This window comes from Streptomyces sp. NPDC006385, from assembly GCF_040612485.1.
In the GTDB taxonomy this organism is placed as follows: Bacteria; Actinomycetota; Actinomycetes; order Streptomycetales; family Streptomycetaceae; genus Streptomyces.
Window position 1 is genome coordinate 110,875 of record NZ_JBEXQG010000006.1, and the last position, 55,673, is coordinate 166,547.

Genomic DNA, 55,673 nt, shown 5'->3' on the forward strand with positions numbered 1-55,673 from the left:
GCGTCACCGACCAGGCCGGCCTCCCCGTGGGTGCCGAGCACCGGCCCGAAGGCGAAGGTGCCGAACCACAGGAACATCAGCATGATCGCGATCGACAGGCCCATGTCGCCGACGCGGTTGACCAGGAAGGCCTTCTTCGCGGCCGTCGCGGCGCTGGGCTTGTGCTGCCAGAAGCCGATGAGCAGGTAGGAGGCGAGACCGACGCCCTCCCAGCCGACGTACAGCAGCAGGTAGTTGTCGGCGAGGACGAGCAGCAGCATCGCCGCGAGGAACAGGTTCAGATAGCCGAAGAAGCGGCGGCGCCGCTCGTCGTGCTCCATGTACCCGACCGAGTACAGGTGGATCAGCGAGCCGACACCGGTGATCAGCAGCACGAACGTCATCGACAGCTGGTCGAGGCGGAAGGCGATGTCCGCCTGGAACCCCTCGACCGGGACCCAGCTGAACAGGTGACTCGTCAGGGTCCGGTGTTCGGTGTCCTTGCCGAGCAGGTCGGCGAAGAGGATCACACCGAAGGCGAAGGAGACGAACGACAGGAGCGTGCCGATCCAGTGGCCGACGGCGTCGAGACGCCGGCCACCGCACAGCAGGACGGCCGCTCCGAGCAAGGGCGCCGCGACCAGCAGCGCAATCAGGTTCTCCACGATTCTTCCGACCCCTCAGAGCTTCATCAGGCTGGCGTCGTCGACCGAGGCCGAATGGCGGGAACGGAACAGCGACACGATGATCGCGAGCCCGACGACGACCTCCGCGGCGGCGACGACCATCGTGAAGAAGGCGATGATCTGGCCGTCGAGATTGCCGTGCATCCGGGAGAAGGCGACGAGCGTGAGGTTGCAGGCGTTGAGCATGAGCTCGATGCACATGAAGACGACGATCGCATTGCGCCTGATCAGCACCCCGGTGGCGCCGATCGTGAACAACAGGGCGGCGAGATAGAGGTAGTTGACCGGATTCACTTGGACGCCTCCTCCGGCCGCTTGAAGGTCGACGGCTCGATCGCGGTCCGCCCCAGGCGTTCCTCAGCGCGCTGTTCGAGCGCCCGCAGGTCGTTGAGCGCCTCGGTGGACACGTCCCGGATCTGGCCGCGCTCGCGCAGCGTCTTGCTGACCGTGAGGTCGGACGGGGTGCCGTCGGGCAGCAGGCCCGCGATGTCCACGGCGTTGTGCCGGGCGTACACACCGGGCGCCGGCAGCGGCGGGACGTGCTTTCCTTCCCGGACGCGCTGCTCGGACAGCTCGCGCTGGGTCTTGGCACGCTCGGTGCGCTCGCGGTGGGTGAGCACCATGGCGCCGACGGCGGCCGTGATCAGCAGGGCGCCGGTGATCTCGAACGCGAAGACGTACTTGGTGAACAGGAGGGTCGCGATGCCCTCCACATTGCCGTTCGCGTTCGCCTGGGCGAGGCCGTTGAACTCCTTCAGGGAGGCGTTCCCGATGCCCGCGGTCAGCAGGACACCGAAGCCGAGCCCGCACAGAAGGGCCAGCCAGCGCTGGCCCTTGATGGTCTCCTTCAGGGAGTCAGCGGCCGTGACACCGACGAGCATCACCACGAACAGGAACAGCATCATGATCGCGCCGGTGTAGACGACGATCTGCACGATGCCCAGGAAGTAGGCGCCGTTGGCGAGATAGAACACCGCCAGAACGATCATGGTCCCGGCGAGGCAGAGCGCGCTGTGCACGGCCTTCTTCATGAAGACGGTGCACAGGGCGCCGATGACGGCGACGGTGCCGAGGATCCAGAACTGGACGGCCTCTCCGGTCGAGGTGGAGTAGGCGGCGAGCTGCTCGGTCATCGGCCGATCACCTTCCCCGACGCCGGTTCTTCCTCACCGAAGGTCGACTCGGCTTCCTGAGGGACCTCGCCCTTGGACAGCGCGACCTGCCGGGTCGTGCCCGGCGCGGCCTCCGTCACCAGCCCGCGGTAGTAGTCCTGCTCATCGGTCCCCGGATAGATGGCGTGGGGGGTGTCCACCATGCCGTCCTCGAGGCCGGCGAGCAGCTGCTCCTTGGTGTAGATGAGGTTGGCGCGGCTGGAGTCCGCGAGTTCGAACTCGTTGGTCATCGTGAGCGCACGCGTGGGGCACGCCTCGATGCACAGGCCGCACAGGATGCAGCGCGCGTAGTTGATCTGGTACACGCGGCCGTACCGCTCGCCCGGCGAGTAACGCTCCTCGTCGGTGTTGTCGGCGCCTTCCACATAGATGGCGTCGGCGGGGCAGGCCCAGGCGCACAGTTCACAGCCGACGCACTTCTCCAGGCCGTCCGGATGGCGGTTGAGCTGGTGCCGTCCGTGGAAGCGGGGAGCGGTGGTCTTCTGCTGCTCCGGGTACTGCTCCGTCAGCCGCTTCTTGAACATGGCCTTGAAGGTCACGCCGAAGCCGGCCACGGGGTTCAGGAAACCGGGCTTGGTCTCCTTGGGCTCCTCAGCCATCGGACGCCTCCTTTCCATCCAGAGATCCATCACTCTGAGTATCGGACCCACCACTGACAATCAGCTCCCGCTCGCGGCGCGGGCGGCGCCGGGGCACCGGAGGAAGGTCCTGTCCGGGCAGGGGCGGTACGGGGAATCCGCCCGCCATCGCGTCGAAGGCGGCGGGTTCCTCACCGGGCTGCGCGGCCGCTTTCGCCCGCTCGCGGAACATGTCCACGACGAAGGAGAGGAGCAGCAGCCCGAGGACGCCCCCGGCGACGTAGAGGGCGATGTCGGCGAACTCGTAGCCCTCGTTCCGCAGGCTCCGCACGGTCGCGACAAGCATCAGCCAGACGACGGAGACCGGGATGAGGACCTTCCAGCCGAGCTTCATCAGCTGGTCGTAGCGGACCCGCGGGAGCGTGCCGCGCAGCCAGATGAAGAAGAACAGCAGCAACTGGACCTTGACCACGAACCAGAGCAGCGGCCACCAGCCGTGGTTCGCGCCCTCCCAGAAGGCACTGACCGGATACGGGGCCCGCCAGCCGCCCAGGAAGAGCGTCACCGACACGGCCGAGACCGTCACCATGTTCACGTACTCGGCGAGCATGAACATCGCGAACTTGATCGACGAGTACTCGGTGTTGAAGCCGCCGACGAGGTCGCCCTCGGACTCCGGCATGTCGAAGGGGGCGCGGTTGGTCTCGCCGACCATCGTCACGATGTAGATCAGGAAGGAGACCGGCAGCAAGATGATGTACCAGCGGTCCTGCTGTGCCTCGACGATCGCCGAGGTCGACATCGAACCGGAGTAGAGGAACACCGACGCGAAGGCGGCGCCCATGGCGATCTCGTACGAGATCATCTGCGCGCAGGAACGCAGGCCGCCGAGCAGCGGGTAGGTTGATCCAGAACTCCACCCCGCGAGCACGATGCCGTAGATGCCGACCGAGGCGACCGCGAGGATGTAGAGCATCGCGATCGGCAGGTCGGTGAGCTGCATGGTGGTGCGCTGGCCGAAGATCGAGATCTCGTTGCCGGCCGGGCCGAAGGGGATCACCGCGATCGCCATGAAGGCCGGGATGGCCGCGACGATCGGCGCGAGGACGTAGACCACCTTGTCCGCGCGCTTGACGATGACGTCTTCCTTGAGCATCAGCTTGATGCCGTCGGCGAGTGACTGGAGCATGCCCCAGGGGCCGTGCCGGTTGGGGCCGATGCGCAGCTGCATCCAGGCGACGACCTTGCGCTCCCAGACGATGGAGAACAGCACGGTCACCATCAGGAAGGCGAAGCAGAACACCGCCTTGATGACGACCAGCCACCAGGGGTCGCGACCGAACATCGAGAGGTCTTCAGCGGCGAGGAACGGGCTCATGCCTCCACCTCCTCGGGGGCCTCGGTCGCGAGGGTCGCCGGACCGATGCGGACGAGTGAGCCGGGCAGCGCCCCGGTGTCGGAGGCGACGCCATGGCCCACGGAGTTCAGCGGGAGCCAGACCACGCGGTCGGGCATCGCCGTGATCTTGAGCGGCAGTTCGGCGACCCCGGCGGGGCCGGTCACGGCCAGTACGTCGCCGTCCTTGACGCCGACCTCGGCGGCCGTGGCGGCCGACAGCCGCGCGTAGGCGGCGTGCCGGGTACCGGCGAGCGCCTCGTCGCCCTCCTGGAGGAGGCCCTGGTCGAGCAGCAGCCGGTGCCCGGCCAGGACGGCCTCACCGGCGGCCGGCCGCGGCAACTGGGCGGCGCTTTCCAGGGGTGCGGTCGCCCGTGGTCCGTCCCAGGATCCGAGCCGGTCGATCTCCGCGCGCGTGGTGCGCAGATCCGGCAGGCCCAGGTGTACGTCCATGGCGTCGGCCAGCATCTGCAGCACGCGCGCGTCGGTCGGTGCCAGGCGGCGGGTCATCTGGTCGGGCTTGAGCGCGGCCTCGAAGAAGCGCACCCTGCCTTCCCAGTTGAGGAAGGTGCCGGCCTTCTCCGCGACCGCGGCGACGGGCAGGACGACGTCGGCGAGCTCGGTCACCTCGCCGGGCCGCAGCTCCAGCGACACCACGAAGCCGACCTCGGCGAGCGCCTCACGCGCGCGTGCCGGATCCGGCAGGTCGGCGACCTCGACGCCCGCGACGAGCAGCGCCTGGAGTTCGCCGGACGCGGCGGCCTCGACGATCTGGCCGGTGTCGCGGCCGTAGCGGTGCGGCAGTTCGGCCAGGCCCCAGACGGCGGCGACCTCGTCACGCGCGCGTGGATCGGTCGCCGGACGTCCGCCCGGCAGCAGCGACGGCAGCGCACCCGCCTCGACGGCACCGCGTTCGCCCGCCCGGCGCGGGATCCACACCAGCTCGGCGCCGGTCGCGGACGCGGCCCGTACGGCGGCGGTGAGTCCGCCCGCCACTGCGGCCAGCCGCTCGCCGACGACGATCACCGCGCCCTCGGTGCGCAGTGCTTCGGACGCCCTCGACCCGGCCTCGTCCAGGCCGACTCCGCCGGCGAGCGCGTCCAGCCACTCGGTCTCGGTGCCGGGGGCGGCCGGCAGCAGTGTGCCGCCTGCCTTCTCCAGGCCGCGCGTGGCGTGCGTGGCGAGCGAGAAGACCTTCTGGCCGTGCTTGCGCCAGGCCTTGCGCAGCCGCAGGAAGACGCCGGGCGCCTCCTCCTCGGCCTCGAACCCTGCCAGCAGGACGGCCGGTGCCTTCTCCAGGGCCGTGTACGTGACGCCCGTACCGTCGAGGTCCCGGCCGTGACCCGCGACCCGGGCCGCCAGGAAGTCGGCTTCCTCGCCACTGTGCACGCGCGCGCGGAAGTCGATGTCGTTGGTGTCGAGCGCCACGCGCGCGAACTTGCTGTACGCGTAGGCGTCCTCGATGGTGAGACGGCCGCCGGTCAGGACACCGGTCCGGCCGCGTGAGGCGAGCAGGCCCTGGGCCGCGATCTGCAGCGCCTCCGGCCAGGAGGCCGGTTCGAGATCGCCCTCGGCGTTGCGCACGAGCGGCGTCTGAAGCCGGTCACGCTGCTGGGCGTACCGGAACGCGAACCGCCCCTTGTCGCAGATCCACTCCTCGTTGACCTCGGGGTCGTCGGCCGCGAGCCGCCGCATGACCTTGCCGCGCCGGTGGTCCGTACGCGTCGCGCAGCCGCCGGAGCAGTGCTCGCACACCGACGGCGAGGAGACGAGGTCGAAGGGGCGGGAGCGGAACCGGTAGGCCGCCGAGGTGAGCGCGCCGACCGGGCAGATCTGGATGGTGTTGCCGGAGAAGTACGACTCGAACGGGTCGCCCTCACCGGTGCCGACCTGCTGCAGCGCGCCCCGCTCGACCAGCTCGATCATCGGGTCGCCCGCGACCTGGTTGGAGAACCGGGTGCAGCGGGCGCACAGCACGCACCGCTCACGGTCGAGCAGCACCTGCGTGGAGATCGGGACCGGCTTCTCGTACGTCCGCTTCCTTCCCTCGAAGCGGGACTCGGCGTGCCCGTGCGACATGGCCTGGTTCTGCAGCGGACACTCACCGCCCTTGTCGCAGACCGGGCAGTCCAGCGGGTGGTTGATGAGCAGGAGCTCCATCACACCCTTCTGGGCCTTCTCCGCGACCGGCGAGGTCAGGTGCGTCTTGACCACCATGCCGTCGGTGCAGGTGATCGTGCAGGACGCCATCGGCTTGCGCTGGCCCTCGACCTCGACGATGCACTGGCGGCAGGCGCCGGCCGGGTCGAGGAGCGGATGGTCGCAGAAGCGGGGGATCTCGATGCCGAGTTGCTCGGCGGCCCGGATGACCAGGGTGCCCTTCGGCACGCTGATGTCGACGCCGTCGATGGTCAGCGAGACGAGGTCTTCCGGCGGGACCGCCGCCTCTCCCCCTCCGGAGGGAGCGCTGGTGGTCACAGTCATGCGTTCACCTCCGTGCGGTGGTCGGCCCAGGCCGTCGACTTGGCCGGGTCGAAGGGGCAGCCGCGGCCCGTGATGTGCTGCTCGTACTCCTCGCGGAAGTACTTCAGCGAGGAGAAGATCGGCGAGGCGGCACCGTCGCCGAGGGCACAGAAGGACTTGCCGTTGATGTTGTCGGCGATGTCGTTCAGCTTGTCGAGGTCACTCATGACGCCCTTGCCGGCCTCGATGTCGCGCAGCAACTGCACCAGCCAGTACGTGCCTTCGCGGCAGGGTGTGCACTTGCCGCAGGACTCATGGGCGTAGAACTCGGTCCAGCGGGTGACGGCGCGGACGACGCAGGTCGTCTCGTCGAAGCACTGGAGCGCCTTCGTGCCGAGCATGGAACCAGCGGCGCCCACTCCTTCGTAGTCAAGAGGGACGTCGAGGTGCTCGTCGGTGAACATCGGCGTCGAGGAGCCGCCCGGTGTCCAGAACTTCAGGCGGTGTCCGGGGCGCATCCCGCCGCTCATCTCCAAAAGCTGGCGGAGCGTGATGCCGAGGGGGGCCTCGTACTGGCCGGGGCTCGCGACATGGCCGCTGAGCGAGTAGAGCGTGAAGCCCGGGGACTTCTCACTGCCCATCGACCTGAACCAGTCTTTGCCCCGATGCAGAATCGCGGGAACCGAGGCGATCGACTCGACGTTGTTCACAACAGTCGGGCAGGCGTAGAGACCTGCCACAGCAGGGAAGGGGGGACGCAGCCGCGGTTGACCACGACGGCCTTCGAGCGAGTCGAGCAGTGCGGTCTCCTCACCGCAGATGTACGCGCCCGCGCCCGCGTGCACGGTGAGTTCGAGGTCGAGGCCACTGCCGAGGATGTTCTCGCCGAGGTAGCCGGCCGCATAGGCCTCGCTCACGGCCGAGTGCAACCGCCGCAGCACGGGGACGACTTCACCACGCAGATAGATGAAGGCATGCGACGACCTGATGGCATAACAGGCGATGACGATGCCCTCGATGAGGCTATGCGGGTTCGCGAAGAGGAGCGGAATGTCCTTGCAGGTTCCGGGCTCCGATTCGTCGGCGTTGACAACTAGATAGTGCGGTTTTCCATCACCCTGCGGAATGAACTGCCATTTCATTCCCGTCGGGAATCCCGCGCCACCGCGCCCGCGCAGACCGGAGTCCTTGACGTACGCGATCAGGTCGTCCGGCGACATGGCGAGCGCCTTGCGGAGCCCCTCGTATCCTTCGTGCCTTCGGTAGACGTCCAGCGTCCAGGACCTGTCCTCGTCCCAGAAGGCCGACAGCACGGGTGCGAGCAGCTTCTCGGGGCTGTTTTCCTTCAGCTCGGGTGCCAACGTCATCACTCCCCCTCCTCGGCGACAGGCCCTGCCGGGTGGGCTGGGTCGGACGCGGACGATTTCTGCGGCGCGTCGTGCGAGCTGAGGTGTTCAGCCGGCGACGGTTGGTGCACTGTCCTGTCCTGCGGCTCGTCGTGCGGGCCGCCGTCCCGCGGATGGACCACGCGCGCGGGTGCGGCCTCTCCCCTGGCCAGGCGGAGGCCCACCAGCGACGCCGGTCCCGCACTGCCGCTCTCCTCGACGGCCCCGGGCCGCTCGTCGGGGAAGCCGGCCAGGATCCGCGCGGTCTCCTTGAAGGTGCACAGCCGAGCACCGCGCGTCGGCTCGACGTCCCGACCCGCGCGCAGATCGTCGACGAGGCGCTTGGCGCTCGCCGGGGTCTGGTTGTCGAAGAACTCCCAGTTGACCATCACGACCGGTGCGAAGTCGCAGGCCGCGTTGCACTCGATGTGCTCCAGGGTGACCTTGCCGTCGTCGGTGGTCTCGCCGTTGCCGACGCCCAGGTGCTCCTGGAGCTCCTCGAAGATCGCGTCACCGCCCATCACCGCGCACAGAGTGTTGGTGCACACGCCCACCTGGTAGTCACCGCTCGGCTTGCGCCGGTACATGGTGTAGAAGGTGGCGACCGCGGTGACCTCGGCCGTGGTCAGGCCGAGTACGTCGGCACAGAACCGCATGCCGGTGCGCGTGACATGGCCCTCCTCCGACTGCACGAGGTGCAGCAACGGCAGGAGCGCGGACCGGGAGTCCGGGTAGCGGGCGATGACTTCGCGCGCGTCCCTCTCGAGCCGCTCTCGAACGTCGTCCGGGTAGCCGGGCGCGGGCAGTTCGGGCATGCCCAGGCTGACGCCCCGCTCAGAAGAAGAGGTGGTCACCGGTCGACGCCTCCCATCACGGGGTCGATGGACGCCACGGCGACGATGACGTCGGCGACCTGGCCGCCCTCGCACATCGCCGCCATGGCCTGCAGGTTGGTGAAGGAGGGGTCCCGGAAGTGGACCCGGAAGGGGCGGGTGCCGCCGTCGGACACGGCGTGCACACCGAGCTCGCCCTTGGGCGACTCGACGGCCGCGTACGCCTGTCCCGGCGGGACGCGGAAGCCCTCGGTGACCAGCTTGAAGTGGTGGATCAGGGCCTCCATGGAGGTGCCCATGATCTTCTTGATGTGGTCGAGGGAGTTGCCGAGCCCGTCAGGTCCCAGGGCGAGCTGGGCGGGCCAGGCGATCTTCTTGTCGGCGACCATGACCGGGCCGGGCTGGAGCCGGTCCAGGCACTGCTCGACGATCCCCAGCGACTGGCGCATCTCCTCCAGGCGGATCAGGAAGCGCCCGTAGGAGTCGCAGGTGTCGGCGGTCGGGATCTCGAAGTCGTACGTCTCGTAGTCGCAGTACGGCTGTGCCTTGCGCAGGTCGTGCGGCAGGCCGGTGGAGCGCAGGATCGGGCCGGTGGCGCCGAGTGCCATGCAGCCGGCCAGGTCGAGATAGCCGATGTCCTGCATGCGCGCCTTGAAGATGGGGTTCCCGGTGGCGAGCTTGTCGTACTCCGGGAGGTTCTTCTTCATCTTCTTCACGAACTCGCGGATCTGGTCCACCGCGCCGGGCGGCAGGTCCTGGGCGAGTCCGCCGGGGCGGATGTACGCGTGGTTCATCCGCAGGCCCGTGATGAGCTCGTAGATGTCGAGAATCATTTCACGATCACGGAATCCGTAGATCATGATCGTGGTGGCACCGAGTTCCATGCCGCCGGTGGCGATGCACACCAGGTGCGAGGAGAGCCGGTTCAGCTCCATCAGGAGCACCCGGATGATCTTGGCGCGCTCGGTGATCTGGTCCTCGATGCCGAGGAGTTTCTCGACGGCGAGACAGTAGGCGGTCTCGTTGAAGAAGGACGTCAGGTAGTCCATGCGCGTCACGAACGTGGTGCCCTGCGTCCAGGTCCGGTACTCGAGGTTCTTCTCGATGCCGGTGTGGAGATAGCCGATGCCGCAGCGGGCCTCGGTGACGGTCTCACCGTCGATCTCCAGGATCAGGCGGAGCACACCGTGGGTGGAGGGGTGCTGCGGCCCCATGTTGAGGACGATGCGCTCGTCGTCGGCGCGGGCCGCGGCCTGGACGACCTCGTCCCAGTCGCCACCGGTCACCGTGTAAACGGTGCCTTCCGTGGTCTCACGGGCGGATGCTGACTGTGTGCTCACGAGTACGACCTCCGCTGGTCCGGAGCCGGGATCTGGGCGCCCTTGTACTCGACGGGGATGCCGCCGAGGGGGTAGTCCTTGCGCTGCGGGTGGCCCTGCCAGTCGTCCGGCATCATGATCCGCGTCAGGGCGGGATGACCGTCGAAGACGATGCCGAAGAAGTCGTACGTCTCGCGCTCGTGCCAGTCGTTCGTCGGGTACACGGAGACGAGCGACGGGATGTGCGGGTCGCTGTCGGGGGCGCTGACTTCGAGGCGGATCAGCCGGTTGTGGGTGATCGAGCGCAGGTGGTAGACGGCGTGCAGCTCGCGGCCCTTGTCGCTGAGGTAGTGGACACCGCTGACGCCGGTGCACAGTTCGAAGCGCAGGGCCGGGTCGTCGCGCAGGGTGCGGGCGACGCGGACCAGGTGCTCGCGTTCGATGTGGAAGGTGAGTTCGCCGCGGTCGACGACCGTCTTCTCGATGGCGTTCTCGGGGAGGAGGCCCTGTTCCTCCAGGGCGCCCTCCAGCTCGTCGGCGACCTCGTCGAACCAGCCCCCGTAGGGGCGGCTCGCCGGCCCCGGGAGCCGGACCGAGCGGACGAGGCCGCCGTAGCCGGAGGTGTCGCCGCCGTTGTCGGCGCCGAACATGCCGCGCTGGACGCGGATCTCCTCGCCGCCCTGGCCACGCTGGCCGGGGAGGTTGGAGGCGGAGAGGTCCTTCTCGGGGTTGACCCCGTTCGACCCGTTCGCCCCGTTGGTGCCGTTCGCGTCGCTCACTGCAGCAGCCCCTTCATCTCGATCGTGGGCAGGGCCTTGAGCGCCGCTTCCTCCGCCTCGCGGGCCGCCTCCTCGGCGTTCACGCCGAGCTTGGAGGTCTGGATCTTCTGGTGCAGCTTGAGGATGGCGTCCATCAGCATCTCCGGCCGCGGCGGGCAGCCGGGGAGATAGATGTCGACCGGGACGATGTGGTCGACGCCCTGGACGATGGCGTAGTTGTTGAACATGCCGCCCGAGGAGGCGCAGACCCCCATGGAGATCACCCACTTGGGGTTCGGCATCTGGTCGTATACCTGCCTGAGCACCGGCGCCATCTTCTGGCTGACCCGGCCGGCGACGATCATCAGGTCGGCCTGGCGCGGGGATCCGCGGAAGACCTCCATACCGAAGCGCGCCAGGTCGTAGCGGCCGGCGCCGGTGGTCATCATCTCGATGGCGCAGCATGCGAGGCCGAAGGTGGCCGGGAAGACGGATGCCTTGCGCACCCAGCCCGCGGCCTGTTCGACGGTGGTCAGCAGGAATCCGCTCGGCAGCTTTTCTTCGAGTCCCATGTCTTTAAAGGCCCCTCAGTCCCATTCCAGGCCGCCGCGCCGCCATACGTACGCGTACGCGACGAAGACGGTGAGCACGAAGAGCAGCATCTCCACGAGCCCGAAAATCCCCAGGGCGTCGAAGGTGACGGCCCAGGGGTAGAGGAAGACGATCTCGATATCGAAGATGATGAAGAGCATCGCCGTCAGGTAGTACTTGATCGGGAAGCGCCCGCCGCCGGCCGGCGTGGGGGTCGGCTCGATACCGCACTCGTAGGCCTCGAGCTTGGCCCGGTTGTATCGCTTCGGACCGATCAGCGTGGCCATGACCACGGAGAAGATCGCAAAGCCTGCCCCGAGGGCTCCCAGTACGAGGATGGGCGCATACGCGTTCACCGCTCCTCGCTCCTCTCAGTCGGCACTGACTGCTGGCGGTTGCACTGGGCTCACAGCCGCCTCACCAGTTCCACGAGCCCCGCTGGTCCCGGCGAAGATCGAGAACATGTGAAGCAGGTCACAAGCCCAACTGCCTCGCATCTTATGCCCGCCGCTCTGTGATCTGCGACACGGGGTATTGCACAAGCTTTGTGATCTCCACCACCTGACGAAGGATCATGAAGCCGGATGAGCGGTGATCTTCACACGAGAAGCGTCCAGGTGATCACCAGAGGTGACATTTTCGCTCGTCGCCGCAGCTCGGAGGGGGCGTCTCAATATCAAGAGAGTTCTCTTGCATGCAAATTGGCGCTGGACCGGACGGCTTGATAATGGAGCGCGTTCACACATCAGGGGGAGACGCGAGGGCAGATGTGGACGCGTGCACGCGTTCACGAGCGACACCGGGCGGGAACGGGCACAGGACGCGCACGAGGCCGTAATCGTTGCGTGACCTCCGCCACATCGACAAGCGGGTCCAAGAACCGGGCTTGGCCACCGGTCCCAACAAGTGGTAGGCGGAGGGCAATTCGGACTTAATGATGAAAGACCGTGATCACGGGCCGAATGAACGGCGTCCGCAATGTCCGTTACGGCGTCAATAAGGAGCGGCGTGCCGAGAATTTGGGGCGGCGATTGAACAACTGTGGCGCAGGCCACGTTTCTTGAAGGTATGGAGGAGCCCCTGATACCGGTTGTTCTCATGTCCCACACCGCTCACATACGTAGCCACCGGAAGCCCCGCCGCAACGCGTCGACGACCATCGCGATGCGCGCCGGAGTTACCGGTGGCGTCCTCAGCATGGCAGCGGCGGGTGCGTCGGCCACGGCGAACGCCGCCGAGCCGGTGACCCAGACCATCGAACTGCCCACCCTCACGGGTGACCTGGCGGACCAGCTCGCCCAGTCCGCGGACGCCACTCAGCTGGCGGCGGCGAACTACGAGCTCGACGCCGAGCGTGACGCGGCCGCCGCCAAGGCGGCCAAGGAAGCCAAGAAGGACCTCGCCGAGGCGAAGAAGAAGGCTGAGGCCAGGAAGAAGGCCGAGGAAGCCCGTAGGGCCGCCGCCGAGGCAGCCGCCTCGCGCTCTGCCGAGCGGGCCACCCTCTCCGCCTCCGCCTCCGTCGGCACGAGCGTGTCCGCCCCGGCGAGCGGCAGCGTGGCGACGGTCATCTCCTTCCTCAAGGCGCAGGTGGGCGACGCGTACGTCATGGGTGCCACCGGCCCCAACGCGTGGGACTGCTCCAGCCTGGTCCAGGCCGCGTTCAAGCAGGTCGGCGTCGACCTGCCGCGGGTCTCGCAGGACCAGTCGATGTCCGGCACCGACATCCCGCTCTCGCAGATCCAGGTCGGCGACATCCTGTACTGGGGCGGCAAGGGCTCCGCCTACCACGTGGGTGTCTACATCGGGAACGGCCAGTACCTGGACGCCGCCAACCCGTCCAAGGGCGTCGTCATCCAGGACCTTTCCGGGTACCCGGCGTCGGGTGCCGTGCGCGTGCTCTGAGCCGTACGGTGTTCCGAAGGGCCGCAGCCGCTCGGGGGCAGCGGCCCTTCTGCTTCATCCCAAGTCGAAGGTGTTGGGCAGGCCCAGCCTGTGGCGCACCTCGTCGACGCGCTTCAGCGGCTCCAGCTCCGGGGGCCGGTACAGCTCCCAGATCCGGCAGCGCTCGGCGTCCGAGTTGTCCGCGTCCAGGAGGGCGTTGACGGCCAGCCGGGCGGACTCGTTGGCGCCCTCCATCGTGGCCAGGTCCACGTCCGTGCGGACGTAGTCGCCCGCGAGGAAGAAGTTCGGGACCTTCGTACGGGCCGTGGGGCGGTCGTAGAGGGTGCCCGTGGGGTGGATGAGGAGCTGTTCGCGGTTCTCCGGATCGGGGCCGCCCAGGCCCGTCACCGCCGGGTCCATGAACCAGCCGAGGCGGTCCTCGTCCCGGAGGGTCGTCTTACCGGCGTCGTTCAGCCCGTCCTTCAGCTGGGCCCAGAGTTCGGCGACGACCTCCTCCTTGGTGCATTCCTTGGCCGTCTTGCCGTACAGGATGCCGGGCTTGTCCCACTCCGAGATGATCACGGAGAGGCAGTCGTGGGCCAGGCCGTCGCCGTAGTCGCGCGAGAAGTCCCGTCCGTCCCAGAACTGCGCCTGGCCGACGGCGGTCACCGACCAAGGTGAGTCGAGGCAGTTGACGTGGCCGTGCACGACGGGTGTGGGCGTGCGCAGGTAGAACATCACGCCGGTCATCCAGTCGGTCCGTAGGGCGTCGCAACGCGCGAGCTGCGGGTCGGCCGCGCGTAGGGCCGGGCCCCACGTCGCGCGCGCGTGCTCGACCGGCAGGGCGCAGACGTAGTGGTCGGCGGTTACCGTGCGTTCGTCGCCGCCGTCGCCGCCGTCGCGGGCGGAGACGCGGACGCCGGTCACGCGGCGGCCGTCATGGAGGACCTCGCGCACCTGGGTGCCGAGGACGAACTCGACGCCGAGGGAGCGCAGGTGGGCCTCCCAGGGGTCGATCCAGGCCTCGCTGGTGGGGGCGTTGAGGACGCGGTCCACGTCCGCGTCGCCGTCCATGCCTCGGCCGAGCAGGCCCCACAGGAGCAGGGCCTCGATGATGACGCGGCCGACGGTCCGGGTGGACGCCACCTCCGCGCGCGTGGCGACGAGGTTGCGGGTCTGGCCGATGCCGAGGAGTGTCCGGTACTCCTCGCTCATCTCCCCGGCACGGATGAAGTCCCACCAGGGCACCTTCTCCCACACCTCTTCGCGGCGGGCGTCGCAGCTGGTGAGGTGGACGAGGAGGCGGCCCGCGAAGTAGGCGGCCTCATGGGCGGGGAGGCGGGTGCCGAGGTCCAGCGCCGAGAGGACCTGGTCGCGGATCCAGCTGGGCGTGAGGTCGCCGGGGCGGGGCGGGGTGGTGACGCGGCGCAGCGGGAAGTGCAGGTCGGGGCGGCCTCCGGCGCGGGCGAAGAGGGCCTCGGTGCCGCTGACGAGGTTGTCGTGGACGCCGTTGGTGTTGCCGGGGACGGGGATGCGGCGCATGGTGTCCGGCAGGTTCCGGTAGAAGCCGGGGAAGAAGCGGAAGCCGTGCTCGGCGGGGAGGTCGGCACGTCCGCCGGCCGCGGTGCCCGGGACGGGCATCGAGCGGGCCTTGCCGCCGAGGGCGTCGTAGTACTCGTAGACGGTGACGGCGTAGCCGCGTTCGGCGAGTTCGTGGGCGGCGCTCAGGCCGGAGACTCCGCCGCCGAGCACGGCCACACGTGTGCCGGCCGCGGCCTTGGCGCTGCCGGCGGGCCATAAGGCGAGGGCGCCGGCCGCTCCCCCGGTACCGGCCAGAAAGCGTCTGCGGGTGTGGCCGGATCTCGCGTGACCTGTCTTCTCCTGGGGCTCGTGGGCGTGTTCTGTTGTCATGATTCCCGGAGGGTAGGGAGGGGCTCCGCAGGTCGGAAGCCCCATTCCCGGCCACCCACGGCATCCTCACAACCACAGGGAGAAACAGAATGCCAAGCGTGTTCGTCCAGGGCAGGCCCGTCACGTCGTATCCGCCGCTCGCGCCCGACGCCCGGCGCGGGTCGGTGCGCAGGATCACCGAGGTGGGCGAAGAGGTCCTGCACAAGCCGTGCCGGGACGTGACCGAGTTCGGGCCCGATCTCGCCGCGCTCATCGACGACATGTTCCTGACGATGTACATCGCCGACGGGGCGGGCCTCGCGGCGAACCAAGTAGGCGTCGATCTGCGGGTGTTCGTGTACGACTGCCCGGACGACGACGGGGTCCGGCACGTCGGGCACATCGTCAACCCGGTGCTGGAGCCGCTCGACGCCTCGCGCAGAAGGCTCCTCGACGACAGCGAGGGGTGCCTGTCCGTCCCGGGTGCGGTGATGGGCGTACCGCGTCCGGACCGGGCCGTGGTGCGCGGTTTCGACAAGGACGGCGAGCCGCTCGTGATCGAGGGCACGGGGTACTTCGCGCGGTGCCTCGCGCACGAGACCGATCACTGCGACGGGCAGGTCTATCTGGACCGGCTCTCCAAGAGGGAGCGGAAGGACGCGCTCGGGCAGATGGCGGACCGGCGGGAGAAGGTGTTCGCGCGCCGGGCCGCCAACATCGAAGCCCTCAGCGCCTGAGCCGGTGCCTGAATGAGCGCCTGAGTGAGCGCCTGAGTCGCGGTTGTGACCGCGCTCCGTGACGGCGCGCTGTTCGCGGATCGCTGCCTGCCTGACGGCTTTCAGCACGGCCATCAGGCAGGCGGCGCCTGACACGCGAGACGGCAGTCACGCGGCGGACCATCGTGCGCACACCTCTGTCTCGATCCTCATGCGGGGGCCGGCCTCGATCTTCATGCGGGGGCCGGCGAGGCCGCACACGAGCATCGAGGCGGCCGGCCGGATCTCGCCGAAGGCGCGGCGCAGGACCGGCCAGCAGGGCTCGAAGTCGTCGCGGTCGGGCAGCAGACAGCGCACCCGCACCACGTCGGCGAAGGTGCACTTCGCCTCGGCCAGCGCGGCTTCGATGTCGCGCAGGCACTGCTCGGCCTGCTCCACCACGTCATCGGAGATCGTCATGGTGGTGTAGTCGAACCCGGTCGTCCCGGACACGTGCACCCAGTCGCCGTCGACCACGGCACGGGCACAGCCGATCTGCTCCTCGAACGGGGAGCCGCTGAGGATCGCGCGTCGCCCTGTCATGCGCCGAACGCTGCTTCGCCGCCTCCCTAGCCTGACCGTCCCTTCCCGACCTGCTGCACCCCCCGCCGACGAGACGGAGTCAAGGTGCGTGCCGGTGAAGTCCGAGTGGCGCGGAGTGCTGGTGTGCCAGGGTGGCTGTGGGGCGGGTGCGTACGCGTATCCGAACCGTAGGAGCGTTTCGACCCGGGGCAGGAGCGGTGACGATGGCCATGCGGGCGGTTCCACTGGTGGGCGGGCCGGTGGAGTTACGGGGTGCGCTGGACCTGGTGACCACGCAGGCAGGGGTGATGCCGCGCCGGTTGCCCGCGTGGACGAAGGAGCAGTACCAGGACCCGTCGGTCTACGGGGTGACCGTGATGCCTTCGGGAGTGCGGCTGGTGTTCCGCACCGATGCGCGCGCACTGGAGCTTGAGGTTCTCACTTCCACCGGCCAGCTCGACCCCGACCCCCACCCCCGCCCGACCGGGATGCTGGAACTGCTGGTGGACGGCGCCCTGGCAGGGTGCCGGCAGGCGCCGGTGGGCAATGTGCTGCGGATGGCGCGGCCCGGGGCCGCGCAGCGACTGATCCCGGGTGAGCCGGGGACCGTACGATTCGCCGGGCTGCCGGCCGGCATGAAGGACGTCGAGCTGTGGCTGCCCCAGCAGACCCCCACGGAGCTGGTCGCGCTGCGCGCTGACGGCAAGGTGCTGGCACCGCTGCCGGACGGGCGGCGCCGCTGGGTGCACCACGGCAGCTCCATCAGCCACTGCATCGAGGCCGACGGCCCGACCGGGACCTGGCCTGGAGCGCCGGTGCGTCCCGCGGCGAATGCATGGGTTCCTGGACACGATCCGGGACGGGCACCCGGACACCCCGCTGCTGCTGATCTCCCCGGTGCACTGTCCGGCCCTGGAGGAGGCCCCCGGCCCGACCGCGACGGGCCCGGACGGGAGGATCACCGCCCTGGGCGACCCGGCCGATGTGGCCCGTGGGGCGTTGTCGCTGACGGTGGTCCGTGCCGAACTGGCCCGGATCGTGGCGGCACGGCGGACGTACGACCCCCACCTCCACCATCTCGACGGACACGAGCTGCTCGGCCCGGACGAGGCAGCCGACCTGGCCGACGGCCTGCACCCCACGGCCGCCGCGTACCGCCGGATGGGCAAGCGCTTCGCCGCCCACGCCTTCGCGAACGGCGGTCCCTTCCGCTGAATGATGTGGGCTCCGCACCCGCACCGATGTGGAGCCCCCGAAGACCTGACGGCTTGGCGACCCGGCAACCCCGTGCCGCGCCGGCCGGTCAGGCCGGTCAGGCCTTCGGCGCCACCTTGCTCAGCCCGTTGATGATGCGGTCCATCGCGTCGCCGCCGGTCGGGTCCGTGAGGTTCGCGAGCAGCTTCAGCGTGAACTTCATCAGCAGCGGGTGGGTCAGGCCGCGCTGGGCCGCGATCTTCATGACCTTCGGGTTGCCGATGAGCTTCACGAAGGCGCGGCCCAGCGTGTAGTAGCCGCCGTAGGTGTCCTTCAGGACACGCGGGTAGCGCTGGAGGGCCAGTTCACGCCCCGCGGGAGTCGAGCGGGCGTGGGCCTGGACGATGACGTCGGCGGCGATCTGGCCGGACTCCATGGCGTAGGCGATGCCCTCGCCGTTGAAGGGGTTCACCAGGCCGCCGGCGTCGCCGACGAGCAGCAGGCCCTTGGTGTAGTGCGGTTGGCGGTTGAAGGCCATGGGGAGCGCGGCGCCGCGGATCGGGCCCGTCATGTTCTCCGGGGTGTAGCCCCAGTCCTCCGGCATGGAGGCGCACCAGGCCTTCAGCACCTCGCGCCAGTCCAGTTCCTTGAAGGAGTCGGAGGTGTTGAGCACACCCAGGCCGACGTTCGACGTGCCGTCGCCCATGCCGAAGATCCAGCCGTAGCCGGGCAGGAGGCGGTCCTCGCCGGGGCCGCGGCGGTCCCACAGCTCCAGCCAGGACTCCAGGTAGTCGTCCTCGTGGCGCGGCGAGGTGAAGTACGTGCGGACGGCGACGCCCATCGGGCGGTCCTCGCGCCGGTGCAGGCCCATCGCCAGGGACAGGCGGGTGGAGTTGCCGTCGGCGGCGACCACCAAGGGCGCGTGGAAGGTGACCTCGCGCTTGTCCTCGCCGAGCTTGGCGTGGACGCCGGTGATGCGGCCGGTGCGGTCGTCGATGATCGGGGCGCCGACGTTGCAGCGCTCGTAAAGGCGGGCGCCGGCCTTCTGGGCCTGGCGGGCGAGTTGCTCGTCGAAGTCGTCGCGCTTGCGGACGAGGCCGTAGTCGGGGAAGGAGGCGAGATCCGGCCAGTCGAGCTGGAGGCGCACACCGCCGCCGATGATCCTGAGGCCCTTGTTGCGCAGCCAGCCGGCCTCCTCGGAGATGTCGATGCCCATCGTCACCAGCTGCTTGACCGCGCGCGGGGTCAGGCCGTCACCGCAGACCTTCTCCCTCGGGAACTCGGTCTTCTCCAGCAGGAGCACATCGAGGCCGGACTTGGCCAGGTGGTACGCCGTCGTGGAGCCGGCCGGCCCCGCGCCGACGACGATCACATCGGCGGTGTTCTCGGTGAGCGGCGAGGAGTGGGGCTCGGTCACGACGGTCACGGCTGGATCTCCCCGGGTTCGAAATCTGCGTGCCGACCGGCACTGGACATGGGCAGTCTATTCAGCAGAATTGATCACCCGGCTGAAGGGCTGCCCTGTGAACCGAACCCTCCCCGTAGTACGGCTGCGTGTGCCCACCGACGAGGACGCGGTCGCCTGGCACCGGGTCTTCGCCCACCCGGATGTCATGGAGTTCCACGGCGGCAGGGCCGCGGAGCTCTCCGTCTACGAGGAGCTCACCGCCCGCCAGCGGCGGCACGACGCCGAGCGCGGGTACTGCCTGTGGACGATGCTCGACGAGAACGAGCAGGTCATCGGCTTCACCGGAGCCCAGCCGTGGGAGCGGGACTGGGGCCCCACGGGCGAGATCGAGATCGGCTGGCGGCTCGGGCGGGACCACTGGGGCAAGGGGTATGTCACGGCGGCCGCGCAGATGACGCTGGAGCGGGTGCGGGCGACCGGGGTGGCGAGCGTGGTGGCGATGGTCGACGCCCGCAACGAGCGGTCGATCGCGGTGACGCGGCGGCTGGGGATGCGGCTCGCGGAGGTGTTCAGCACACCGGATGCGCGACAGCGGGGGCACTGCTACCGGCTCGACCTGTGACACCGAGGACGGCGAACACGCTCCGTAATCGACTGTTACGGAAAGGTACTTGACGCTTCCGGACGGCACCCCGGGCGGTTACCCTGCCAGTACCGCTGGGGGTGACATCTGTGCGCCTGACACCCAAAACGCCCGAAGTGCGCGTACCGAAACTCGTCGGACTGATGGCCATGGACGCGCGCGAGGAAGCGAAGTCGCACGGCCTGCTCCTCGACGCACCCGACCGGCCGGACTTCCCGCTCGTGGTCGTCGACTACGTCGTACGCCAGTATCCGCATCCCGGTGCCGAGGTGCCGCGGGACTCGATGGTCTACGTCTGGTTCGAGTTCGGTGAGGGCGGGGGCGAGGGCGGCGGAGGCGTACGTGAGCCACGCGTCCCGCGGCCGCCCTCGGGCGGACCGCAGCGCGAACTCGACGAGCCCGGGGACCCGTACGTCGTCGTCAGCCCGGCCTGAAGCCGGCTCAGCCCTGCTTGAACCCGCGGTGCAGGGCCACCACCCCGCCCGTCAGGTTCCGCCAGGCCACCTTCGACCAGCCGGCCTTGCGCAGGTGCTCGGCGAGGGCCGGCTGGTCGGGCCAGGCGCGGATGGACTCGGCGAGGTAGACGTACGCGTCGGGGTTCGAGGACACCGCGCGGGCGACCGGGGGCAGGGCGCGCATCAGGTACTCGGTGTAGACCGTGCGGAACGGCGCCCAGGTCGGGTGCGAGAACTCGCAGATCACCACCCGGCCGCCGGGCCGCGTCACCCGGTACATCTCGCGCAGGGCGGCGTCGTAGTCCTGGACGTTGCGCAGCCCGAAGGAGATCGTCACGGCGTCGAAGGTGTCGTCCTTGAACGGCAGCCTCGTCGCGTCGCCCGCCGTGAACGGCAGCCAGGTGTGCTTGCGCTTGCCCACCTGGAGCATGCCGAGGGAGAAGTCGCACGGCACGACGTAGGCGCCGGTCTGCGCGAAGGGCAGCGAGGAGGTGGCCGTGCCGGCCGCCAGGTCGAGGACCTTCTGCGCGGGGCGGGCGTCGACGGCCCTGGCGACCTCCTTGCGCCATCTGCGGTCCTGACCGAGCGACAGCACGTCGTTGGTCAGGTCGTACCGTTCCGCCACGTTGTCGAACATCGAGGCGACTTCGTGCGGCTGCTTGTCCAGGGATGCGCGGGTCACGGGCCCATTGTGGCAGTACGGCCGCACGAGGTCGCAGTACGCCCCACTTCCTGAGGGTGCTGTCAGCGCCGTCGGTACACCAGGCGCCCGGCGACCACCGTGGCCACACACGTCCCGGCGCCTCGCTCGGCCAGCTCCGTCTCGTCCCGTACGTCGAACACGGCGAACCGGGCGGCGGATCCCTGCTCCCTCGGCGGCGCGAACTCCGCCGGCATCCCGCAGGCGTACGGGTCGAGGGACGCCGCACCGTCGGGCCGTCCGAGCCGGCCCACCACCCCCAGGCCGGAGCGGTGCACGGCGTCGCGCACCGCGCGGTTGCGCATCGACTCGCAGGCCGCCGCGACCGTGCCGTGCGCCAGCATCCGCTGCACCCCGCGCCGGGCGCTCGCGCCCCAGCGGGCATCGTCCATGGCGAGGGCCGCCAACGCGTCACCGGTCAGCGGCTCGGTGCCCAGCTCGTCGGCTTCGCGCGGATCGGGGTGGTACGTCTCCTCAAGCAGCTCCGTGCCGTACAGGTTGACGAATCCGGGTGTCAGGATGCCCGGCCACTGCCGCACCCGCGCCCGCGGATGCGTCGCGACCAGCTCCGCCAACCGCCCCGCCTCGGCGATCCACGCGCCCTTGACGGCGAGTGCCCGACCCCGGGAGTCCGCGTGAATCGTCAGCACGGCTACGTCAGTTGGAGGCGAGGATCTTCAGCTCGGGATGCGCCGTGCCGCCCTCGATCGCCGTGGACGAGATGTGGGACATGACGCGCTCGTCGACGGGGTCGTTCGCCGGGTCGTCGTGCACGACGAGGTGCTCGTACGTCGTCGACCGCTGGGCCGGGACCCGCCCCGACCTGCGGATCAGGTCGATGATCTCCATCCGGTTGGAACGGTGCCTGGCACCGGCCGAGGAGACCACGTTCTCCTCCAGCATGATCGAGCCCAGGTCGTCGGCGCCGTAGTGCAGCGAGAGCTGGCCGACCTCCTTGCCGGTCGTCAGCCAGGACCCCTGGATGTGCTGGATGTTGTCCATGAACAGCCGCGCGATGGCGATCATCCGCAGGTACTCGAAGATCGTGGTCTGCGTACGGCCCTTCAGATGGTTGTTCTCGGGCTGGTAGGTGTACGGGATGAAGGCCCGGAAGCCGCCCGTGCGGTCCTGGACGTCGCGGATCATCCGCAGGTGCTCGATGCGCTCGGCGTTGGTCTCGCCCGTGCCCATCAGCATGGTCGACGTCGACTCGACACCCAGGTTGTGCGCGATCTCCATGATCTCCAGCCAGCGCTCACCGCTCTCCTTCAGCGGGGCGATGGCCTTGCGCGGCCGGGCCGGCAGCAGTTCGGCGCCGGCGCCCGCGAAGGAGTCCAGACCGGCCTCGTGGATCCGGGTGATGGCCTCTTCGACCGACACCCCGGAGATCCGGGCCATGTGCTCGACCTCGCTCGCCCCCAGGCTGTGGATGACGAGCTGCGGGAACGCCTCCTTGATGGCGCGGAAGTGCTTCTCGTAGTACTCGACGCCGTAGTCCGGGTGGTGACCGCCCTGGAACATGATCTGGGTGCCGCCCAGCTCCACGGTCTCGGCGCAGCGCCGCAGGATGTCGTCCAGGTCGCGGGTCCAGCCCTTGGCCTTGTCCTTGGGGGCGGCGTAGAAGGCGCAGAACTTGCACGCCGTCACACAGACGTTCGTGTAGTTGATGTTGCGCTCGATGATGTACGTCGCGATGTGCTCGGTGCCCGCGTAGTTGCGGCGGCGTACGGCGTCGGCGGCGGCGCCCAGGGCGTGCAGCGGGGCGTCGCGGTAGAGGTCGAGGGCCTCTTCCGGGGTGATCCGCCCGCCGTCCGCGGCACGGTCGAGGACGGACTGGAGGTCGGCCTTCTCGGTCACCGGGGCGTCCCTTTCGTCAAGGGTTGTGGACAGACCCGACCAGCCTACGCCAGGCGTTTCGGGTCACCGACGTCAGGCCGCGAACGCGCCGATGAGCAGTCCCACGAACGCCCCGCCGATCAGGAACGGCCCGAACGGGATCGCCGTCCTGCGCCCGGCCCGGCGCATGAGGACGAGCGTCCAGCCGTACAGCGCCCCGAACAGGAACCCGGCGAAGGTGCCGAGCATGACCGTGGGCCAGCCGTACCAGCCCAGCACCGCCCCCGCCCCGAGCGCCAGCTTCACATCGCCGAAGCCCATGCCGCCGGGGTTGATGCGGTACAGCACGTAGTAGCCGGCGCCGAGCGCGAGCGCGCCCCACAGCGCGGTCGGCCAGTCCCCGGCGTGCTCGGGCACCAGCGCGGCCAGGCCGAGCAGTACGAGCGCGGCGCCCGCGAGCGGGAGGGTCAGCGGATCGGGCAGCCGGCGCACCCGGAGGTCGACGACCGCGAGCAGCACCCCGACGGGCGCCAGCAGCAGCCAGACGCCCACCTCGGGCCGGGTGCCGGTGGCCGCGGCGAGGGCGGCGCAGACGAGGGCGGTGACCGCGGCGAGCGCCCGGGCGCCGGGGCCGTACGACGACGCACCGCTGCCGCATCGCCCGCACCGGGCCCGACCGAGCCACCCACGGATCGGATGTCCGCCCGGGCACCGGTCCCGCCACTCCTCCTCCACCGGAACGGAGAACCGGTAGGCGGCCCGAGGCAGGACCAGGCCCGCTGCCGCACCCCACAGTGCGGCGACGAGGACCAGCGAGGCGATGCTCATTCCGTCGCGCATTCCGTCGCGCTCACTCCGTCGCGCTCATCCCGATGCGCTCACGATGGTCGCCCGCCTCCGTACGCTCTCGGATCCCACGCGATCACTGCCAGAGCCTCCGCACGCTATCAGCGGCACATAAACCCCCTCAAGGGGTAACTCCGGGCGCTCGGACGCCAGTTGTCCACAGAGACAGATGTGCCGATTCACCCCGAGTGCCCATCGAGGTCTGTTTCGCGCCCGCGAAGTGATCAGTAAAGTGCCGGGGGTACAGCAGTCGGCGCGACACGGGGGAAGGCAGCAGTGCGCACAGTCAGGGCATACGGCATACACAGGACCCGGCACTCCCTACCCGACCGCATCGGGCGCCTGCTTCTCACCCTCTGCGCCCTGGCCGCCCTGTTCGCAACCGCCACCGCCCCGGCCGAGGCGGCCACCACCGGCACCGCGGCCCAGGCCGCCCACCTCGCCGACCGCCTGCGTGCGCATCCGGTCCACATCACGGACCAACTCCCCCGCGAGGTCCCGCAGTCCACGACCCCCGCCTTCGCCGAGGTGGCCGAGCGCACCGGCGTACCGACGTACGTCCTGGTCCTCCCGAGCCAGAGCGCCGGCGACCCGGGCCTGCTCACGGCGGTCCATGACCGGCTCGGCCGGGACGGGCTGTACGTGCTGCTGGACGAGTCGACGGTGACGGATGCCCAGGCATTCGGAGTCCGGGCACCCGCGGACGACGCCCTGACGGTCGCCCTCTACGAAGTCGCGTACGACGCAGGCCCCTTGCGCCGCTTCGAGCGCTTCGTCGAGGTCATCAGGCAGGGCGACGAGAAGGCCGCGGCACGGGCGAAGGCGGCTCGCGGGAAGTACCGCGACGACGAGTGGGAGCCCGAGGCCCTGTACATCGGGCCGACCGACCGCAACGACCAGTCGACCCTCACCGGGGTCCTGATCACCGGTGTACCGCTGCTGATCGTGGTGCTGGTTCCGTACGTACGGCGCTGGTGGCACCGCCTCCCCAGAGCCGGCGGGACCACTGCGCCCGACCTGCGCAAGGGCGTCAAGGGCGTCAAGGGTGCCAAGAGCGCCAAGGGTGCCAAGAGCGTCAAGGCGAGCCGCGCTCTGCGCTGGAGCGTCGCCGCCCTGGCCGTCGCCTCCGCCGTCGCGGTCGCCGTGACCGCTTCCCTCGTCTTCGACCAGACCAGGTCGAGCTGGTCTCCCCCACCCAGGGCGATCGACCTCAACGCGCGCCTCGACCGGGTGGCGGAAGGACTCGCACAGGACGCCGTGTACCAGGACCCGGAGAGCCCTCGGGTCCTGGACGCCCGCCGACTGGACCGGCTCCACGACCGCATCGGGCAGTTCGCCCGCTCGGAGGGTGGCGGCCCGGTCTTCGTCTCGCTCGTCCCGCAGTTGACGCAGGACGAGTCCGAGGGCGACGAGGAGGCGTTCGCCGCGGCGGTCCACGACAAGCTGGGCGAGGACGGGGTGTACGTCGTCGCCGACCCGCTGAACGGCTCCATCGACGTCTTCAACCACGGTCTGCGACTGGACAGCATGGCCCTCCTCCTCGACCTGCCGGAGTCCATCGCGGAGGGCGACGACGCGGCCGACGACCACCGCCTGGGCGAACGTCTCGACGCCCTGATGACCGTCCTCGACAAGGCCCCTCGGACGGACGAGCCCGAGACCTCCGGAGACCCGTACCCGGTGACGGACCCCGTCACCGAGGACGACCTGCCCCCACTCTTCGGCGGCGACTTCGGGTCGGGCATGTTCGTGGGCGTACTGGCGGCCGGGCTGGTCTTCGGGCTGGTGGCGGGGGTGCTGGGGATCGTCCGCAGGGTCCTGGGCGGCGGGCGGGCTCAGACGGCCGGCAAGGCGTAGATCGCCGGACCGTTCGTCACCATCAGGCGGTTTCCGGCGAGGGCGATCTGCCAGGTGTCGCCGTGGTACTCGCTGGTGGTGAACGTCCAGCGCGGCTTGCCGGTCCTGGCCTGGAGGGCGACCACGCCGCCGTCCAGGGAGCCGGTGGCGCCGTAGAGGGTCGTGCCCGCCCTGCGGAACGTCTCCGGGCCCTCGACGTCGAGTTCGTCGCAGAGCCAGATCCGCTTGCCGGTCCGGACGTTGACGGCCCAGACACCGTCGTCGTGGTCGCTGACGTACAGCACACCGTCGATGACCGTCGGGTTCTTGAAGCCGCGGCGGCCGTTGGGGGACAGCGTCCACACGGTGTCCCCGGTGTTCACGTCCACGGCCGTGAGCCGGTCGCCGGGCAGGAGGACCAGCCCGCTCGCGACGGTGGGCCGCCAGCTCCAGTCGTCGCCGATCTTCTTGGTCCACAGCTGCCCGCCGGTGGCGGTGTCCCGGACGGTGAGGTTCCTCTTGGAGTCGGTGTAGACGAGGTACTTGCCGGAGGCGGTGCCCTGCACGTCGTAGTCGTCGGTGCCCCAGTCGCGTTTCTGCACCCACACCTTCCTGCCGGTGGTGTGGCTGATCGCGGCGACCGCCGTGCGGTGGTCGGTGGCGCTCTTGGAGTCGCTGTAGTCGGTCGCCGTGACGTACACGTTCTTGTCGTCGATGGCGAGCGTGTCCTCGACGCTCAGCTGCTTGCCGAGCCGGCTGCGCCAGGACTCGTCACCGGTGGTGGCGTCGTAGGCGACGAGGACGCCGTCGTAGTCGCCGTCGGCCAGGAACACCTTGCCGTCGTGGAAGAGGAGCGGGGCGCCGGGGCGGCAGATCTCCGGCCTGGTCCAACTCGCCTTGCCGGTCTTCACGTCGTACGCCACCAGCGGGTCGCCGCTGACCAGGAGCAGGCCGTTGTGGACGAGCAGCGGTACGTCGGGGTTGGTGCTGTCGTCCGCGACCGTCCTGTGCCACAGCGGCTGGGGCGCCACTCCGGCCGGCGGGGTCGTGAAGTTCTCCGCGGCGGGCTGGGCCGCACCGCCCTCGCCGCTCCCCCGCGCCGCTCCGCCGGACGCCTCGGTGCCCCGTCCGAGCCACAACGCCGTGCCCCCGCCCACCACTGCGACCGCCGCCGCGCCGCCGAGAGCGAGCCCGAGGGCACGACGGCGGGACGTGCCCGCGGTGGAACCGGCCCGATCTGAGCCCAGTCGGACCGTGCCGGGTTGCGGGGCGCCGTCACCGGGAGCGGGCGGGTAGCCGTATCCGGGGGTGGGCGTGCCACCCGCGGGGGTACCGGGGGTGCCGTATCCGGGCGCGGGGGTGGCGCCGGGAGGCGTTCCGTACCCCGCCGCCTCCGCCCCCATCGTCGGCGCCGGCCCGAACGCCGCCGCCGGCTGGGGCTGTTGCGGTGCCTCCAGGTCCAGGATCCCGGCCGCGTGCGTGGCGATGGTCGACGCCACCGCCGACGGCAGCCAGTCGTTCAGCGCGCTCTCGACGCCCTGCGGCGCCAGCGCCGTGACGATCTCGGCGGGAGCCGGTCGCCGCGCCGGGTCCTTCATCAGGCAGGCCCGGACCAGTCCGAGCAGCGACGGCGCTACGTCGGTCAGGTCCGGCTCCCCGTGCACGACCTGGTAGAGCAGCGCCGCGTGCGAGGCGGCACCGTCGCCGAAGGCGCTGCGGCCCATCGAGGCGAAGGCCAGGACCGCGCCCAGCGAGAAGACGTCCCCGGCCGGCCCGACGTCCTGCCCCAGGGCCTGCTCCGGCGGCATGTAGCCGGGGGAGCCGACCACGACCCCCGTCTGCGTCATACGGTTTCCGTCCACCGCCCGCGCGATGCCGAAGTCGATGACCCGCGGGCCGTCGGCGGCCAGCAGGACGTTCGAGGGCTTGAGGTCACGGTGGATCAGGCCCGCCGCGTGGACCTCCTGGAGCGCGGCCGCGAGTCCCGCGGCCAGGGCGCGGACCGTGCGCTCCGGCAGCGCGCCGTGCGCGGCGACCACATCGGTGAGGTCCGGGCCGAGGACGTACGACGTCGCCAGCCAGGGCAGCGCGGCGTCCGGGTCGGCGTCCACGACGGGAGCGGTGAAGCGTCCGGAGACCGCCTTGGCTATCTCGACCTCGTGGCGGAACCGGCCCCGGAAGTCGGCGTCCGCCGCCAGGTCCGGGCGGACCACCTTCACGGCGACGGTACGGCCACCGGGCGAACGGGCCAGGTACACCCGCCCCATGCCACCGGCACCGAGTCTGCGCAGCAGTCGGTAGCTGCCCAACTCCCGCGGATCGTCGGGTCGCAGTGTCTCCATGGTGGGCCTTCCCCGTCGTCATGCTCGCGTGAGCAGACACAGTAGTGAGCAGGGACACCACGGTGATCGCCGGGACTCGGGGAGAGGGGGCGACAGGAGAAGCGAGCGGCCGGCCCCGCCGCTACCCGACCTTCGACAGCCGGGCCTCGGGGTTGCCCTCCGCGTCGCTCTCCGAGCGGTACACCAGGTCGTCACCCCGGGGCGTGATCCGGACGGTGTGCGGGGTCGGGTTGCAGCCCTTGTGGTTGGTCTTCCTGCCCACGGACGTCACGACGAGCTCCTTCGCCGTCGCCTTCTCCAGGGTCAGTACGTCGTTGCAGACACCGCCCAGCAGGTCCGTCTGCCGGAGTGTGCCCACCTCCTCGCCCACGTCGGCCTTGTGCACGGTGAGCCGGAAGGTGCCCGCCGGCAGCGCGCCGTCCAGGGCGCCGGCCTCGCCCTCCCAGGTGCCGAGGTAGCGGGCGGGGACGGTGCCCTGGGCCGGGGTGGGGGCGCCCTTGCCCGGCGCCTCGGACGGGGCGGCGTCGGAACCGGCGTTGGTGTCCCGGTCCCGGCCCGGCAGCAGCTCGAACACGAACACGGTCCCCACGGTCACCGCCGCCAACGCCCCGGCCACCGCGAGCGCCACCGTGCAGCTCAGCTTCCGCCCCCGGCCGCCGTCCCCCGGCGTCGAGGCCGCCGCGACGGAGAAGGTGAGCCTGCCCGGCCGGTCGCCGGAGGAGGGCGCCACGTCCCGCGGCCGCGCGTCGCGCGGTTCGGGTACGGCGGCGGACGGCACGGACGCGGGCGTGGACGCCGGCGTGGACACCGGGGCCGGACCGGAGGCGGCGCCCGGCATCACCGGCGGCGGCCCGAACTCCCCGACCGTCACCCGCCCGACCGCCTCTCCCCCGGCGGTCGTCCCGTGCCCGTCTCCGGTCGAAGCCGCGCCCTCACCCGCCGCCACCGAGGGCCGGCTGAACCCCACGGGCCCCGACGGCACGTCCTGAGCCGTCTCCAGGTTCAGCAGCCGCACAGCACCACGACTGACCTGCTCCACCAGCGCCCCCGGCAGCCACCCGCCCGCCACCGACCGAGCCGCCCCGTCCGGAGCCAGCCGCCGTGCCACCTCGCCCGGAGTCGGCCGCGCGCCCGGCTCCTTGGCCAGACACGCCTCCACCAGTTCCCGCACCTCGCCGTCCAGCGGGGCGAGTTCGGGCTCCTCGTGCACGACCTTGTACAGCAGCGCCGCCGACGAGTCCCCGGAGAACGGCGGCCGCCCGGTCGCGGCGTACGCCAGCACCGCGCCCAGGGAGAAGACGTCCGCCGCTCCGGTGACGCCCTTGCCCAGGATCTGCTCGGGCGACATGTAGCCGGGCGAGCCGATCGAGACGCCGGTCGACGTCAAGGACGCCGTGCCGTCCGTGGCCCGTGCGATGCCGAAGTCGATCAGCAGCGGGCCGTCCAGCGTCAGCAGCACGTTCGACGGCTTCACGTCCCGGTGCACCAGCCCTAGCTCGTGCACCGCCGCCAGCGCCTCGGCCAGCCCGGCTCCCAGCACCCGTACGGTGTGGGCCGGCAGCGGACCGTCCGAGTCCGTCACCGCCGCCGCCAGCGACGGACCCGCCGCGTAGGCCGTGGCCACCCACGGCACCGCGGCCTCCGGGTCGGCGTCCAGCACGGGCGCCGTCCAGGCACCGCCCACCCGTCGCGCCGCCTCCACCTCCCGGCGGAAGCGGGCACGGAACTCCTCGTCCAGCGCGAAGTGCGGGTGCACGATCTTGACGGCGACCGTACGGCCGCCCGCGCTGCGCCCCAGGTACACCCGGCCCATGCCTCCGGAGCCGAGCCGGCCGAGCAGCCGGTACGGTCCGACGACGGTCGGCTCGTCAACTCCGAGCGGCTGCATGGCGTCCACCCCTCCCCCGTCGGGTCCCGCGTGGGACTCCTCAGCAGATTACGGCCGCAGCAGATCCACCCTCACGTCCGCGGGGAATCCCGTCGTCGGCCCCACCCGGCGCGCGAACTCCGCGACCGCCTCCAGTTGCGGACCGCCGAAGCGGAAGTCGAGGGTCGTGAAGTACCGCTCCAGGATCCGCTCGTCGAACGCCTCCCAGCGGGCCGCCTGCTCGGCGACCTTGCCGACCTCCTCCAGGGAGAGGTTGCGGGAGGCGAGGAAGGCCTCGTGGACCTGGCGGGTGATCACCGGCTCGCGCTCCAGGTAGTCCCGCCGCGCCGCCCAGACCGCGAAGACGAAGGGCAGACCGGTCCACTCCTTCCAGAGCGAGCCCAGGTCGTGCACTTCGAGGCCGTAGCGCGGCCCGTCCAGGAGGTTGGCCCGCAGCGCCGCGTCCCCGATGAGTACGGCGGCCTCCGCCTCCTGCATCATCAGGCTCAGGTCGGGCGGGCAGGTGTAGTAGTCGGGCCGTACGCCGTAGCGCTCGGCCAGCAGCAGTTGTGCCAGGCGGACCGAGGTGCGCGAGGTCGAGCCGAGGGCGACCCGGGCGCCGTCCAGCCGGTCCAGCGGGACCTGCGAGACGATCACGCAGGACATCACGGGACCGTCGCAGCCGACCGCGATGTCGGGGAAGGCGACCAGGTCGTCGGCGTTGCGCAGGAACTCGACGAGGGTGATCGGCCCGATGTCGAGGTCACCCCGCACCAGCTGCTCGCTGAGCTTCTCCGGGGTGTCCTTGGTCAGCTCGAAGTCGAGGAGCGTGCCCGTCCTCGCGAGCCCCCAGTACAGGGGCAGGCAGTTCAGGAACTGGATGTGGCCTACGCGCGGCCGGATGCGAGAATTGTCCACATCGCGAGACTAGACCCCATGAGATAGCGTGCAGCCCTCCGGGTCGTGACACCCTCGTCACATCCATCCCGTAAACCACCCTTAGTCAAGCCGGCACGGGATCTTCAAACGTCCGAGTGACGTGATCTTGACCTCTATTGCTTTCGGCTGCCTCCGTGCTAGGCTCGCCGCAAGTTGCAGTTTGGTTTCCCTTGCAGTACAGAGCCTGCGGAGCATGTGACCGCGGGCTCTCGTCGTTTTCAGACGTATGCAGTTGTGCGGCATCTTGTTTTCACACTTGCAGGGTTCTGGAGCAGGGCAACCCTTTGGGCCCAAGGAGGGCTTATGGCTACCGGAACCGTGAAGTGGTTCAACGCCGAAAAGGGCTTTGGCTTCATCGCCCAGGAAGGCGGCGGCCCCGACGTCTTCGTTCACTACTCCGCGATCAACGCGAGCGGCTTCCGTTCGCTGGAGGAGAACCAGCAGGTCTCCTTCGACGTGACCCAGGGCCCGAAGGGTCCGCAGGCGGAGAACGTCACCCCGGTCTGAGGTCTTCGGTCTCCAAGCCTGGTGCTTTGATCCGGAACAGATAGCAGTACCCAAGGAGCCCCGCGCCGTACGGCAGCGGGGCTCCTGCCTTTTCCCGGAAACAGCTAGATGTGCTGCATGACCAGCACGAAGGTCGTCCCGGGCGCGAGCGCCTCGTACGAGTGCGGCACATCCCCGCGATACGCCATGTAATCGCCGGGACCCAGCTCGACCTCCTCGCCCCGGGGCCCCGCCTTCACCCGCCCGGCGCCGACGATCAGATGCTCCACGGACCCCGGAATATGCGGTTCCGACTCCCGGGCCGCGCCCGGCTCCGCGCGCAGGTGGTAGAGGTCCCGGCGGGCGCCGGGCGGACTGGCGGAGAGCAGGGTGGCCACGTAGTCCGCCCGCTCGGAGGCGACCGTGGGCCCCTCGCCCGCCCGGATCACCTGCACGGCCGACGTCGGCGGCTCCACCAGCGCGCTGAACGGCACGCCGAGCGCGACCCCCAGCGCCCACAGCGTCTCCACGCTCGGATTCCCGCCGCCCGCCTCCAGCTGGGACAGCGTGGACTTCGCGATCCCCGCCCGCTTGGCCAGCTCGGACAGCGACAGCCCGGCCCGGGCACGCTCGCGCCGCAGCGAGGCGGCGATCCACGTGAGGGGCTCGCTCATGCGGTTTCCTCCCTGTCGTTCGCTACACCGGTCCGATCGTTCATCTTGACGAACGACCTGATGACTGTTCATTCTGGAAAACATGCGTTCGCTTCTCCGAACACCCATGATGGCACCCCTGGTGCGCGACAGCGCACTCGTCTGGGTGGCCAGTGGCGTCGTCGGCGTCTCCTTCGGCGCGATCTCCGTGGCGGGCGGCCTGCCGGTCTGGGTGCCGGTGGCGATGTCCCTGGTCGTCTACGCCGGCTCGGCGCAGTTCAGCGCGGTCGGTGTACTGCTGGCCGGGGGCGGGCCGTTCGCCGCGGCGGCCACCGGGTTGCTCCTCAACACGCGCACGGCCGCCTTCAGCCTGGCGGTGGCGGACGTCATCGGCCGGGGCCGTCTCGCCCGCCTCCTCGGCGCCCACCTCGTCACCGACGAGACGGTGGCCTTCGCGCTCGCCCAGCCCGATCCGGCACGGCGGCGGGCGGCCTTCTGGATCTCCGGGCTCGGCCTGTTCGCCGTGTGGAACCTCGGCGTCCTGGCCGGGGCGCTGGCCGGCGGCGCGATGGGCGACACCGGCACCTACGGTCTGGACGCGGCCTTCCCCGCCGTCCTCGTCGCCCTGGTGCTGCCCGCCCTGCGCGAGGATCCCGCCGTACGGCGCTCCGCGCTGCTCGGCGCCGGGCTGGCACTGGCGGTGACACCGGCCGTCCCGGCGGGCGTGCCGGTACTGGTGGCGCTGGTGGGGCTCGCCGTGTACGGACGGGACGGCAAAGGGCGCACAGCATGAGCGCGACGGTGGCCATGATCCTGGCGCTGGCGGTCGGCACGTACGCCTTCCGGCTGGTCGGGCCGGTGCTGCACGGGCGCGTCGAACTGTCTCCACGCGTGCAGGAGTTGCTGTCGGCGGGCGCGATCGTCCTGCTGGTGGCCCTGCTGGCCACGGGTGCGCTGACCGAGGACGGCGGCTTCGCGGGATGGTCGCGGCCGGCCGGGGTGCTGGTCGGTGGCGTGCTGGCGTGGCGGAGGGCGCCGTTCGCGGTGGTGGTGCTGGGGGCGGCGGGGGCCACGGCGGTGCTGCGGGCGGTGGGGGTGGCGTGAGCGGGCGCCATGGGAGAATGACCGGATGACCAACGGTGAAGAGAACAACCACGGGGAAAACGGAGGGACTGCCGCCGCCAACAAACTGGCGATGGGCATATCGGTCGGGCTCGCCTTCGGCGCGGGTATCGGCATCGTGTTCGGGATGTTGATCTTCGACAACCTCGCGGTCGGACTGGCCCTGGGTCTGGGGCTGGGTACCTGTCTCGGCGTCGGGTTCGGCGTCGGCGGGATGCAGACGGGTGAGAAGCAGGACGGAGCCGAGTAGACCTTCGATAGAGTCCCCGGCCATGACCGACTCCGACTTCCTGACCACCACCCGCACCTTCTACGACGCCATCGCCGAGGACTACGCGGCCCTCTTCCGGGACGCCCTCGCGAAGATGCCCCTGGAGCGGGCGATGCTGGGCGTCTTCGCCGAACTCGTCGAGGGCGACGGCCCGGTGGCCGACCTCGGATGTGGTCCCGGCCACGCCACGGCCCACCTCGCCGCACTGGGGCTGCCCGTGTTCGGGGTCGACCTGTCGGAGTCGATGCTCGCGATCGCCCGCCGCGAGAACCCCGGGCTGCGCTTCGAGCAGGGCTCGATGCTGGAGCTGGACCTCCCCGACGGCGCTCTGTCCGGGGCGATGTCCTTCTACTCCTCCATCCACACCCCCGTGGAGCGACTCCCCGCCCTCTTCACGGAGTTCCACCGGGTGCTGGCGCCCGGCGCGCCCCTGCTGGTCGCGTTCCAGGCCGGCGAGGAGCACCGGCACCACGACCGGCCCTTCGGACACCCGGTCTCGCTGACCTTCCAGCGGCGCCGACCGGAGGACATCGCCGACCTGCTGACGGCGGCCGGCTTCGCCCTCGTCTCCCGCACGGTCCGCGAACCGGACCCGGCACTCGACGAGACCTCCCCGCAGGCGTTCCTGTTCGCCCGGAAACCGGCCGGCGGCGAGCCCCGCGAGGAATCCGCTCCCGCTTGAACCACCGTCACCCTGACGATGTGTCAGTTGCGCGCGGGTGACGCGACCGCCCTCCGGAGTCAAGGGTCAGGCAGTCCGCCCAGGCCGACGGGCTCAGCAACGGCCGGAACCGGTGGAACAGGTCGAGCAGGTCGGCGCCGTACCGTACGCGGAACTCGGGATCGTGGTCGGCGAGGTCGAGTTCGTTGGCGGCGGTGACCTCGGCCAGGTCGCGGCGGAGGCCGGGCTCCGGAGTGTGGGAGTGGCCCGTGAAGCGATCACGGAAGCCGGAGCCCCGGTCCGCGAGGGCCGGGTACGTGGCCTCGCGGTCGCAGGCGGCGTAGAAGTACACGATCGACTCCGCCTCCGCCCCGATGGCCTCCGCCACTTCGCCACGGCGGTCGAGGGACAGCAGGGCCGTCGGGAAACCGTCGGTGCCGTACAGCGCATGGCACAGACCGGCGAGTTGGAGAGCCGGACGGGCGCCCCAGCCGGCGAGGCGGGACCGTACGCGGCGCAGATGGGCGAGGAGGGTGCCCCCAGGGTGCGGGAGGGTCCCGGCGCCGAGATCCTCCAGCAGGGACCGCGCCTGAGCCATGGGAGTCGACACGTGCCGTTCCTTTCGGCGTTTGCGGTCGTCTTGGGTCGGCACCCGCTCCTTCCCCCGCACCGGTCCGGACTTCGGCGAGGGTGGGGAGCGGGTTGCCGCCCGGGCCCGTTCAGGATCGTCGTACATCGGGCAAAGTCCAGTCAATCCTTGGGATTTGTCGCGACCTCCAAGTATTGACTTGGGGGTCATGACCCTTGATGACCTGCGTGTGTTCGTGGCCGTGTGCCGGGCCGGGAGTCTGAGTTCGGTGGCCAGGGAGCTGGGGTGCACGCAGTCGGCGGTGAGCCAGCACGTGAAGCGGCTGGAGCGGGAGACCGGGGTCGCGCTGCTGGAGCGGCAGCCCCGGGGAGTCGTGCCGACACAGGCGGGGCGCGTGCTGGAGGCGGCCGCCGCCGAGGGGATCTCGGGGCTGGATCTGGCGATACGGCGGCTGCGGGACCTCGTCGACGGCGAGAGCGGGTTCGTGCGGGTGGCGACGGGGGCGACGACCGTACGGCACTTCATGTCGGAGGCGGTCGTCGCCTACCGGCGGCGGCATCCCCGGGTGAACCTGGAGTTCCGCACGGTGAGTTCCGGCCGGGGCAGCTTCGACGCGCTGGCCGACGGCACGCTCGACCTGGCCTGGATCACCCTCGGCCCACCGGTGCGCGGCATCGAGCAGCGGCCGGTGGTGGAGCTGCCGTGGGTGCTGGCGGTACGGGCCGACGACCCGCTCGCGCGGCGGCCGTACGTCGACGTCGGGGCCGACCTGCGCGACGTACGGCTGATCCGGCTGCCGCCGAACTCCGTCTCCGCCGCCCAACTGGACGCCGCATGCGCGGAGTCGGGCGTCCGCTTGGCGTACGACACGAGTGTCGCCGACTGGGACACCGCGCTGCTGCTGGCCGAGCTGGGAGTCGGACGGGCGGTGGTGCCGGCGCTCCCCGGGCTGCCCGTGCCCGGCGACGGCGACCTGCGGCTGATCCCGTTGCCCGCCCTGCGGCCGCTCCCGGTCGGCTGGGCCGTCCGCCGCTGGGACGCGCTCAGCCCGCCGGCACGGGCGTTCGCGGACCTCGTGGAGGACTACCGCAGGGGTGTGCGGCGCTGACAGGCGGAACAGCCGTACCGGCCGCTTCGGCTATTTCAAGCCGATGGCCGCGCAGTCCGCCCTGTACTCGGCGGTGCAGATCTGCTTGACCGTGTAGACGCCGTCCTTGACCACGGTGTCCTCGATGTTGTCCTTCGTGACCGCGACCACCGACACCAGGTTCGACGGGATGTCCTTCTCGGACGCGCTGTCGACCGAGTCCTGGGTCAGCGCGTCGAACTCGATGTCGCGCCCCTGGACCTTGTACACGGCCATCTTCGCGGCGTTGGTCGCCTCCAGCAGGAAGGGCTTGTACACGGTCATGAACTGTTCGCCCGAGACGATCCGCTGCACCGCGTCCAGGTTCGCGTCCTGCCCGGTCACCGGCGGAATCCGGGTGGCGCCCGCGTCCTTGAGCGCCTCGATGACCGCGCCCGCCATGCCGTCGTTCGCCGAGTAGACGGCGGCGATGTTGTCGAGCCCGACGGAGGCGATCGCCTTCCGCATGTTCGCCTTGGCGACCTCGGGCGACCACTTGTCGGTGTCGTACTGCTTGACGATGTCGACCTCGCCCTCGAGCTCGTCGAGGGCACCCTTCTTGAACCGGGCCGTGTTGGGGTCGGCCGGGTCGCCGTTCATCATGACGACCTTGCTGGACGACCGCCGGGAGCCGAGTTCCTCGACGAGCGAGCGGCCCTGCACCTCGCCGACGAGCTCGTTGTCGTGGGAGACGTACGCGTCGACGGGCCCCTCCGCGAGCCGGTCGTAGGCGATGACCGGGATGCCCGCCTCCTTGGCCTTGCGCACGTCCGACGCGATGCCCTTGGCGTCCAGCGCGTCCACCACGATCACGTCCACCCGGTCGTCGATCATCTGCTGGAACTGCCGGCTCTGCTTGGCCGGGCTGGCCTCGGCGTTGGCGTACACGACCTTGCCCTTGCCGTGGGTGAGGTCCGCGACCTCCTTCTTGATGAGGGGGTGGTCGAACCTCTCGAACCGGGCCGTGTCCTTGTCGGGCAGGAGGAGGCCCACCGTGATGTCGTCGCGCCTCTCCGGCGAGGCGGAGCTGTCGCCGCCCCCGAGGCCGTCGATGACACCGCAGGCGGTGAGAGACAGCGCCGAGGCGGCGGCCACGAGGGCTGTGCCGGCACGGCGTACGGCTGACGTGCGAGGGGTACGAGCGTTCACTACTGGTGCCTTCCGAGCGGACGAGCGGCCTTGCTACCCGGTGGCGGTAGCCAACGCGGCCGCGGCATGTCACGTCAAGCAGTTGTCGTAACGAGACGGCAACCGTTTTCCACGCCGCACAGCGTCGCGCCCTGGAGTACTGCCTCGGCCCACACCGTCCTGTCGGCGTCCGGCTCGGCAACGCCCCAGGTCAGAGCGAGGAGGGACGCGTGCGGGACATTCCGTCTCGGTGGCGGAGGCGACGACCGCCGTCGGCCTTCGCGGTCGGCGGCTCGGTCCGAGCAGGTGGCCCCGGGCTCAGCGGCGTTGTCCGATGCGGTCGACCACCTGGAGGTCCCGCAGGCTCCTGGTCTCGTAGTACCAGCCGGTCTGCTTCCACTCCCCGTTCACCTTCTTGGGAACGCTGCCCTTGACGCGCTGGCCCAAGTAGTCGTACGTCTCGCGGTCGAAGAGGAAGGTGAAGTCCGCCTCGGGGTACGAGACCCCGACGGCCCCGCGGCCGGCGATGTCCACGTCGTCGTGGTTCAGGCGGATCCGGGGAAGCTTCGACAGCGCATCGAGCGCGGCGGCCTGCAGGCCGGGGGGCATCACCCGCGGCCCCTTCAGCAGCATGCACCCCTCGAAGAAGGCCATCCTGTCGCTCTGGGGCGAGCTGCCCTGACCGAGCCTCAGCAGATCCAGGAGCTTGTCCGGGTCCGTCGGCATCTCCTGGAGGGCGGAGTAGGTGGTCGGAGGCCACAGCACCTCGTGCTCGCCGAGCGGCGGATCGTTGTGGACCTTCCCGTACTCCTCACGCCGGGACGGCCTGGAGCCGTCCACCGAGATCCACGCCTCGTTGGTCCACGTCCTGGTCTGCCCGCCCTTCACCGGCGTCCGCGTGATGTGGGTCCTGGTGTAGAAGTACTGGTCGTCGCGCGGCACGGGCAGCTCGCTCCCCACGGAGCGTGACCTGTCGGCGGCCCTGCGCAGCACCTCCATGGCACTGACCGTGCTCAGGCGGGGCGTGTTCTCCTTCTCGTCGTCGTCCGCCATGACGACGGCGGCGCCCACCGCCGCCGCGGTCACGCCGACGAACGCGGTACGGAACACGAGTCGTCGGCTCAGTGTGCCCTCCCGGGACGCGACGCCGCGCGACTCCTCGGCCATGGCGGCCTCCAGGCGGGAGCGGGCGGCGGCGCGGGACCGGCCGGAGGGTCCGCCCTGGTCGGCACCCCATTCACGTACCAGCGTCAGTTCATCCATGATCAGTCCCCCTTCTGAGGCGTGGTCGAGGTCGTGCGGTCCGGTCCGCCCAGTGCCTTGCGCAGCTTGGTGCGGGCTCGGTGCAGACGGGAGCGCACCGTGCCGACGGGCACGCCCAGGGCCCGCGCGGCCTCCGCGTAGTCCAGCTCTCCCCAGGCGACGACCAGCAGCGTGTCCCGGTACCGGGCGGGCAGCGCGGCGAGCGCGCCGGCCAAGGGGACGTCCGTCCCCCTGGCGCCGAGCCTCTCGGTGACCGCGTCCTCGGGGCCGTCGTCCTCCCGGGCCTGGGGCAGGGCGGCCATGCGCGACAGTGCCCGCAGCCGACGGGCCTCCTCCCTGCGGTGACGGCCGATCAGGTTGGTGGCGATGCCGTACAGCCAGGGCCGGGCGTGCGCGTGCGACAGGTCGTAGCGCCGACGCCGCTGGAACGCGATCACGAAGGTCTCCGCCATCAGGTCGTCGGCGGTGTCCGTGCCCAGGCGCCGGGCGATGTAGCGGTGGATGTCGTCGGCGTAGCGGTCGAAGATCACGGCGAACGCGTCGGGCGTCTGCCAGGACCGTTCGATGACCGCGCCGTCCGAGCCGCCGCCGGCGTCCGCCGTCGGGGCGGGGGCGGCACCGGTGTCCGGCAGGAGTGTCACCTCGCACCTCTGTGGTTCATCTGGTCCCTCTCGAGAGCCGTGTCGTGGTCTCCCGCTGTTCGCCGACACGAGCCGTCGAGTTCCGTCCGACCAGGTGACCTGCATCACACAGGGCGGGGCCTACTTCGCGTACAAGCCTTCCACCTCCGCCGCGAAGTGCCGCAGGACCGCCTCTCGCCGCAGCTTCATCGACGGCGTCAGATGCCCGGCCGCCTCCGTGAACTGCGTCGGCAGGATCGCGAAGCGGCGGATGGACTCCGGCCTGGACACCAGCTTGTTCGCCTCGTCCACCGCCCGCTGGAGGACCGCCCTCAACTCGTCGTCGGTGACGAGCAGTTCCGCCGGGACCGGGTGCTTGCCGTTCATCCGGCGCCAGTGGCTGACGCCGTCCATGTCGAGGGTGATCAGGGCGCAGACGTAGGGGCGACGGTCGCCCAGGACGAGGCACTGCGCGATCAGAGGGTGCGAGCGGAGCCAGTTCTCCAGGGGCGCCGGGGCCACGCTCTTGCCGCCCGCCGTGATCAGCATCTCCTTCTTGCGGCCGGTGATCGTGAGGTAGCCCTCGTCGTCGAGCTCGCCGATGTCGCCGGTCGGCAGCCAGCCGTCCGCCGTGGCCGGGACCACGCCGCCCGCCGCGGGGTCCCAGTAGCCGCGCAGCACCTGCTCGCCGCCGACGAGGATCTCGCCGTCCGCGGCGATGCGGACGCGGGTGCCGGGCAGGGGCCAGCCCACCGTGCCCAGGCGGGGTTTGAGGGGCGGTGTGACGGTCGCCGCGCCCGTCGTCTCCGTGAGGCCGTAGCCCTCGTAGATCTCGATGCCCGCACCGGCGTAGAACGCGGCGAGGCGGCGGCCGAGCGGGGAGCCGCCGCAGATCGCGTACTTCACCCTGCCGCCCATCGCGTTGCGGATACGGCGGTAGACGAGCGGGTCGTAGAAGGCGCGGGAGGCCCTCAGGGTCGCGTTCGGGCCGCTTCCGGTACCGGCCTGCCGGGCCTCCAGCGCCTCGCCGTAGCGCTCGGCCACCGACGCCGCACGGTCGAAGGACGACCCGCGGCCGCTCGACTCCGCCTTGGCGCGGGCGGAGTTGAAGACCTTCTCCAGCATGTAGGGGATGGTCAGCAGACAGGTCGGGCGGAAGACCGCCAGATCAGGGAGGAGGTCCTCGGCCTTCAGGCTCGGCGCGTGCCCCAGCCGGACCCGGGCCCGGACGCAGGCCACCGCCACCATGCGGCCGAAGACGTGCGACATGGGGAGGAAAAGCAGCACCGACGCCTCTTCGCTCGTCCGCGACTTGAAGATCGGGTAGAGGAGTTCGATGGCGTTGTCGACCTCGGCGAAGAAGTTGCCGTGCGTCAGCGCGCAGCCCTTGGGGCGGCCTGTCGTGCCCGAGGTGTAGATCAGCGTGGCCAGCGTGTCCGGCGCCAGCATGCCCCGCCGTACGCCCACCTCGCCGTCCGGCTGCTGGTCGCCGAACTCCGCCAGGCGCTCGACGTGGCCCTTCTCCATGACCCACAGGTGGCGCAGGTCGGGCAGCCGGTCCAGCTCGGGGCCGAGGGCGGCGGCCTGGGCGCCGGTCTCCGTGACCAGGGCGACCGCGCCCGAGTCCTGGAGGATCCAGCGGGTCTGGAAGACGGAGGAGGTGGGGTAGACGGGCACCGTCACCAGGCCGGCCGCCCACGCGCCGAAGTCGAGCAGCGTCCACTCGTAGCGCGTACGCGCCATGACGGCGATCCGGTCGCCCGGCATCAGCCCCTCGGCGATCAGCCCCTTCGCCACCGCCTGCACCTGGTCGGCGAACTGCGTCGCCGTCACATCCGTCCACCGCCCGTCCTCGCCCTTGCGGCTGAGGACCACCGTGCCCGGCGCCGCGCTCGCGTTGTCGAAGGGCAGGTCGCCGAGCGACCCGTGGGTCACCGGCGGCGCGAACGGCGGTACGTACGCCTCCCGCACCACCCCGTCCAGCCGCCGCGTCTCGGGCTGCACCAGCGTCGGCCCGGGAGCGTCGTCGAACGCGGCCGAGGGGGCGAAAGAGGGAAGCGGGGTGGACACGGGCGGCTCCTGCGGCGGGCGTGCAGCGACGAAACTGCTTGCTGCATGACGTACGTGCCTCGCGCACCGTGGCGTTCACCTGCGGAGGCATGCGGAAAGGGGTTACCGCTGGTTAAGGAGGCGATCGTACGGTCCTCGCGTGTGGGCGTTGTGCGGGTTCGGCGGTGGTCCGGGGCCGGGTATGTGCAACGTCGGGGGTTATGTGAGGGGTGCTCAGCTTCCCCTCACCTTCCTCTTACCGAGATCAGCCCGCGCCCCGAACCGGCTTTCGCCGCCGGCGACTTGGGCCACCCGTTCCTCACGTCCGTCATGGGCTTACCTCGGGTAACCTTACTCTGGAGTCAGTACTGGAGCGCACTGGGAGCTGTACATGGCCGACCGCTATCTGACCTTCACCGGCACCGCGCCCGGTCGCTTCCTCACCCGCCGCCTCGGGTTGCCGCAGCCCGCGTCACTGAAACGCTGGTCGCCGGGGCGACCGGCCCTGGAGGGCGACCGGCTCCTCCTCACCGCCGGCAAGTCGGACCTCGACCTCGCGGACGCCGTTTCGGGCCTCGGCCTGACGGCCGCCGCACAGAAGCCGGCCGCCGCCGAGAAGCCCGCCGCCGCGCTCCTGGACGCCACGGGGGTCCGGGACGTCGAGACGCTCGCCGAGGTGCACGCCGCCCTCCACCCCGTCGTGCGGTCGGTCACCGAGAGCGGCCGGATCGTCGTCCTCGGCGCGCCCCTCGACGCCGCCGACCACCACCAGGCGGCCGCCCAGCAGGCCCTGGAAGGCTTCACCCGCTCGCTCGGCAAGGAGATCGGGCGGGGCAGGACCGTGAATCTCGTACGGCTGACCGACGCCCGTGCCGCCGAGTCGACCCTGCGTTTCCTCCTCTCCCCCAAGTCGGCCTACGTCAGCGGCCAGGTGATCGAGGTCGGCGCCGCCGGGGAGCTCACGGCACCCGACGACCCGGACCTCCCCCTGGCCGGCCGCACCGCCCTCGTCACCGGCGCCGCGCGCGGCATCGGTGAGGCGGTCGCCGAGACCCTGGCCAGGGACGGCGCCCAGGTCGTCGTGCTCGACGTACCGCAGGCCGAGCAGGACGCCCGGCGCGTCGCGGAACGGCTCGGCGGCACGGTCCTCGCGCTCGACATCACCGCGCCCGACGCGGGCGGGCGCATCGCGGCCGCACTGCCGGGCGGGCTGGACGTCCTGGTCCACAACGCCGGGATCACCCGGGACCGGCGGCTGGTCAACATGCCCGCCGAACGGTGGAGTTCGGTGCTGGAGGTCAACCTGGCGAGCGTGCTGCGCACGACCGACGCGCTGCTGGCGAGCGGGACGCTGCGGCGGGGCGGGCGGATCGTGGCCACCGCGTCGATCGCGGGCATCGCGGGGAACGCCGGGCAGACCAACTACGGCGCGAGCAAGGCGGGCATCGTCGGTCTGGTCCGCTCCCTCGCACCGCGTGCGCTCGCCGAGCACGGGGTCACGGTGAACGCGGTCGCGCCCGGCTTCATCGAGACGAAGATGACCGCCGCGATCCCCCTCCTCATCCGGGAGGCGGGCCGCCGGATGAACTCCCTCGCGCAGGGCGGGCTGCCGGCCGACGTCGCCGAGACGACCGCCTGGCTGGCCGACCCCGGGTCGGGGGCCGTCAACGGCCAGGTCGTACGCGTATGCGGCCAGAGCCTGCTGGGGGCCTGATGTCCCTCGTCCTCACCAGTCCTCCTTCCCTGCCGCCCCTGTTCGCCCGGGGCGCCCTGCTGTCACCCTTCAAACGGCCGAGCCCCGACGCCGGGTTCCCGCGCACCCGGCTCGTCCTGCCCGACCTGCGCGTGGACCTCTCCCGGCTGGCCGCGTACGAGCGGGTGTGCGGTTTCCCCACCGGTGAGGACGCCCTGCCGGTGACGTACCCGCACGTGCTCGGATTTCCGCTGGCGATGCGCCTGATGAGCGGCCGGGACTTCCCGCTGCCGCTGCTCGGCCTCGTCCACACGTCGATCACCGTGACCCGGCACCGGGCCCTCGCGGCCACCGGGGAGTACGAACTCTCCGTGCACATCGACGGCTTGGCACCGCACCGGCGCGGCACGGAGGCCGCCGTGGTCACCGCGATGCGGGCCGGCGAGGAGGTCGTATGGGAGTCACGCAGCACGTATCTGGCCCGGCACCGCACCCGGCGGCAAGCCCTCGAGCCGGCCAAGGAGGAGCGCAAGCCGCTGCCCGAAGTCGCCGAGTGGCGCATCGCCGGGGACGTCGGCCGTCGCTACGGCGCCGCCTCCGGTGACCGCAACCCCATCCACCTCCACCCCTTCACCGCCCGCCTGTTCGGCTTCCCGCGCGCCATCGCGCACGGGATGTGGACGGCGGCCCGCTGCCTCGCCGCGCACGGCACTCCCCAAGCCACCCTCGTGGAAGCCGAGTTCAGGGCGCCGGTGCTGCTGCCGGGGACGGTGACGTACGCGGCGGAGGGCGGGCGGTTCGAGCTGCGGGGCGGGGCGGCGGGGCGCGTGCACGTGGCCGGCCGGGTTCAACCGCTCGGCTGATCAGCTGCCTGCTGACCGGCGGACTCCGGCGGCGACCAGGGGCGGCCTGCCATCAGATTGCCCAGGCCCGACCACGCGAAGTTCATCAAGGTGGCCGCCGCCTCCCGCGCCGTCACGCCCGGCGTGGCGTTGGCCCAGTCGGCGAGCGACTCGGCGGCGCCCACCAGGGCCTCGGCGAGCCCGGCGACCTCACGCTCGGGCAGGTCGGGGTCGCGATGGGCCTCCCGGGCCGCCGCGAGGATCAGCTGGGTCACGAACGCGACGATCTCCGCGCGCATGGCGGCCACCTCGCCGGCGAAGGGCTCGCCGTGGGTGCGGGCCTGCAGATGCAGGACGGACCAGCCGTCCGGGTGCTGCGCGGTGTGTGTGAAGAACGCCTGGAGCCCTTCCCAGAGTTGGCGGTCGGCGGGCACCTCGCGGCGGACGCCCGCGCGGACGGCCTCGGTGAGCGCGGCCGCCTCGCGCCGGATGCAGGCGGTGAAGAGGTCTTCCTTCGAGTTGAGGTACAGGTACACCAACGGCTTGGACACGCCCGCGAGTTCGGCGATCTCGTCCATCGACGCGGCCATGTACCCCCGCTGGCCGAAGGTCCGCACGGCGGCGTCGAGCATCTGCTGCTCACGGACGGCACGCGGCATCCGCTTGGTCTTCACGGCACCCATACCGATCAGCGTACGGGCCGGGAGGGACGATCCCACCCGGCCCGCCGCACATCGCCGCCTTCGCGAGCGGCTACTCCTCGCCGCTCGCGTCGTCCACGAGCCGGGCCACCCGGCCGGCCCACTGCTGTCCGTCGCCCGACGGCAGGGCCGTCAGCCGGGGCAGCAACTGAGCGGTGAGCAGGGTCGACAGGGCGGAGGTGTCGGCGCTCGAACCGTCGGTCCGTACGACCACCGGCTGCGGCGCCTTCCCGGCGAGCTTCGCGCCCACCTCCAGGCGACGCCGGGCGAGTTCGTACTGGAGCACGGCGCGGTTGTCACGGTAGGCCTTGGCGAGGGCGCGCTGGGCGCGGGCCTCGTTCTCCGCGGCGATCAGACCGCTGCGGCCCCGCGTCTCGATCTCGAACCGCACGCGCTGGGCGTTGGTCTCCTGCTCCTCCAGGAGCTGGGCGACCTCTTCGCGGGCCCGGTTCAGCGCGGCCTTGACCTCGACGATCCGGGCATCCCGCACCTTCTTGGCCCGCTCGATGTCCATGCCGAGCTGGTCGATGCGGCGCTTGCGGATGAGCCCCCACTCCTGCTCGTACGCCGTGCGCTCCTTGGCGACGCGCTCCCGGGTGGCCAGGTGCTGCTGGTACTGCGTCGGCAGCTGCACGTCCGGGATGTTGGAGCCGGTGATGCGCACGCCGTAGCCGGACAGCTGGCGGTTGAGCAGTTCCTGCATGTCGGCCACGTCCGAGCCGCGCAGGTCGTACGCCCGCTCGGTGCGCATCTTCCGCGCCCGCTGGCGGATCGCGTCCTGTACGGCGCTGGAGAGCACCAGGTCGAAGTTGCCCGCGCCGATGGTGCGGACGAACAGCACGGCGTCGGTGATGCGGAACTTCAGGAAGAACTCGATCGAGCGCAGCGGCACGTTCTCCTGCGTCGGGCAGGCCATCACCGGTGCGGAGTACGGGATCTCGGTGGCCACGTCGACGACGAAGTCCACCCGGGACCACGGGTGCCACAGGTAGTGGCGGCCGGCGTCCAGCGTGCGGATGACGGCGCCGTAGCGGGTCAGCACACCGTTGGTGCCCTGCTCGATCTCGACGATCGAGGAGCGCCACCACCACAGCGCGCCGATCAGCAGCAGCACGACGCCGCCGGCGTAGGAGAGGGTGGCGAGGGCACCGTAGGCGACATTGGTGGCGACCATGCCGGAGCCGGCCTCCTGCACCGACAGCATCACGCCCGCCAGCAGGGCGTAGACGCCGAGCCACAGCGGCAGCATCCACCACAGGCGGCGCCGGTGGCGGGGGATGATGACCGGGATCAGGGTGTCGGCCTCGCCGCCGCGCAGCAGCCGCGCGATGTCGCTCCAGGGGGCGACGGCCTCGGAGATCACCGACCGGCGGTGGGAACGTGCGGTACTCACTGGGCGGCCTCCTCGGAGACGTCGGAGCTGTCAGTCGACTCGGGCTGGTCGGGCTGGTCGGGCTGGTCGGGCACCTGCGGCACCGTCGGCCGCTCGGCCGCCAGCAGCCCGCCGATCTCCGCCTGCCGCCCGGCGATCCGCTCGGACACCTCGCCGAGGCGGGCCCGTACGGCGGCCATGTCCTCGTCGGTGAACAGCTCCGTGCCGCGCTCGCCGATCAACTCGCGGGCCAGCTCCAGGAAGTCGATGCCGGCGACGCCGCCGCCGTCCGACGCGCCGCCGATGCGCACCAGGCGCGGCAGATGGTCGGCGACCTGCTCCAGCGTGTCCAGCACCTGCTGCTGGTAGCGGTACTCCAGGATCTCCGGGGCCTCCGCCGCCGTCACCGCACGGATGTCGAGGGCCTGCGCCTCCAGGAGCGCCGCGTTGGCCTTGGCCTCCGACTCGGCCTGGACGTAGCGCTGCCGGGCGAGCGCCTCGGCGCGGTTGGTCTCGCGCTCCACGGCCGTGTCCATCTGCGCCTGGTACTGGGCGATGTCGGCCTGGATCGCGGAGAGCGTCTCGTGGCTGGAGGCCAGCTCACGGGTGAGGTCGCCCTCGTCCTGCTCCTTGCGCAACTGGAGCGCGTACTCGTGCGTGTACGCCTCCTTGGCCACCCGCACCATCTCGGGCGCCGCCAGGTCCATGCGGTAGCGCTGGTCGGACGGCTCGGCGTGGGTGATGTTGGCGTTGGTCAGCTCCACGGCCGGGCGGAACTGCTGGTTGAGCTGCTCCAGCAGACGGCCGGTGTCCTCGCCGACCATGTCGTAGATGCCGGCGGCCTCCTGCTCGTAGATGAGGCTGCGGATGGTCTCGCTGACGGCGTTGCTGAGCTTCTCCTCGAAGCCGCGCACCGCGCCCAGCGTGTAGACGAACTCGGTGGGGTCGCTGATCCGGAACTGGATGAACAGGTCGATCGACGCCTTCACGCCACCCCTGGTCGGGGCTTCGCGCACCGGCGCGTTGAACGGGTACTCGATCGTGGTGTTGACGATGTACGACACCCGCTTCCACGGGCTCAGCAGCACGACCCGGCCGGGCCCGACGACCTTCTCCAGCTTGCCGAACCGGGTGATCATCGCCTGGCAGCCGTCCGGCACCATGACCATGCCCTGCCGCCACCACACGAAGGCCACGGCGAGCACCGCGATGACCCAGTAGTGCACGCCGAACAGCGGGTTGGTCACCACGTCGGCACCGGCGGCGCCCACGATCGACGCACCCACCGCGCCCAGCACGAGCAGCATCAGCACCGGCAGCATGGAGACGAACGAGCGGCCCTTGGGGATCACCATCGGGCAGATGGCGTGCACCACCTCGCCGCCCTCGCGGACCTGTTCGCTCCGGCCGAGCGCCTCCCCGGCCTCGTCCAGCGGCACCGTCTTCTGCCGCATCACGGTGGCGGTGGAACCGCCCTGCTCCCGGGCGGCAGGGAAGTCGGCCGGGTCGATGCCCTGGCCCTGCGCGTCGTACCCCTCGCCGCCCTCTCCTCGGCCGCCGATCTGCCGCCGCAGTTCCTCCTGCGCGGCTGTCCGCGGATCGGTGCCGGAGGCGACGGCCTCGGCAACGCGTCGTGCGCCTTGCTTCGCGCGCGCTCGTGCCACGGTTCCCCCTTACGTTGCAATGCCAGTGCGGGTGTGCGTTCCCTGGCGTGATTTCAGCCATCCCACACCATGGTCCGGACAAGGGTAAGGGGAGCGATCCGGACGGTTACCCGGTGGTAACGCTGCCGGGATACGGAAGAGACCGGAGGTCAGGAGTTCTGCCCCTGCGTCCGAGCCGTGTCGTCGGCGACGTCCTCCTGGCTGCGGTTCGCCTCCAGGTTGGACTTCATGCGGTCGACGCGCCGCACGATCCGCTCGGAGGCGCGGTCGCGTTCCTCGCGCAGGACGACGAAGCTGATCGGGGCCGAGAGCAGCAGGGCGAGCAGGACGATCCAGATGCCGTTGGAGTCGCCGAGGCCACGCGGGGCGAGGCCGGAGTAGACGAGGCCCCAGACGACCACGAGGCAGCCCAAGAAGATCCCGAGGCGCATCAGTGTGTAGCGGAGCATCTCAATCCACTCTTCCGGTTCCAAACAGGGCCACCGTCCAGTGAAGCACGGTGGTCCACCGATCTTGCAGGGGGGTCAGTCGAGCGACAGCAGCATGATCACGTCGTCCCGGTCGTCGCCCGGCGCGACCCGGATGGCGTTCGGGATCCGGCCGACCTCCTTGTAGCCGCAGGAGCCGTAGAAGCGCTCCAGGCCCATGCCGCCCCGGCAGGTGAGGCGGACGGCGTCGATGCCGTCGAAGGTGCGGGCCGCCCGCTCGGCGGCCGTCAGCAGGTCGCGGCCGTAGCCCTTGCCCTGGTGCCGGGGGTGCACCATCACCGTGTACAGCCACACCCAGTGGGTCATCAGGTGGTGCGTGTTGAAGGTGAAGAAGGCCGTCGCGGACACCTCGCCCGCCTCGTCGTGCCCGACCAGCAGCCGGTTGCGCCCCTCCGCCATCGCCACGAAGTGGCGCACCAGCTCCGGCCGGACCGCCTCCCGCGTCACCGGCGGCACGAAGCCCACGGCTCCGCCCGCGTTTGAGACGTCGGTCCACAGATCGAGGATGCCGTCCCGGAGGGCGGGGGTGACGGCGGGGTCGAGAGTGAAAGTAAGGGCCACTGGGTCATCGTAGCCATTACGACAGCGCTCGCGCCGCCACCTTCAGGTCGGAGACCAGACCCTCGTACGCGGCCTTGCGGTCCTTGTCGTCCTGGGCCCGCAGCACCGACGACGGATGCACGGTCGCCACCAGCTTCTCCGGCCGGCCGTGGATCTCGTGTTCGAGCAGCGCCCCCCGCGCCTCCCCGACCCGGAACGACGAGCCCAGCAGCGCCTTGCCCGCGGTCGCGCCCAGGATCACGATCAGCTCGGGCTCCACGACGGCCAGCTCGGCGGCGAGCCAGGGACCGCACGCCGTCATCTCCCTCAGGGACGGGGCCTTGTGGATCCGGCGTTTGCGGGGTTCGGCCCGGGTGAACTTGAAGTGCTTGACCGCGTTGGTGACGTACGCCTCGGAAGGGTCGATGCCGGCCTCTTCCAGTGCGCGGTCCAGCAGGCGCCCGGCCGGGCCCACGAACGGTCTGCCCTGCCGGTCCTCCTGGTCGCCGGGCTGCTCGCCGACGAGCATGACGCGGGCGTTCTTGTCCCCGGCGCCGAACACCGTCTGGGTGGCGTCCCGGTGGAGGGGGCAGCCCCTGCATTCGGCGGCGGCCCGGCGCAGCGCCGGGAGGCCGCCGCGGTCCGGGACGAAGGGTGCGGCGGTGTAGGCGTCCTCCGGGGCGGAGGCGGTACGGGGACTCACGTCGGCCGAGTACCGCACCCCGGGCCGCTCACACGCGCATGGGCTGCGGGGACTCCCGCAGCAGCGGGTCCGGGCCGTCGTACTCCCGGATGATCTCGTACCGCGTGTTCCGCTCCACGGGCCGGAAACCCGCGTCCCGGATCAGGTCCAGCAGGTCCTCACGGGTCAGCTTGTTCGGCGTGCCGTAGTTGTCCGCGTCGTGCGTGATCTTGTACTCGACGACCGAGCCGTCCATGTCGTCGGCGCCGTGCTGGAGGGCCAGCTGGGCGGTCTGGACGCCGTGCATGACCCAGAAGACCTTCACGTGCGGGACGTTGTCGAACAGCAGACGGGACACCGCGAAGGTCTTCAGGGCCTCGGCGCCGGTGGCCATCTGGGTGCGGGCCTGGAGGCGGTTGCGGACCTTGCCGTCCTGCATGTCGACGAAGTCGTGCTGGTAGCGCAGCGGGATGAAGACCTGGAAGCCGTTCGTCTCGTCCTGCAGCTCGCGCAGCCGCAGCACGTGGTCCACCCGGTGCCGCGGCTCCTCGATGTGGCCGTACAGCATGGTGCACGGGGTCTTCAGACCCTTCTCGTGCGCCAGGCGGTGGATGCGGGACCAGTCCTCCCAGTGGGTGCGGTGGTCCACGATGTGTTGGCGGACCTCCCAGTCGAAGATCTCGGCGCCGCCGCCGGTGAGGGACTCCAGACCGGCGTCGATGAGCTCGTCGAGGATCTCGCTCGCGCTCAGCCCGCTGATCGTCTCGAAGTGGTGGATCTCGGTCGCCGTGAAGGCCTTCAGCGAGACGTTCGGGAGGGCGGCCTTCAGCTCCCGCAGCGAGCGCGGGTAGTAGCGCCACGGGAGGTTGGGGTGCAGGCCGTTGACGATGTGGAGCTCGGTGAGGTTCTCGCCCTCCATCGCCTTGGCGAGCTTCACCGCCTCCTCGATGCGCATCGTGTACGCGTCCTTCTCGCCCGGCTTGCGCTGGAAGGAGCAGTAGGCGCAGGACGCCGTGCACACGTTCGTCATGTTCAGGTGCCGGTTGACGTTGAAGTGCACGACGTCGCCGTTCTTGCGCGTCCGCACCTCGTGCGCGAGGCCGCCGAGCCAGGCCAGGTCGTCCGACTCGTACAGCGCGATGCCGTCCTCACGGGACAGCCGCTCACCGGAGCGGACCTTCTCCTCCAGCTCGCGCTTGAGCCCGACGTCCATGCCAACACCTTTCTACGACGACCTGTCCCACCGTACGTCTACACCTCTTCGGGCAGTTCCCCGACCCGGTTCTCCCACTTCGTGGAGAGCACGATCGTGGTACGGGTCCGGGACACGCCCTTGGTCCCGCTGAGCCGCCGGATGATCTTCTCCAGGCCGTCCACGTCGGTCGCCCGCACCTTGAGCATGAACGAGTCGTCGCCGGCGATGAACCAGCAGTCCTCGATCTCGCCGAGGTCCTTCAGCCGGCTCGCCACGTCCTCGTGGTCGGCGGCGTCGGAGAGGGAGATGCCGATGAGCGCGGTGACGCCGAGGCCGAGCGAGGCGGCGTCGACGGTGGCGCGGTAGCCGGTGATGACACCGGCCGCCTCCAGCCGGTTGATGCGGTCGGTGACGCTGGGTCCCGACAGACCGACGAGGCGTCCCAGCTCCGCGTAGGAGGCCCGGCCGTTCTCCCTCAGGGCCTGGATGAGCTGCCTGTCCACCGCGTCCATGCGATTCGAAGCCTTCCGGTGAAGAGTTCCTGAAGTGATGAGAGGTACTGCGACTTGCTCAGATGGCGATCATGTCGTGCGGGTTCCACCGCCGAGTTCGCCGTTCCAGCGGCGGTAGAGCCGGTGCTCGACGCCCGCCGCGTCGAGGACGCGTCCGGCGACGAAGTCGACGAGGTCCTGGATGTGGGTCGCCCCCGCGTAGAAGGCGGGCGAGGCGGGCACGACGACCGCGCCCGCGTCGTCCAGGGTCACGAGGTGGCGCAGCGTCTGGCCGTTCAGCGGGGTCTCCCGTACGGCCACGACCAGCTTGCGGCCCTCCTTGAGGGTGACGCTCGCCGCCCGCTGCAGCAGGTCCTTCGACAGGCCGAGCGCGACGCCTGCCACGCAGGCCGTGGAGGCGGGCACGATCAGCATGCCCTTGACGGGGTACGACCCCGAGGACGGCCCGGCGGCCAGGTCGCCCGCGCTCCAGTGCCGTACGGCGTCGACGTCGACGTCGAAGGTCCCGGGCTTGCCGTCGGCTCCCCGGGACAGCCATGCGCGCAGGTCGTCCTGCCAGTGCGCGTCCCGGAAGGAGATACCGGTCTCGTCCAGCAGGGTGAGCCGCGAGGCCCGGGAGACCACGAGGTCGACACTCTCGCCGGCCTCCAGCAGCGCACGCAGCACAGCAGCCGCGTACGGTGTGCCGGATGCTCCGGACACCCCCACGATCCAAGGCACGCGCTGCTTTTCTCCTGCGTTCACGCAAACGAGCCTACCGGTGGGTCACGGCACGCTCAGGACTGGTCGCGCAGTTTCGGGTCGACCGGGAGACCGCCGGTGGGGACCGTCAGCTTGCCGAGCGGGGAGACGACGGTCAGGTCAGGGCCGTAGGGGATGGTGTCGCGGCCTCGGTAGCCGTCGGGTCCGGGGTTCCACATGGTGACGCAGTGGCCCTTCAGCGGGTCGAAGACCAGGTAGTTGGCGATGCCTCGGGAGGCGTACCAGAGGGGTTTGACCTCGTAGTCACGGCGGATGCTGCCCTGGGAGACGACTTCGACGACCAGCTCGATGAGATCGGGGGAGTACGCGCCCTCGTTCTTCGCGGCCTCCGAGGCCGGAATGACGGCCAGATCGGGGCAGAACTCGTTGTCCTCGTCGAAGGGGAACGCGACATCACTCGTGAAGTCCCACTCCGCACCCAACTGCGCCTCAAGTTCGTTCCAGACGAAACGGATGGTCTTGGCGTGGTGCGGCTTGACCGGACTCATCATGATGTTGCCCTCGACAATCTCCACGCGATAGCCGGGGAACATGTCCTCGAACCGGCTGAGCTGCGAGTGCAGGCGGTCAAGGTCCGAGACGGTCACGGTGGCCTCCCTGGGGTCCTGCCCTCGATGGTAGGCCGCACCGTACTTACACGGTCAGACCCCGAACCAGGAGATCAAGAAGCGCACACACGAACAGGGCAATCCCGATGAAGCCGTTGACGCTGAAGAACGCCCTGTTCACTCGGGACAGGTCGTGCGGGCGGACGATCGAGTGCTCGTACACGAACGCCCCGGCGACGATCAGCAGGCCCAGCCAGAAGAACCCTCCCGCGTCCGTGGCCAGCGCGTACCAGACGAACAAGCCCGTCGTCACCGCGTGACAGACCCGCGCTCCCCAGACCGCCGCCGGGACGCCGAAGCGGGCCGGGACCGACATGACGCCGATCTCCCGGTCGGTCTCGACGTCCTGGCAGGCGTAGATCAGGTCGAAGCCGCCGATCCAGACGCCGACGGCGAGGCCGAGGATCACCGCGTCCCAGGACCAGGAGCCGGTGACGGCCAGCCAGCCGCCGACCGGGCCCATCGCCTGCGCGAGGCCGAGGATGGCCTGCGGGAAGTTCGTGAAGCGTTTGCCGTAGGGGTAGACCACCATCGGGACCACCGCGACGGGGGCGAGGGCCAGGCACAGGGGGTTCAGCAGGGCCGCCGCGCCCAGGAAGACCACCAGGGCGATCAGGGCGCCCGTCCAGGCGTGGCGGACCGACATCGCGCCGGTCACCAGCTCGCGGTGGGCGGTGCGCGGGTTGCGCGCGTCGATCTCGCGGTCGATGATCCGGTTCACCGCCATGGCGAACGTGCGCAGACCCACCATGCAGACGGTGACGAGCAGCAGCCGGCCCCAGTGGATGTTCCTGTCCCACTGGAACATCGCGGTGAGCGCGGCGATGTACGCGAACGGCAGCGCGAACACCGAGTGCTCGATCATGACGAGGCGCAGGAACGCCTTGGTGCGTCCTGGCTGCGGAATCGCGGCGGAGGCACTGCTCACAGGCCGTACTCCTTCCAGCGGCGGTCCACCAGCGCCGCCGTCCCCGGATCCGACTCCACCATGTCCGGCCAGCCGCCGTCGCGTGTGTAGCCCTCCTCGGGCCACTTCTTCGTCGCGTCGATGCCCGCCTTGCCGCCCCAGAACTGCTGGTAGGAGGCGTGGTCGAGATGGTCGACGGGGCCTTCGACGACGGTGAGGTCACGGGCGTAGTCGGTGTTGCCGAGCGCCCGCCAGGCGACCTCGTGCAGGTCGTGGACGTCGCAGTCGGAGTCGACGACCACGATCAGCTTGGTCAGGGACATCATGTGGGCGCCCCAGATCGCGTGCATGACCTTCTGCGCGTGCTTGGGGTACTTCTTGTCGATCGAGACGATCGCGCAGTTGTGGAAGCCGCCGGCTTCTGGCAGGTGGTAGTCCACGATGTCCGGGACGATGATCTTCAGCAGGGGGAGGAAGAAGCGTTCCGTCGCCCGGCCCAGGGGGCCGTCCTCCGTCGGCGGCCGGCCCACGACGATCGACTGCAGCAGCGGGCGGCGGCGCATCGTCACGCAGTCGATCTTGAGGGCCGGGAAGGGCTCCTGCGGGGTGTAGAAGCCGGTGTGGTCGCCGAACGGGCCCTCCGGCAGCATCTCGCCGGGCTCCAGCCAGCCCTCCAGCACGACCTCCGCCTGCGCCGGCACCTGCAACGGCACCGTCTTGCAGTCCACCATCTCGATCCGCTTGCCCGCGACGAACCCGGCGAACAGGTACTCGTCGATGTCACCGGGGAGCGGCGCGGTGGAGGCGTAGGTCACGGCGGGCGGACAGCCGAAGGCGATCGCGACCGGCAGCCGCTCGCCCCGCCGTGCCGCCACCTGGTAGTGGTTCCGGCTGTCCTTGTGGATCTGCCAGTGCATGCCGATGGTGCGCCTGTCGTGGCGCTGGAGGCGGTACAGGCCCAGATTCCGTACGCCGCTCTCCGGGTCCTTGGTGTGGGTGAGCCCCAGGTTGAAGAAGGAGCCGCCGTCCTTGGGCCAGGTGAACAGGGCCGGCAGCCGGTCCAGGTCCACCTCGTCCCCGTGCAGCACGACCTCCTGCACCGGAGCGTTGTCGGACTTCACCTTCTTCGGCGGTACGTGCGCCATGGCGCCGAGCTTGCCGAAGGCCTCGCGGACCCCGACGAAGCCGTGCGGCAGCTCGGGCTTGAGCAGCCCGCCGATCCTGTCGGAGATCTCGCCGTACGACTTCAGCCCCAGGGCCTTCAGCAGGCGCCGGTCGGTTCCGAAGACGTTCATCGCGAGGGGCATCGACGAGCCCTTCACGTTCTCGAAAAGCAGCGCGGGACCGCCGGACTTCTGCACCCGGTCGACGATCTCCCCGACCTCCAGATACGGATCGACCTCGGCCTTGACGCGCCTGAGGTCGCCTTCGCGTTCCAGTGCCCTGAGCAGGGAACGAAGATCGTCATAAGCCATGGGGTCAAGTATCCCCGAGCGGCTACCCTGGCCCTGAACCCGGGGGCCGTGCCCCCGGCCCCGACGACCGTTTCGCTGGAGAGGGCCCATGCTCCGGGTGCTGATGTTCCTCGTGCCACTGGCGTTGAGCGTGTACGCGTTCATCGACTGCATCAGCACGAAGGAGGACGACATCCGCCACATGCCCAAGCCGCTGTGGGCGATCCTCGTCCTGGTGTTCCCGCTGGTCGGCTCCATCTCCTGGCTGATCGCGGGCAAGAAGCGCAGCCCGGCCGCCGAGGGCTGGTCCGGCGTACGGGACCGCAGGCGTCAGCAGTGGGTCGCCCCCGACGACAACCCCGAGTTCCTGAAGTCCCTGGACGAGGACGACGACGACAAGCGGGGCGACGGGCCCAAGCGCGACGAACCCTGACGGGGAAGCCCCCACGAAGCGGGCGATGCGCCTCCCCGCCGGGGCGGCCGCACACCGCGTCCGAACTCTCCACAACAGCAGCACAGTTGACGGCTGTCGACGGAGTGCGGGCGATGACACCCTACGTAGTCGACTTCGCCCTCATGAGGAGCACGGAGATGACAGAACCCACAAAACGCCCGTGGCATGACCAGCCCGACGTACCGCCCATGCCGCCACCGCTCTTACGTGGCACCGATGTCGAACTGCGGGTCGACAAGCGACTGCTCTGGGTCGGCAGAGCCGCCTATCCCCTGGCGAACATCACCCGCGTGTACACCTACACCCTCCATCCCAGACGGATGGAGGCCCTCGTGCGCTTCTTCAAGAACGTCGGGATCATCCTGTCGATCGCGTTCGCTCTCACGATCCTCGGCGCCGCGGCGACCCTCGGGAGCGAGAGCGCGGGCAGCGGGATCATCACCTTCGTCTGGATCGCCAGTGCGCTCGCGCTGATGTACTGCGTCGGGGAGCTGATCTCCGTCCTGTCGGCACAGTCGTACTACGTACTGGCCGCCGAGACGTCCGGCCCGTCCATGGCGGTGGTGACCAGCTCGAACCCGGCGCACCTGGACCAGCTCGTCGGCTACATCGTCAACGCGATCGAGAACCCGGAGGCCGAGTTCCAGGTGACGGTGGAGAGCATCACGGTCTCCCCGAAGCACTACCACTTCGGGGACAACGTCAACATGTACGGCGGCACGGGCAACGTGGGGATTTCGGCATGAGCGGCGACAGCTACCACTTCGGCGACAGTGTGACCATGAACGGCGGCCGGGACAACATCGGCATCGACAAGAGGCAGACGGTGTCCGGCGACGCCTCGCCGGCGTCCGCCGAGATGCTGTCGGCGGTCCAGGAGCTGCTGCGGCTGGTCGAGGAACTGCGCGCCCAGGTCCCGGCGGCCAGCGCCCAGACCATCGACGACTCCCTCCCGGCCATCAGCGCCGACGGCACCGTGCCCGCCCAGGACCGCCATCGCGCCCTGATGGCCGTCGCCGGAATCGCCGCGACGGTCGGCGCTGTCGGCCAACCGGTCATCGACGCGGTCAACAAGGTCCTCGGGCTGCTGGGCGGGTAGTGACGGCGGGCGACGAAGTGGCGCCCGGTTCTCACAGCCGTCGCCCCCAGCCCCCGTCACCCCCAGTCCCCGTCACCCCCAGTCCCCGTCACCTCCCCGGCACGCCCTCCGCCACCAGCTTCCCGCCTCCTGACCCGCCCTCCGGTCCGAGGTCGATCAGCCAGTCGGAGGCGTGGGCGACATCGAGGTTGTGCTCGATGGTGATGACCGAGTGCCCGGCGTCGACGAGGCGTTGGAGCACGCCGAGGAGGCGGGCGGTGTCCGCGCTGTGGAGGCCGGTGGTGGGCTCGTCCAGGAGGTAGAGGGTGCTGCCCGCCGCCTTGCGGCCCAGTTCCTTCGCGAGTTTCAGGCGTTGGGCCTCGCCACCGGAGAGCGTCGTGGCCGGCTGGCCCAGCGGAAGGTAGCCGAGGCCGACGTCGGACAGGCGCCGCAGGCGGGAGGCGATCGCCGGGGTGCCGG

Annotated in this window: 57 protein-coding genes and 1 pseudogene (2 of these 58 only partly in view); 17 read left to right on the plus strand and 41 right to left on the minus strand. The window is 70.4% G+C overall.

Features of this window, described 5'->3' with window-relative positions:
- The 12 genes in view from nuoL to ABZ078_RS06695 are tightly spaced (at most 15 nt apart) and all read right to left on the minus strand, a layout consistent with a single transcriptional unit that may run on beyond the window.
- Positions 1-644, minus strand: the 5' portion of a protein-coding gene (gene nuoL, locus ABZ078_RS06640; RefSeq protein ID WP_356572262.1) for an NADH-quinone oxidoreductase subunit L. The gene continues 1,321 nt to the left of window position 1, outside the view; only the first 644 of its 1,965 coding nucleotides appear in the window; it begins with the start codon at positions 642-644; its stop codon lies off the left edge, out of view.
- Between the two features lie 15 nt (positions 645-659).
- Complete coding sequence (gene nuoK, locus ABZ078_RS06645) at positions 660-959, minus strand: NADH-quinone oxidoreductase subunit NuoK (RefSeq protein WP_003998919.1); 300 nt, start codon at positions 957-959, stop codon at positions 660-662.
- Complete coding sequence (locus tag ABZ078_RS06650; protein ID WP_356572264.1) at positions 956-1,798, minus strand: NADH-quinone oxidoreductase subunit J; 843 nt, start codon at positions 1,796-1,798, stop codon at positions 956-958. The genes nuoK and ABZ078_RS06650 overlap by 4 nt, the downstream gene beginning before the upstream one ends.
- Positions 1,795-2,436 carry an NADH-quinone oxidoreductase subunit NuoI gene (gene nuoI, locus ABZ078_RS06655; RefSeq protein WP_356572265.1) on the minus strand — a complete coding sequence of 214 codons (642 nt, stop codon included), beginning with the start codon at positions 2,434-2,436 and terminating at the stop codon, positions 1,795-1,797. Before nuoI ends, ABZ078_RS06650 begins: the two co-directional genes overlap by 4 nt.
- On the minus strand, positions 2,429-3,793 hold the full coding sequence (gene nuoH / locus ABZ078_RS06660) for an NADH-quinone oxidoreductase subunit NuoH (protein WP_356572266.1): 1,365 nt from the start codon (positions 3,791-3,793) through the stop codon (positions 2,429-2,431). Before nuoH ends, nuoI begins: the two co-directional genes overlap by 8 nt.
- On the minus strand, positions 3,790-6,294 hold the full coding sequence (locus tag ABZ078_RS06665; protein ID WP_356572267.1) for an NADH-quinone oxidoreductase subunit G: 2,505 nt from the start codon (positions 6,292-6,294) through the stop codon (positions 3,790-3,792). The genes nuoH and ABZ078_RS06665 overlap by 4 nt, the downstream gene beginning before the upstream one ends.
- On the minus strand, positions 6,291-7,643 hold the full coding sequence (gene nuoF / locus ABZ078_RS06670) for an NADH-quinone oxidoreductase subunit NuoF (protein ID WP_356572269.1): 1,353 nt from the start codon (positions 7,641-7,643) through the stop codon (positions 6,291-6,293). The genes ABZ078_RS06665 and nuoF overlap by 4 nt, the downstream gene beginning before the upstream one ends.
- The gene (gene nuoE, locus ABZ078_RS06675; RefSeq protein WP_356572271.1) at positions 7,640-8,512 is read right to left on the minus strand and encodes an NADH-quinone oxidoreductase subunit NuoE; all 873 of its coding nucleotides are present in this window, start codon (positions 8,510-8,512) and stop codon (positions 7,640-7,642) included. Before nuoE ends, nuoF begins: the two co-directional genes overlap by 4 nt.
- Entirely contained in the window at positions 8,509-9,831 is a 1,323-nt protein-coding gene (locus ABZ078_RS06680; RefSeq protein WP_356572273.1) for an NADH-quinone oxidoreductase subunit D, read from the minus strand. The genes nuoE and ABZ078_RS06680 overlap by 4 nt, the downstream gene beginning before the upstream one ends.
- Complete coding sequence (locus ABZ078_RS06685; RefSeq protein WP_356572275.1) at positions 9,828-10,589, minus strand: NADH-quinone oxidoreductase subunit C; 762 nt, start codon at positions 10,587-10,589, stop codon at positions 9,828-9,830. The genes ABZ078_RS06680 and ABZ078_RS06685 overlap by 4 nt, the downstream gene beginning before the upstream one ends.
- Positions 10,586-11,140, minus strand: a complete 555-nt coding sequence (locus ABZ078_RS06690; RefSeq protein WP_062151585.1) for an NADH-quinone oxidoreductase subunit B — start codon at positions 11,138-11,140, stop codon at positions 10,586-10,588. Before ABZ078_RS06690 ends, ABZ078_RS06685 begins: the two co-directional genes overlap by 4 nt.
- Before the next feature lie 15 nt (positions 11,141-11,155).
- Positions 11,156-11,515 (minus strand): NADH-quinone oxidoreductase subunit A, encoded by a 360-nt coding sequence (locus ABZ078_RS06695; RefSeq protein ID WP_003974383.1) that lies wholly within the window; start codon positions 11,513-11,515, stop codon positions 11,156-11,158.
- A 712-nt stretch (positions 11,516-12,227) separates the two neighbouring features.
- On the opposite strand from ABZ078_RS06695, the gene ABZ078_RS06700 reads away from it, so the two are divergent.
- Positions 12,228-13,061 (plus strand): C40 family peptidase, encoded by an 834-nt coding sequence (locus tag ABZ078_RS06700; RefSeq protein WP_356572277.1) that lies wholly within the window; start codon positions 12,228-12,230, stop codon positions 13,059-13,061.
- 54 nt (positions 13,062-13,115) lie between these two features.
- On the opposite strand, the gene ABZ078_RS06705 is transcribed toward ABZ078_RS06700, so the two are convergent.
- Positions 13,116-14,951, minus strand: coding sequence for an FAD-dependent oxidoreductase (locus tag ABZ078_RS06705; protein ID WP_356572279.1), 1,836 nt, complete (start codon positions 14,949-14,951; stop codon positions 13,116-13,118).
- A gap of 89 nt (positions 14,952-15,040) precedes the next feature.
- Here ABZ078_RS06705 and def point away from each other — a divergent pair, with 89 nt between their 5' ends.
- The gene (gene def, locus ABZ078_RS06710; protein WP_356572281.1) at positions 15,041-15,667 is read left to right on the plus strand and encodes a peptide deformylase; all 627 of its coding nucleotides are present in this window, start codon (positions 15,041-15,043) and stop codon (positions 15,665-15,667) included.
- A gap of 147 nt (positions 15,668-15,814) precedes the next feature.
- On the opposite strand, the gene ABZ078_RS06715 is transcribed toward def, so the two are convergent.
- Entirely contained in the window at positions 15,815-16,228 is a 414-nt protein-coding gene (locus ABZ078_RS06715; RefSeq protein WP_356572283.1) for a RidA family protein, read from the minus strand.
- A gap of 209 nt (positions 16,229-16,437) precedes the next feature.
- Between ABZ078_RS06715 and ABZ078_RS06720 the strand changes: the two are divergent.
- Positions 16,438-17,422: pseudogene (locus ABZ078_RS06720) on the plus strand (lipase).
- Between the two features lie 97 nt (positions 17,423-17,519).
- On the opposite strand, the gene ABZ078_RS06725 reads toward ABZ078_RS06720, so the two are convergent.
- Entirely contained in the window at positions 17,520-18,827 is a 1,308-nt protein-coding gene (locus tag ABZ078_RS06725) for a geranylgeranyl reductase family protein (protein ID WP_356572285.1), read from the minus strand.
- A 97-nt stretch (positions 18,828-18,924) separates the two neighbouring features.
- Here ABZ078_RS06725 and ABZ078_RS06730 point away from each other — a divergent pair, with 97 nt between their 5' ends.
- Positions 18,925-19,431 (plus strand): GNAT family N-acetyltransferase, encoded by a 507-nt coding sequence (locus tag ABZ078_RS06730; RefSeq protein ID WP_356572287.1) that lies wholly within the window; start codon positions 18,925-18,927, stop codon positions 19,429-19,431.
- 137 nt (positions 19,432-19,568) lie between these two features.
- Positions 19,569-19,886: a PASTA domain-containing protein gene (locus tag ABZ078_RS06735; protein ID WP_356572289.1), complete on the plus strand. Its 318-nt coding sequence runs from the start codon at positions 19,569-19,571 to the stop codon at positions 19,884-19,886.
- A 7-nt stretch (positions 19,887-19,893) separates the two neighbouring features.
- Here ABZ078_RS06735 and ABZ078_RS06740 read toward each other — a convergent pair whose 3' ends face one another.
- From ABZ078_RS06740 to ABZ078_RS06755, 4 genes are all read right to left on the minus strand, one after another.
- Positions 19,894-20,589 (minus strand): demethylmenaquinone methyltransferase, encoded by a 696-nt coding sequence (locus ABZ078_RS06740; protein ID WP_356572291.1) that lies wholly within the window; start codon positions 20,587-20,589, stop codon positions 19,894-19,896.
- Positions 20,590-20,651: 62 nt separating this feature from the next.
- Positions 20,652-21,257: a hypothetical protein gene (locus tag ABZ078_RS06745; RefSeq protein ID WP_356572293.1), complete on the minus strand. Its 606-nt coding sequence runs from the start codon at positions 21,255-21,257 to the stop codon at positions 20,652-20,654.
- 7 nt (positions 21,258-21,264) lie between these two features.
- The gene (mqnC, locus tag ABZ078_RS06750; RefSeq protein WP_356572295.1) at positions 21,265-22,464 is read right to left on the minus strand and encodes a cyclic dehypoxanthinyl futalosine synthase; all 1,200 of its coding nucleotides are present in this window, start codon (positions 22,462-22,464) and stop codon (positions 21,265-21,267) included.
- 72 nt (positions 22,465-22,536) lie between these two features.
- Complete coding sequence (locus tag ABZ078_RS06755) at positions 22,537-23,271, minus strand: A24 family peptidase (RefSeq protein WP_356572297.1); 735 nt, start codon at positions 23,269-23,271, stop codon at positions 22,537-22,539.
- Positions 23,272-23,565: 294 nt separating this feature from the next.
- Here ABZ078_RS06755 and ABZ078_RS06760 point away from each other — a divergent pair, with 294 nt between their 5' ends.
- Entirely contained in the window at positions 23,566-25,146 is a 1,581-nt protein-coding gene (locus ABZ078_RS06760; RefSeq protein WP_356572299.1) for a hypothetical protein, read from the plus strand.
- On the opposite strand, the gene ABZ078_RS06765 is transcribed toward ABZ078_RS06760, so the two are convergent.
- The 3 genes from ABZ078_RS06765 to ABZ078_RS06775 all read right to left on the minus strand — a co-directional run bounded on the left by ABZ078_RS06765 (position 25,125) and on the right by ABZ078_RS06775 (position 30,252).
- Complete coding sequence (locus ABZ078_RS06765) at positions 25,125-27,467, minus strand: serine/threonine-protein kinase (RefSeq protein WP_356572301.1); 2,343 nt, start codon at positions 27,465-27,467, stop codon at positions 25,125-25,127. The genes ABZ078_RS06760 and ABZ078_RS06765 overlap by 22 nt on opposite strands.
- 121 nt (positions 27,468-27,588) lie before the next feature.
- On the minus strand, positions 27,589-29,355 hold the full coding sequence (locus tag ABZ078_RS06770) for a protein kinase (protein ID WP_356572303.1): 1,767 nt from the start codon (positions 29,353-29,355) through the stop codon (positions 27,589-27,591).
- Between the two features lie 48 nt (positions 29,356-29,403).
- Complete coding sequence (locus ABZ078_RS06775; RefSeq protein WP_356572305.1) at positions 29,404-30,252, minus strand: menaquinone biosynthesis protein; 849 nt, start codon at positions 30,250-30,252, stop codon at positions 29,404-29,406.
- Between the two features lie 324 nt (positions 30,253-30,576).
- Here ABZ078_RS06775 and ABZ078_RS06780 point away from each other — a divergent pair, with 324 nt between their 5' ends.
- On the plus strand, positions 30,577-30,780 hold the full coding sequence (locus tag ABZ078_RS06780; RefSeq protein ID WP_003992177.1) for a cold-shock protein: 204 nt from the start codon (positions 30,577-30,579) through the stop codon (positions 30,778-30,780).
- 104 nt (positions 30,781-30,884) lie between these two features.
- Here the strand turns inward: ABZ078_RS06780 and ABZ078_RS06785 are convergent, their stop codons facing one another.
- The gene (locus ABZ078_RS06785) at positions 30,885-31,433 is read right to left on the minus strand and encodes an XRE family transcriptional regulator (RefSeq protein ID WP_356572307.1); all 549 of its coding nucleotides are present in this window, start codon (positions 31,431-31,433) and stop codon (positions 30,885-30,887) included.
- An 82-nt stretch (positions 31,434-31,515) separates the two neighbouring features.
- On the opposite strand from ABZ078_RS06785, the gene ABZ078_RS06790 reads away from it, so the two are divergent.
- The 4 genes from ABZ078_RS06790 to ABZ078_RS06805 are packed head-to-tail and all read left to right on the plus strand — an operon-like array spanning position 31,516 to position 33,487.
- Positions 31,516-32,205 carry an AzlC family ABC transporter permease gene (locus tag ABZ078_RS06790; RefSeq protein ID WP_356572309.1) on the plus strand — a complete coding sequence of 230 codons (690 nt, stop codon included), beginning with the start codon at positions 31,516-31,518 and terminating at the stop codon, positions 32,203-32,205.
- Positions 32,202-32,516 carry an AzlD domain-containing protein gene (locus ABZ078_RS06795; protein ID WP_356572311.1) on the plus strand — a complete coding sequence of 105 codons (315 nt, stop codon included), beginning with the start codon at positions 32,202-32,204 and terminating at the stop codon, positions 32,514-32,516. The genes ABZ078_RS06790 and ABZ078_RS06795 overlap by 4 nt, the downstream gene beginning before the upstream one ends.
- Positions 32,517-32,541: 25 nt before the next feature.
- Positions 32,542-32,784, plus strand: coding sequence for a hypothetical protein (locus ABZ078_RS06800; RefSeq protein WP_356572313.1), 243 nt, complete (start codon positions 32,542-32,544; stop codon positions 32,782-32,784).
- Between the two features lie 22 nt (positions 32,785-32,806).
- Complete coding sequence (locus ABZ078_RS06805; RefSeq protein ID WP_356572315.1) at positions 32,807-33,487, plus strand: class I SAM-dependent methyltransferase; 681 nt, start codon at positions 32,807-32,809, stop codon at positions 33,485-33,487.
- Between the two features lie 7 nt (positions 33,488-33,494).
- On the opposite strand, the gene ABZ078_RS06810 is transcribed toward ABZ078_RS06805, so the two are convergent.
- Positions 33,495-34,064, minus strand: a complete 570-nt coding sequence (locus ABZ078_RS06810) for a DUF6817 domain-containing protein (protein ID WP_356572477.1) — start codon at positions 34,062-34,064, stop codon at positions 33,495-33,497.
- Between the two features lie 199 nt (positions 34,065-34,263).
- Here ABZ078_RS06810 and ABZ078_RS06815 point away from each other — a divergent pair, with 199 nt between their 5' ends.
- A complete protein-coding gene (locus tag ABZ078_RS06815) occupies positions 34,264-35,163 on the plus strand; it encodes a LysR family transcriptional regulator (protein WP_356572317.1) in 900 nt (299 codons plus the stop codon).
- A gap of 30 nt (positions 35,164-35,193) precedes the next feature.
- Here ABZ078_RS06815 and ABZ078_RS06820 read toward each other — a convergent pair whose 3' ends face one another.
- The 4 genes from ABZ078_RS06820 to ABZ078_RS06835 form a co-directional block, all read right to left on the minus strand.
- Entirely contained in the window at positions 35,194-36,330 is a 1,137-nt protein-coding gene (locus ABZ078_RS06820) for a substrate-binding domain-containing protein (RefSeq protein WP_356572319.1), read from the minus strand.
- A gap of 297 nt (positions 36,331-36,627) precedes the next feature.
- Complete coding sequence (locus ABZ078_RS06825) at positions 36,628-37,572, minus strand: CU044_5270 family protein (RefSeq protein ID WP_356572321.1); 945 nt, start codon at positions 37,570-37,572, stop codon at positions 36,628-36,630.
- 2 nt (positions 37,573-37,574) lie between these two features.
- Entirely contained in the window at positions 37,575-38,213 is a 639-nt protein-coding gene (locus tag ABZ078_RS06830; protein ID WP_356572323.1) for an RNA polymerase sigma factor, read from the minus strand.
- A gap of 120 nt (positions 38,214-38,333) precedes the next feature.
- The gene (locus tag ABZ078_RS06835) at positions 38,334-40,262 is read right to left on the minus strand and encodes an AMP-binding protein (protein WP_356572325.1); all 1,929 of its coding nucleotides are present in this window, start codon (positions 40,260-40,262) and stop codon (positions 38,334-38,336) included.
- A 370-nt stretch (positions 40,263-40,632) separates the two neighbouring features.
- Here ABZ078_RS06835 and ABZ078_RS06840 point away from each other — a divergent pair, with 370 nt between their 5' ends.
- Both ABZ078_RS06840 and ABZ078_RS06845 read left to right on the plus strand, forming a co-directional pair.
- Entirely contained in the window at positions 40,633-41,955 is a 1,323-nt protein-coding gene (locus ABZ078_RS06840) for a 3-oxoacyl-ACP reductase (protein WP_356572327.1), read from the plus strand.
- Positions 41,955-42,797: a MaoC/PaaZ C-terminal domain-containing protein gene (locus ABZ078_RS06845; protein WP_356572329.1), complete on the plus strand. Its 843-nt coding sequence runs from the start codon at positions 41,955-41,957 to the stop codon at positions 42,795-42,797. The genes ABZ078_RS06840 and ABZ078_RS06845 overlap by 1 nt, the downstream gene beginning before the upstream one ends.
- Here ABZ078_RS06845 and ABZ078_RS06850 read toward each other — a convergent pair.
- The 12 genes from ABZ078_RS06850 to ABZ078_RS06905 form a co-directional block, all read right to left on the minus strand.
- Positions 42,782-43,459 carry a TetR/AcrR family transcriptional regulator gene (locus ABZ078_RS06850; RefSeq protein WP_356572331.1) on the minus strand — a complete coding sequence of 226 codons (678 nt, stop codon included), beginning with the start codon at positions 43,457-43,459 and terminating at the stop codon, positions 42,782-42,784. The two genes, ABZ078_RS06845 and ABZ078_RS06850, sit on opposite strands and share 16 nt — an antisense overlap.
- A 70-nt stretch (positions 43,460-43,529) precedes the next feature.
- Entirely contained in the window at positions 43,530-44,870 is a 1,341-nt protein-coding gene (locus ABZ078_RS06855) for an SPFH domain-containing protein (RefSeq protein ID WP_356572333.1), read from the minus strand.
- Positions 44,867-46,513, minus strand: a complete 1,647-nt coding sequence (locus tag ABZ078_RS06860; protein WP_356572335.1) for an SPFH domain-containing protein — start codon at positions 46,511-46,513, stop codon at positions 44,867-44,869. Before ABZ078_RS06860 ends, ABZ078_RS06855 begins: the two co-directional genes overlap by 4 nt.
- Before the next feature lie 149 nt (positions 46,514-46,662).
- Entirely contained in the window at positions 46,663-46,962 is a 300-nt protein-coding gene (locus ABZ078_RS06865) for a DUF4229 domain-containing protein (RefSeq protein ID WP_356572337.1), read from the minus strand.
- A 75-nt stretch (positions 46,963-47,037) separates the two neighbouring features.
- Positions 47,038-47,562 carry a GNAT family N-acetyltransferase gene (locus ABZ078_RS06870; RefSeq protein ID WP_356572339.1) on the minus strand — a complete coding sequence of 175 codons (525 nt, stop codon included), beginning with the start codon at positions 47,560-47,562 and terminating at the stop codon, positions 47,038-47,040.
- Between the two features lie 16 nt (positions 47,563-47,578).
- Complete coding sequence (locus ABZ078_RS06875; RefSeq protein WP_356572341.1) at positions 47,579-48,244, minus strand: UdgX family uracil-DNA binding protein; 666 nt, start codon at positions 48,242-48,244, stop codon at positions 47,579-47,581.
- Between the two features lie 28 nt (positions 48,245-48,272).
- On the minus strand, positions 48,273-49,436 hold the full coding sequence (gene mqnE, locus ABZ078_RS06880; protein WP_356572343.1) for an aminofutalosine synthase MqnE: 1,164 nt from the start codon (positions 49,434-49,436) through the stop codon (positions 48,273-48,275).
- A 38-nt stretch (positions 49,437-49,474) separates the two neighbouring features.
- A complete protein-coding gene (locus ABZ078_RS06885; RefSeq protein ID WP_356572345.1) occupies positions 49,475-49,930 on the minus strand; it encodes an Lrp/AsnC family transcriptional regulator in 456 nt (151 codons plus the stop codon).
- A gap of 69 nt (positions 49,931-49,999) precedes the next feature.
- Positions 50,000-50,650, minus strand: coding sequence for a UbiX family flavin prenyltransferase (locus ABZ078_RS06890; RefSeq protein ID WP_356572479.1), 651 nt, complete (start codon positions 50,648-50,650; stop codon positions 50,000-50,002).
- Positions 50,651-50,706: 56 nt separating this feature from the next.
- Complete coding sequence (locus ABZ078_RS06895; RefSeq protein ID WP_356572347.1) at positions 50,707-51,279, minus strand: Uma2 family endonuclease; 573 nt, start codon at positions 51,277-51,279, stop codon at positions 50,707-50,709.
- A 46-nt stretch (positions 51,280-51,325) separates the two neighbouring features.
- Positions 51,326-52,228, minus strand: coding sequence for a menaquinone biosynthesis prenyltransferase MqnP (gene mqnP, locus ABZ078_RS06900; protein ID WP_356572349.1), 903 nt, complete (start codon positions 52,226-52,228; stop codon positions 51,326-51,328).
- Entirely contained in the window at positions 52,225-53,682 is a 1,458-nt protein-coding gene (locus ABZ078_RS06905) for a menaquinone biosynthesis decarboxylase (RefSeq protein ID WP_356572351.1), read from the minus strand. The genes mqnP and ABZ078_RS06905 overlap by 4 nt, the downstream gene beginning before the upstream one ends.
- Before the next feature lie 88 nt (positions 53,683-53,770).
- Here ABZ078_RS06905 and ABZ078_RS06910 point away from each other — a divergent pair, with 88 nt between their 5' ends.
- The 3 genes from ABZ078_RS06910 (at position 53,771) to ABZ078_RS06920 (ending at position 55,214) form a co-directional block, all read left to right on the plus strand.
- Positions 53,771-54,094: a PLD nuclease N-terminal domain-containing protein gene (locus ABZ078_RS06910; RefSeq protein ID WP_356572353.1), complete on the plus strand. Its 324-nt coding sequence runs from the start codon at positions 53,771-53,773 to the stop codon at positions 54,092-54,094.
- Between the two features lie 158 nt (positions 54,095-54,252).
- Complete coding sequence (locus ABZ078_RS06915) at positions 54,253-54,861, plus strand: DUF6232 family protein (protein WP_356572355.1); 609 nt, start codon at positions 54,253-54,255, stop codon at positions 54,859-54,861.
- Positions 54,858-55,214, plus strand: a complete 357-nt coding sequence (locus tag ABZ078_RS06920; protein WP_356572357.1) for a hypothetical protein — start codon at positions 54,858-54,860, stop codon at positions 55,212-55,214. Before ABZ078_RS06915 ends, ABZ078_RS06920 begins: the two co-directional genes overlap by 4 nt.
- Positions 55,215-55,302: 88 nt before the next feature.
- Here the strand turns inward: ABZ078_RS06920 and uvrA are convergent, their stop codons facing one another.
- Positions 55,303-55,673, minus strand: partial view of an excinuclease ABC subunit UvrA gene (gene uvrA, locus ABZ078_RS06925; protein ID WP_356572359.1) — the 3' portion only. It continues 2,095 nt past the right edge of the window; the window shows 371 of its 2,466 coding nt (coding positions 2,096-2,466); the start codon falls outside the window, past its right edge — the gene reads right to left on this strand; it ends in the stop codon at positions 55,303-55,305.

Bases quoted from the DNA above. Each gene is read 5' to 3' on its own strand.
- ABZ078_RS06810 (WP_356572477.1), bottom strand. From the start codon at position 34,064: ATGGCTCAGGCGCGGTCCCTGCTGGAGGATCTCGGCGCCGGGACCCTC.
- ABZ078_RS06800 (WP_356572313.1), top strand. From the start codon at position 32,542: ATGACCAACGGTGAAGAGAACAACCACGGGGAAAACGGAGGGACTGCC.
- mqnE (WP_356572343.1), bottom strand. From the start codon at position 49,436: ATGGACGTCGGGCTCAAGCGCGAGCTGGAGGAGAAGGTCCGCTCCGGT.
- ABZ078_RS06705 (WP_356572279.1), bottom strand. From the start codon at position 14,951: ATGACAACAGAACACGCCCACGAGCCCCAGGAGAAGACAGGTCACGCG.
- ABZ078_RS06770 (WP_356572303.1), bottom strand. From the start codon at position 29,355: ATGCAGCCGCTCGGAGTTGACGAGCCGACCGTCGTCGGACCGTACCGG.
- ABZ078_RS06665 (WP_356572267.1), bottom strand. From the start codon at position 6,294: ATGACTGTGACCACCAGCGCTCCCTCCGGAGGGGGAGAGGCGGCGGTC.
- ABZ078_RS06790 (WP_356572309.1), top strand. From the start codon at position 31,516: ATGCGTTCGCTTCTCCGAACACCCATGATGGCACCCCTGGTGCGCGAC.
- ABZ078_RS06920 (WP_356572357.1), top strand. From the start codon at position 54,858: ATGAGCGGCGACAGCTACCACTTCGGCGACAGTGTGACCATGAACGGC.
- nuoH (WP_356572266.1), bottom strand. From the start codon at position 3,793: ATGAGCCCGTTCCTCGCCGCTGAAGACCTCTCGATGTTCGGTCGCGAC.
- ABZ078_RS06650 (WP_356572264.1), bottom strand. From the start codon at position 1,798: ATGACCGAGCAGCTCGCCGCCTACTCCACCTCGACCGGAGAGGCCGTC.
- ABZ078_RS06850 (WP_356572331.1), bottom strand. From the start codon at position 43,459: ATGGGTGCCGTGAAGACCAAGCGGATGCCGCGTGCCGTCCGTGAGCAG.
- ABZ078_RS06845 (WP_356572329.1), top strand. From the start codon at position 41,955: ATGTCCCTCGTCCTCACCAGTCCTCCTTCCCTGCCGCCCCTGTTCGCC.
- ABZ078_RS06690 (WP_062151585.1), bottom strand. From the start codon at position 11,140: ATGGGACTCGAAGAAAAGCTGCCGAGCGGATTCCTGCTGACCACCGTC.
- ABZ078_RS06780 (WP_003992177.1), top strand. From the start codon at position 30,577: ATGGCTACCGGAACCGTGAAGTGGTTCAACGCCGAAAAGGGCTTTGGC.
- def (WP_356572281.1), top strand. From the start codon at position 15,041: ATGCCAAGCGTGTTCGTCCAGGGCAGGCCCGTCACGTCGTATCCGCCG.
- nuoI (WP_356572265.1), bottom strand. From the start codon at position 2,436: ATGGCTGAGGAGCCCAAGGAGACCAAGCCCGGTTTCCTGAACCCCGTG.
- ABZ078_RS06905 (WP_356572351.1), bottom strand. From the start codon at position 53,682: ATGGCTTATGACGATCTTCGTTCCCTGCTCAGGGCACTGGAACGCGAA.
- ABZ078_RS06785 (WP_356572307.1), bottom strand. From the start codon at position 31,433: ATGAGCGAGCCCCTCACGTGGATCGCCGCCTCGCTGCGGCGCGAGCGT.
- ABZ078_RS06765 (WP_356572301.1), bottom strand. From the start codon at position 27,467: ATGGAGACACTGCGACCCGACGATCCGCGGGAGTTGGGCAGCTACCGA.
- ABZ078_RS06755 (WP_356572297.1), bottom strand. From the start codon at position 23,271: ATGAGCATCGCCTCGCTGGTCCTCGTCGCCGCACTGTGGGGTGCGGCA.
- ABZ078_RS06865 (WP_356572337.1), bottom strand. From the start codon at position 46,962: ATGCTCCGCTACACACTGATGCGCCTCGGGATCTTCTTGGGCTGCCTC.
- ABZ078_RS06815 (WP_356572317.1), top strand. From the start codon at position 34,264: ATGACCCTTGATGACCTGCGTGTGTTCGTGGCCGTGTGCCGGGCCGGG.
- ABZ078_RS06885 (WP_356572345.1), bottom strand. From the start codon at position 49,930: ATGGACGCGGTGGACAGGCAGCTCATCCAGGCCCTGAGGGAGAACGGC.
- ABZ078_RS06825 (WP_356572321.1), bottom strand. From the start codon at position 37,572: ATGGATGAACTGACGCTGGTACGTGAATGGGGTGCCGACCAGGGCGGA.
- ABZ078_RS06915 (WP_356572355.1), top strand. From the start codon at position 54,253: ATGACAGAACCCACAAAACGCCCGTGGCATGACCAGCCCGACGTACCG.
- ABZ078_RS06795 (WP_356572311.1), top strand. From the start codon at position 32,202: ATGAGCGCGACGGTGGCCATGATCCTGGCGCTGGCGGTCGGCACGTAC.
- ABZ078_RS06805 (WP_356572315.1), top strand. From the start codon at position 32,807: ATGACCGACTCCGACTTCCTGACCACCACCCGCACCTTCTACGACGCC.
- ABZ078_RS06910 (WP_356572353.1), top strand. From the start codon at position 53,771: ATGCTCCGGGTGCTGATGTTCCTCGTGCCACTGGCGTTGAGCGTGTAC.
- ABZ078_RS06840 (WP_356572327.1), top strand. From the start codon at position 40,633: ATGGCCGACCGCTATCTGACCTTCACCGGCACCGCGCCCGGTCGCTTC.
- ABZ078_RS06700 (WP_356572277.1), top strand. From the start codon at position 12,228: ATGGAGGAGCCCCTGATACCGGTTGTTCTCATGTCCCACACCGCTCAC.
- ABZ078_RS06715 (WP_356572283.1), bottom strand. From the start codon at position 16,228: ATGACAGGGCGACGCGCGATCCTCAGCGGCTCCCCGTTCGAGGAGCAG.